The 45,106-nt window shown below is 70.9% G+C and carries 38 protein-coding genes and 1 tRNA gene (1 of these 39 only partly in view); 23 read left to right on the forward strand and 16 right to left on the reverse strand.

Annotated elements, in window-relative coordinates; all coding sequences use genetic code 11:
* The 13 genes from acsA to RR3_RS09310 all read left to right on the forward strand — a co-directional run.
* Positions 1 to 1,353, forward strand: partial view of an acetate--CoA ligase gene (acsA, locus tag RR3_RS09250; RefSeq protein WP_172603627.1) — the 3' portion only. The gene continues 477 nt to the left of window position 1, outside the view; the window shows 1,353 of its 1,830 coding nt (coding positions 478-1,830); the start codon falls outside the window, past its left edge; it ends in the stop codon at positions 1,351 to 1,353.
* Positions 1,350 to 2,363, forward strand: a complete 1,014-nt coding sequence (gene pdhA / locus RR3_RS09255; protein WP_064066810.1) for a pyruvate dehydrogenase (acetyl-transferring) E1 component subunit alpha — start codon at positions 1,350 to 1,352, stop codon at positions 2,361 to 2,363. Before acsA ends, pdhA begins: the two co-directional genes overlap by 4 nt.
* Positions 2,360 to 3,334 (forward strand): alpha-ketoacid dehydrogenase subunit beta, encoded by a 975-nt coding sequence (locus RR3_RS09260; RefSeq protein WP_017682176.1) that lies wholly within the window; start codon positions 2,360 to 2,362, stop codon positions 3,332 to 3,334. Before pdhA ends, RR3_RS09260 begins: the two co-directional genes overlap by 4 nt.
* A 9-nt stretch (positions 3,335 to 3,343) precedes the next feature.
* Entirely contained in the window at positions 3,344 to 4,576 is a 1,233-nt protein-coding gene (locus RR3_RS09265; RefSeq protein ID WP_072786390.1) for a dihydrolipoamide acetyltransferase family protein, read from the forward strand.
* Positions 4,577 to 4,585: 9 nt separating this feature from the next.
* A complete protein-coding gene (locus RR3_RS09270) occupies positions 4,586 to 4,858 on the forward strand; it encodes an acyl carrier protein (RefSeq protein ID WP_010595299.1) in 273 nt (90 codons plus the stop codon).
* A 131-nt stretch (positions 4,859 to 4,989) separates the two neighbouring features.
* Positions 4,990 to 5,691 carry a GAF and ANTAR domain-containing protein gene (locus tag RR3_RS09275; protein WP_234420096.1) on the forward strand — a complete coding sequence of 234 codons (702 nt, stop codon included), beginning with the start codon at positions 4,990 to 4,992 and terminating at the stop codon, positions 5,689 to 5,691.
* Positions 5,692 to 5,865: 174 nt separating this feature from the next.
* Positions 5,866 to 6,306, forward strand: a complete 441-nt coding sequence (locus RR3_RS09280) for a DUF4383 domain-containing protein (RefSeq protein ID WP_017682388.1) — start codon at positions 5,866 to 5,868, stop codon at positions 6,304 to 6,306.
* A 394-nt stretch (positions 6,307 to 6,700) separates the two neighbouring features.
* Positions 6,701 to 8,488 (forward strand): ABC transporter ATP-binding protein/permease, encoded by a 1,788-nt coding sequence (locus RR3_RS09285; protein WP_064066315.1) that lies wholly within the window; start codon positions 6,701 to 6,703, stop codon positions 8,486 to 8,488.
* 171 nt (positions 8,489 to 8,659) lie between these two features.
* Positions 8,660 to 13,231: a cation-translocating P-type ATPase gene (locus tag RR3_RS09290; protein WP_234420095.1), complete on the forward strand. Its 4,572-nt coding sequence runs from the start codon at positions 8,660 to 8,662 to the stop codon at positions 13,229 to 13,231.
* Positions 13,232 to 13,762: 531 nt separating this feature from the next.
* Positions 13,763 to 15,112 (forward strand): MFS transporter, encoded by a 1,350-nt coding sequence (locus RR3_RS09295; RefSeq protein ID WP_064066317.1) that lies wholly within the window; start codon positions 13,763 to 13,765, stop codon positions 15,110 to 15,112.
* 28 nt (positions 15,113 to 15,140) lie between these two features.
* A complete protein-coding gene (locus RR3_RS09300) occupies positions 15,141 to 15,902 on the forward strand; it encodes an IclR family transcriptional regulator (protein WP_174557562.1) in 762 nt (253 codons plus the stop codon).
* Positions 15,903 to 16,001: 99 nt separating this feature from the next.
* The gene (locus RR3_RS09305) at positions 16,002 to 16,961 is read left to right on the forward strand and encodes a PDR/VanB family oxidoreductase (RefSeq protein ID WP_174557563.1); all 960 of its coding nucleotides are present in this window, start codon (positions 16,002 to 16,004) and stop codon (positions 16,959 to 16,961) included.
* Between the two features lie 23 nt (positions 16,962 to 16,984).
* Complete coding sequence (locus RR3_RS09310) at positions 16,985 to 18,190, forward strand: cytochrome P450 (protein WP_064066320.1); 1,206 nt, start codon at positions 16,985 to 16,987, stop codon at positions 18,188 to 18,190.
* Positions 18,191 to 18,348: 158 nt separating this feature from the next.
* Here the strand turns inward: RR3_RS09310 and RR3_RS25140 are convergent, their stop codons facing one another.
* The 3 genes from RR3_RS25140 to RR3_RS09320 form a co-directional block, all read right to left on the reverse strand.
* Positions 18,349 to 18,480 (reverse strand): hypothetical protein, encoded by a 132-nt coding sequence (locus tag RR3_RS25140; RefSeq protein WP_255325549.1) that lies wholly within the window; start codon positions 18,478 to 18,480, stop codon positions 18,349 to 18,351.
* A gap of 136 nt (positions 18,481 to 18,616) precedes the next feature.
* Complete coding sequence (locus RR3_RS09315; protein WP_064066321.1) at positions 18,617 to 19,399, reverse strand: chymotrypsin family serine protease; 783 nt, start codon at positions 19,397 to 19,399, stop codon at positions 18,617 to 18,619.
* A 234-nt stretch (positions 19,400 to 19,633) separates the two neighbouring features.
* Positions 19,634 to 19,707, reverse strand: a tRNA-Leu gene (locus RR3_RS09320).
* A 110-nt stretch (positions 19,708 to 19,817) separates the two neighbouring features.
* On the opposite strand from RR3_RS09320, the gene RR3_RS09325 reads away from it, so the two are divergent.
* On the forward strand, positions 19,818 to 20,432 hold the full coding sequence (locus RR3_RS09325) for an ANTAR domain-containing response regulator (protein WP_003937895.1): 615 nt from the start codon (positions 19,818 to 19,820) through the stop codon (positions 20,430 to 20,432).
* A 155-nt stretch (positions 20,433 to 20,587) separates the two neighbouring features.
* A complete protein-coding gene (locus tag RR3_RS09330; RefSeq protein WP_010595309.1) occupies positions 20,588 to 21,913 on the forward strand; it encodes an ABC transporter substrate-binding protein in 1,326 nt (441 codons plus the stop codon).
* A 53-nt stretch (positions 21,914 to 21,966) separates the two neighbouring features.
* Here the strand turns inward: RR3_RS09330 and RR3_RS09335 are convergent, their stop codons facing one another.
* From RR3_RS09335 to RR3_RS09350, 4 genes are read right to left on the reverse strand one after another with little or no spacing between them, the layout of a single operon-like run.
* The gene (locus RR3_RS09335; protein ID WP_064066332.1) at positions 21,967 to 22,782 is read right to left on the reverse strand and encodes an ABC transporter ATP-binding protein; all 816 of its coding nucleotides are present in this window, start codon (positions 22,780 to 22,782) and stop codon (positions 21,967 to 21,969) included.
* 5 nt (positions 22,783 to 22,787) lie between these two features.
* Positions 22,788 to 23,828 carry an ABC transporter ATP-binding protein gene (locus RR3_RS09340; protein ID WP_064066322.1) on the reverse strand — a complete coding sequence of 347 codons (1,041 nt, stop codon included), beginning with the start codon at positions 23,826 to 23,828 and terminating at the stop codon, positions 22,788 to 22,790.
* Positions 23,821 to 24,810 (reverse strand): branched-chain amino acid ABC transporter permease, encoded by a 990-nt coding sequence (locus tag RR3_RS09345; protein ID WP_064066331.1) that lies wholly within the window; start codon positions 24,808 to 24,810, stop codon positions 23,821 to 23,823. The genes RR3_RS09340 and RR3_RS09345 overlap by 8 nt, the downstream gene beginning before the upstream one ends.
* 5 nt (positions 24,811 to 24,815) lie before the next feature.
* Positions 24,816 to 26,162, reverse strand: coding sequence for a branched-chain amino acid ABC transporter permease (locus RR3_RS09350; RefSeq protein WP_064066323.1), 1,347 nt, complete (start codon positions 26,160 to 26,162; stop codon positions 24,816 to 24,818).
* Positions 26,163 to 26,363: 201 nt separating this feature from the next.
* Between RR3_RS09350 and polA the strand changes: the two genes are divergently transcribed.
* Positions 26,364 to 29,087, forward strand: a complete 2,724-nt coding sequence (polA, locus tag RR3_RS09355; RefSeq protein ID WP_017681330.1) for a DNA polymerase I — start codon at positions 26,364 to 26,366, stop codon at positions 29,085 to 29,087.
* A 57-nt stretch (positions 29,088 to 29,144) separates the two neighbouring features.
* Here polA and trxA read toward each other — a convergent pair whose 3' ends face one another.
* The 3 genes from trxA to RR3_RS09370 form a co-directional block, all read right to left on the reverse strand.
* Positions 29,145 to 29,516 (reverse strand): thioredoxin, encoded by a 372-nt coding sequence (trxA, locus tag RR3_RS09360; RefSeq protein WP_003937902.1) that lies wholly within the window; start codon positions 29,514 to 29,516, stop codon positions 29,145 to 29,147.
* A 128-nt stretch (positions 29,517 to 29,644) separates the two neighbouring features.
* Positions 29,645 to 30,652 (reverse strand): GlxA family transcriptional regulator, encoded by a 1,008-nt coding sequence (locus RR3_RS09365; protein WP_017681329.1) that lies wholly within the window; start codon positions 30,650 to 30,652, stop codon positions 29,645 to 29,647.
* A gap of 238 nt (positions 30,653 to 30,890) precedes the next feature.
* On the reverse strand, positions 30,891 to 31,409 hold the full coding sequence (locus tag RR3_RS09370; RefSeq protein WP_064066324.1) for a 2'-5' RNA ligase family protein: 519 nt from the start codon (positions 31,407 to 31,409) through the stop codon (positions 30,891 to 30,893).
* 19 nt (positions 31,410 to 31,428) lie between these two features.
* Here RR3_RS09370 and RR3_RS09375 point away from each other — a divergent pair, with 19 nt between their 5' ends.
* The 5 genes from RR3_RS09375 (at position 31,429) to RR3_RS09395 (ending at position 35,753) form a co-directional block, all read left to right on the forward strand.
* Positions 31,429 to 32,523, forward strand: coding sequence for an isocitrate/isopropylmalate dehydrogenase family protein (locus tag RR3_RS09375; RefSeq protein ID WP_064066325.1), 1,095 nt, complete (start codon positions 31,429 to 31,431; stop codon positions 32,521 to 32,523).
* A 145-nt stretch (positions 32,524 to 32,668) separates the two neighbouring features.
* Positions 32,669 to 32,998, forward strand: a complete 330-nt coding sequence (locus RR3_RS09380) for an antibiotic biosynthesis monooxygenase family protein (protein ID WP_040275116.1) — start codon at positions 32,669 to 32,671, stop codon at positions 32,996 to 32,998.
* A gap of 123 nt (positions 32,999 to 33,121) precedes the next feature.
* The gene (locus RR3_RS09385; RefSeq protein ID WP_064066326.1) at positions 33,122 to 33,994 is read left to right on the forward strand and encodes an ABC transporter substrate-binding protein; all 873 of its coding nucleotides are present in this window, start codon (positions 33,122 to 33,124) and stop codon (positions 33,992 to 33,994) included.
* A 14-nt stretch (positions 33,995 to 34,008) separates the two neighbouring features.
* A complete protein-coding gene (locus RR3_RS09390; RefSeq protein WP_010595320.1) occupies positions 34,009 to 34,995 on the forward strand; it encodes an amino acid ABC transporter permease in 987 nt (328 codons plus the stop codon).
* The gene (locus RR3_RS09395) at positions 34,992 to 35,753 is read left to right on the forward strand and encodes an amino acid ABC transporter ATP-binding protein (protein WP_026137902.1); all 762 of its coding nucleotides are present in this window, start codon (positions 34,992 to 34,994) and stop codon (positions 35,751 to 35,753) included. The genes RR3_RS09390 and RR3_RS09395 overlap by 4 nt, the downstream gene beginning before the upstream one ends.
* A gap of 13 nt (positions 35,754 to 35,766) precedes the next feature.
* On the opposite strand, the gene RR3_RS09400 is transcribed toward RR3_RS09395, so the two are convergent.
* The 3 genes from RR3_RS09400 to RR3_RS09410 form a co-directional block, all read right to left on the reverse strand.
* On the reverse strand, positions 35,767 to 38,562 hold the full coding sequence (locus RR3_RS09400) for an AMP-binding protein (RefSeq protein WP_064066327.1): 2,796 nt from the start codon (positions 38,560 to 38,562) through the stop codon (positions 35,767 to 35,769).
* 99 nt (positions 38,563 to 38,661) lie between these two features.
* Complete coding sequence (locus tag RR3_RS09405; RefSeq protein ID WP_017681324.1) at positions 38,662 to 39,351, reverse strand: TMEM175 family protein; 690 nt, start codon at positions 39,349 to 39,351, stop codon at positions 38,662 to 38,664.
* Positions 39,352 to 39,419: 68 nt separating this feature from the next.
* A complete protein-coding gene (locus tag RR3_RS09410) occupies positions 39,420 to 40,268 on the reverse strand; it encodes a class I SAM-dependent methyltransferase (RefSeq protein ID WP_010595324.1) in 849 nt (282 codons plus the stop codon).
* Positions 40,269 to 40,489: 221 nt separating this feature from the next.
* On the opposite strand from RR3_RS09410, the gene rpsA reads away from it, so the two are divergent.
* Positions 40,490 to 41,953 carry a 30S ribosomal protein S1 gene (gene rpsA / locus RR3_RS09415; RefSeq protein WP_010595325.1) on the forward strand — a complete coding sequence of 488 codons (1,464 nt, stop codon included), beginning with the start codon at positions 40,490 to 40,492 and terminating at the stop codon, positions 41,951 to 41,953.
* A gap of 172 nt (positions 41,954 to 42,125) precedes the next feature.
* On the opposite strand, the gene RR3_RS09420 is transcribed toward rpsA, so the two are convergent.
* Positions 42,126 to 42,341, reverse strand: coding sequence for a hypothetical protein (locus RR3_RS09420; RefSeq protein ID WP_010595326.1), 216 nt, complete (start codon positions 42,339 to 42,341; stop codon positions 42,126 to 42,128).
* 216 nt (positions 42,342 to 42,557) lie between these two features.
* Here RR3_RS09420 and coaE point away from each other — a divergent pair, with 216 nt between their 5' ends.
* A complete protein-coding gene (coaE, locus tag RR3_RS09425) occupies positions 42,558 to 43,775 on the forward strand; it encodes a dephospho-CoA kinase (RefSeq protein ID WP_026137901.1) in 1,218 nt (405 codons plus the stop codon).
* A 30-nt stretch (positions 43,776 to 43,805) separates the two neighbouring features.
* Here coaE and RR3_RS09430 read toward each other — a convergent pair whose 3' ends face one another.
* Positions 43,806 to 44,318, reverse strand: coding sequence for a ribonuclease FAU-1 family protein (locus tag RR3_RS09430; RefSeq protein WP_064066328.1), 513 nt, complete (start codon positions 44,316 to 44,318; stop codon positions 43,806 to 43,808).
* Positions 44,319 to 44,367: 49 nt separating this feature from the next.
* Complete coding sequence (locus RR3_RS09435; RefSeq protein WP_064066329.1) at positions 44,368 to 44,976, reverse strand: DUF3267 domain-containing protein; 609 nt, start codon at positions 44,974 to 44,976, stop codon at positions 44,368 to 44,370.
* Positions 44,977 to 45,106: the final 130 nt, after the last annotated feature.

Consider the following 45,106-nt stretch of genomic DNA (forward strand, 5'->3'; position numbering starts at 1 on the left):
CCGCTGGTCACCCGCCTCGAACTCGGCTCCGCGCAGGTCTTGGTGACCACGGAGGCGCTGTACCACCGGCGCGTCGCCGCGGTGCGCGACCGGGTGCCGACCCTCGAACACGTGCTGCTCGTCGGCGACGGCGGCGCCCCCACCGACGTGCCGGGCACGCTCGACCTGAGGGCACTGCTCGAGGCCGCCGAACCGGCCGCCGACCTCACCCCCACGACCGCCGACGACCCGTCGTTGCTGCACTTCACGAGCGGCACCACCGGCACCCCGAAGGGGGCGCTGCACGTGCACGGGGCCGTCGTGACGCACTACGCCACCGGCCGGTACGCCCTCGACCTGCACCCCGACGACATCTACTGGTGTACCGCCGATCCGGGGTGGGTGACGGGCACGTCGTACGGCATCGTCGCGCCGCTGCTGCACGGCGTCACCTCGATCGTCGACGAGGCGGAGTTCGACGCCGAACGGTGGTACCGGATCCTGCAGGACCAGCAGATCAGCGTCTGGTACACCGCCCCCACCGCCGTCCGGATGCTCATGCGCGCCGGACCCGAGGTCGCGAGGCGCTACCGGTTCCCGAACCTGCGGTTCGTCGCCAGTGTCGGCGAGCCGCTGGCCCCGGACGCCGTGTGGTGGGGTACCGAGGTGCTGGGACTCCCCATCCACGACAACTGGTGGCAGACCGAGACCGGCGGCATCATGATCGCCAATACACCGGCGTTCGACATCAAGCCCGGCTCTATGGGCCGTCCGCTGCCCGGGGTCGACGCCCGGATCGTCCGCCGCGACGAGGACGGCACCGTGCACGAGGTCACCGAGCCCGACACCGAAGGGGAACTGGCGCTGCGGGCCGGCTGGCCCTCGATGTTCCGCGGCTATCTGAACCAGGACCAGCGGTACCGCAAGTGCTTCGCCGACGATCTGTACCTCACCGGGGACCTCGCGCGCCGCGACGCCGACGGATACTTCTGGTTCGTCGGCCGCGCCGACGACGTCATCAAATCCGCCGGGCATCTCATCGGACCGTTCGAGGTCGAGAGCGCGCTCGCCGAGCACCCGGCCGTCCTCGAAGCCGCCGTGATCGGTGTGCCCGACGACATCCTCGGCGAGAAGGTCAAGGCGTTCGTCGTCCTCGAACGCGGCGTGGCACCGGACGACGCGTTGCGCCGCAAGCTGATCGGGCATGCCCGCGTCAAGCTCGGTGCGGCCGTCGCCCCGAAGGAACTCACCTTCGTCGACTCGCTGCCGCACACCCGCAGCGGCAAGACGCTGCGCCGGTTGCTCAAAGCCCGCGAACTCGGCCTCGCCGAAGGCGACACCTCGACGCTCGAGACCCCGGAGGTGGCCGGATGACCAGCGACCGGATCGGCGCTCACGCCGCCGGATTCCCCTACGACCGCGAGTTCGCGCTCCGGCTGCTGGCCGACATGCTGCGCATCCGGCGGATGGAGGAGAAGGCCGCCGAACTCTACGGCGCCGGCAAGATCCGCGGATTCCTGCACCTGTACGTGGGGGAGGAGGCCGTGGCAGTCGGGGCCCTGCACGCACTCGATCGCGGCGACACCGTCGTCGGTACCTACCGTGAACACGGGCACGCCCTCATCCACGGGTTGTCCATGAACGCGATCATGGCCGAGATGTTCGGCAAGCAGGAAGGCTGCTCCCGCGGTCGCGGCGGTTCGATGCACCTGTTCGACGCCGCCACCCGCTTCTACGGCGGCAACGCGATCGTCGGTGGCGGCCTGCCGCTGGCGGTGGGCCTGGCGCTGGCCGACAAGATGCAGTCGGCCTCGAGGGTCACCGCCTGCTTCTTCGGCGAGGGAGCGATGGCCGAGGGCGCGTTCCACGAAGCGCTCAACCTCGCGGCCCTGTGGCAGCTGCCGGTCCTGTTCTGCTGCGAGAACAACCTGTACGCCATGGGCACCGCCCTGGCCCGGTCCGAATCGCAGACCGACCTGTGCGCCAAGGCCGCCGCGTTCGGTGTCCCCACCCTCCGGACGGACGGGATGGACGTGCTCGCCGTCCACGAGACGGCCCGGGCCGGGGTCTCCCACGTCCGCAGCACCGGCGGACCGATGTTCGTCGAGTTCCAGACCTACCGATTCCGCGCCCATTCGATGTTCGATCCCGAACTCTACCGGGACAAGGCCGAGGTCGAACGCTGGAAGGAACGCGGCCCCATCCACACGTTCTCGGCGCGGCTGAAGGCGCTGAATCTGCTGACCGAGGAACAGTTCCTGCACCTCGACGCGCAGGCCACGGCCGAGGTCGACGCCGCCGTCGCCTTCGCCGAGGCCGGCACCTGGGAGCCGGAGTCCGACCTCCTGCGCGATGTGACCACACCGGCCGGGGAGGCGCCGTGAAACTCAGCTATCGCGAAGCCCTGCGCGCCGCCCTGCACGACGCGCTCAGCACCGACCCGCGAGTGTTCCTGATGGGGGAGGACATCGGGCGGTACGGCGGCACGTACGCCGTGACCAAGGGCCTGCTCGACGAGTTCGGACCCGAACGCATCCGGGACACCCCACTGTCGGAACTGGGGTTCGTCGGCGCGGGCATCGGGGCGGCCCTCGGCGGGATGCGCCCCGTCGTCGAGATCATGACCGTCAACTTCAGCCTGCTCGCCCTCGATCAGATCGTGAACACCGCCGCCGCGCTGCGCCACATGTCGGGCGGCCAGTTCTCCGTGCCGATCGTGATCCGCATGGCCACCGGGGCCGGACGGCAACTGGCCGCGCAGCACTCGCACAGCCTCGAGGCGTGGTACGCACACATCCCCGGCATCCGGGTCCTGGCCCCGGCAACCGTGCAGGACGCCCGCGGAATGCTCGCCCCCGCCCTGGCGGATCCGGACCCGGTCGTCGTGTTCGAGCACGCCCTGCTCTACAACACCACCGCCGACGTCGACCCCGACGAACCGGTCGACATCGACCGCGCGCGGGTGCTCCGGCCCGGCGGCGACGTGACCCTCGTCGCCTACGGTGGCACCGTCGGCAAGGCCCTCGCCGCCGCGGAAACGCTCGCGGGCAGCGGCATCGAGGCCGAGGTCGTCGACCTGCGGGTGCTGCGTCCGCTCGACACCGCCACCGTCGTGGACTCCGTCCGCCGCACCCATCGGGTGGTGGTCGTCGACGAAGGCTGGCGCAGCGTCGGCCTCGCCGCCGAAGTGACCACCCGGATCGTCGAGGAGGCGTTCTACGACCTGGACGCGCCCGTGGCCCGGGTGTGCAGCGAAGAGGTGCCGGTGCCCTACGCCCGGCACCTGGAACAGGCGGCGATCCCGCAACCGGAGAAGATCGTCGCCGCCGTGCTGGCGTTGACGGGCGAGAACTGAGGAGGCGACGTGTTCGAGTTCACCCTGCCGTCCCTCGGCGCCGACATGGACGAGGGCACCCTGACCGAATGGCGCGTCGCACCCGGTGACACGGTCGAGCGGGGCCAGGTGATCGCCTCGGTGGACACCGCGAAGGCGGAGGTCGAGGTCGAGATCTGGCGGGACGGGGTCGTCCACCGGCTGCTCGCGCAGCCGGGCGTGACCCTGCCGGTCGGCGCGGCGATGGCCACGATGCTCGAACCCGGGGAGGACGCTCCGCCCGTCGACGGGATCCCGGCGTCCGAGGCCCCGGCTGCGACACCCGTCCCCGCACCGGCTGTGGCGGCCCCCGTTCCCGCGCCCGCCGGTGCGGCCCCCGCCACCCGGCCCGCGCCGGCCGCGCGGCGGCGGATCTCGCCGGCCGCCCGCCGGCAGGCCCGGGCGCTGGGCGTCGACCTCGACACCGTGACCGGCACCGGGCCCTGGCAGTCGGTGACGATCGAGGACGTCGATCGGGCGGCGGCCGCCCGTACCGCGGTCGCATCCGCCGCCCCGGCGCCCCCGCCCGCCGCGGCTCCGGCGAAGACCCCCGTCGACAAGGCCGCCGAGATGCGCCGCGCCGTCGCATCCGCGATGGGACGGTCCAAGCGGGAGATCCCGCACTACTACCTCTCGGAGCAGATTCCGCTCACACGCGCCCTCGACTGGCTCACCGACTACAACGCGCAACGGCCGGTCACCGAGCGCGTCCTGCTTGCGGCGCTGCTGATCAAGGCGGTCGCGCTGGCCACCCGGCGCTGTCCGGAGATGAGCGGATTCTGGACCGACGACGAGTTCCACCCGGCCCCGGCCACACACGTGGGGGTGGCGGTCTCCCTGCGCCAGGGTGGGCTGATCGCCCCGGCGATCCACGACGTCGCCGACCTCGCCCTGCCCGAACTCATGGCGGCTCTCGCCGACCTCGTCAAGCGCGCCCGGGCCGGATCGTTGCGCAGCTCGGAGATGTCCGACCCCACCGTCACCGTGACCAACCTCGGGGAGGAGAGCGTGGAGTCGGTGTACGGGGTGATCTACCCGCCGCAGGTCGCGCTGGTCGGTTTCGGCAAGCCGACACGGCGCCCGTGGGTCGACGGCGACACCGTGCGGCCCGTATCGGCGGTCACCGCGACCCTGGCCGCCGACCATCGGGTCAGCGACGGCCGGCGCGGCGCCCTGTTCCTGACCGAGATCGCCGAACTGCTCCAGCACCCCGAACGACTGTGAGGTGAGATCGTGACCACCGACGAGACCGCTACCGGCGAACCCGCCGACCTCCGCGCCGCCGTCGTCGCCGCGATCGCCGACGTCGCCCCCGAGATCGAGGATCTCGAACTGGCGGGGGACCGGCCGCTGCGCCAACAGGTCGACCTCGACTCGATGGACTGGCTGAACGTGCTGATCGGCCTGCGATCGTCGCTCGGAGTGGACATCCCCGAGGCGGACTACGCGCACCTGAGCACGCTCGACGGTCTCGTCGACTATCTGGCGCAGCGCCTCGGCCAGTGAACCCCCCGGATCGGGTCCCCGACCGCCCGGCCGGGTGCATGCTGGGGAGTGCAACGACCGACGAGGATGCAGTCGTGGACGGGGACATGGCCGGGAACAACCCTCTGTGTGGGCGAGTCGGAGAGATCGCCGTGGCGCTGCGGAGGCTGTCCGACTCGCTCGACGAGGGCGACGAGCTGCCCGAACTCCTGCGGCGGCTCGTCGGCAACGTCGTGAAGATCGTGCCCGACGCCGGGAGCGCAGGGGTGACGGTGGTACGGAACGGTCGGCTCGAGACCGAGGTCTGCAGCAATCCGCTGGTCTACGAACTCGACCACGCGCAGTTCCTCGCCGGGGCAGGGCCGTGCCTCGACGCGGCGCGGAGCGGCCGGGTGGTCCGCGCGGACCGCGCGGAAACGCGGCGACGCTGGCCGGAATTCGCGGAGCGCGCGGAACAGTTCGGGACGGCGAGCTCACTGGCCGCCCCCCTGCGGATCGACGAGGAGACAGCCGGCTCGTTCAACCTCTACAGCGAGCACGACCACGGATTCGACTCGCTGGACGAGACGCTGGTGGAGGTGTTCACGACGGCTGTGGAAACCGCGCTGCGGCAGGCCCGACGCGGTGCCCGCGCCCGGGCGGAGATCGCGCAACTCGGTCGCGCCCTGCGGTCGCGTCCGACGATCGACCGCGCAGTCGGGATCGTCATGGCCGCTCGCGGACTGACCGCCGAGGAGGCCTTCGCCGTGCTGGTGCGGCAGTCGCAGCACGAGAACGTCAAGCTGCGCGACATCGCGGCCCGCCTCGTCGCCCGGCCCGTCCCCACCGGTCGGCCCCCACGCCCGGGGCCGTGACCGGGCGGGGGCCCACCCGGTGAGGTACGGCCCGCCGCCGATTCGGGAAGAACCCCGAAAGCGAGGTTTCGCCGGTGTGCCCGGAGGTATCACTCCGACAGCCGCAGCCGATCCGGCTCCGGTCACGTGTTCGAACGAAAGGAGCCGGCCATGGCCGAGCACGCAGGACGAACTATGACCCGGACACCGGTGCAGACAGCCGCCCTCGCTGTCGGCGTGGTGTTCCTCCTCGTCGGCATTCTCGGGTTCATTCCCGGAATCACGACCAACTACGACACCATGACGTTCGCCGGACACGAGTCCGAGGCCCTCCTGCTCGGGATCTTCGAAGTCTCGATCCTCCACAACATCGTGCATCTGCTCTTCGGCGTGGCGGGCGTCGCGATGGCCCGCACGGTCGGTGCCGCCCGGTCCTACCTCATCGGCGGCGGCATCATCTACCTGGTGCTGTGGCTCTACGGCCTGATCATCGACAAGGACAGCTCGGCCAACTTCGTGCCGGTCAACTCCGCCGACGACTGGCTGCACTTCGTTCTCGGGGTGGGCATGATCGCCCTCGGCTACCTCCTCACCCGCCGGACCACGACGCACCGCGCCGTGCCCGGTACCCGCTGACCGTCACCCCCCGACCGCCGGTCCTCGCCGCTCGCGGCGAGGACCGGCCGCGTTTCGCACCACCCCGCCGACGGACACGCGGCGATCGGCCTCGACCGCGGCGCGCCTGCCGAGCGGCGTTCACCTCCGCGGCCCGCTCCGGCGACGCTGGACCACCACGTAGACGACCACTCCGACCAGAATGAGAATTCCCAGAATTTCCATGACCGTCGGATACCCGCCGTGCCCGAGGTGAAGCAGCACGGTCCGGAGCCGCAGCGAAACTCGTGGCGAGGACCGCGCGGTCGGTCGCGTCGCAGTGGTCGACCGCCGAATCGGCGTCGCGCACCCGGAACGGGGGCCACAATCGTCCGCATGGATCGCGCGATGGCGCGGCAGACGGGAGTGGCGACCGATGGAGTGGGGAAATGTACTCGTCGACAGCGCCTGGTGGACGCTGAAGGCGTATGTGATCACAGCGGTGGTGTTCGTCGTCGTGGTGGCGCTGCTCGCACGGGCAACCCACTGGGGGCGGCAGTGGTGGCGCATCGCGCAGCCCTACTTCGATCCCCGCCGTGGCCTCGGCCCGCTCGGACTCGTGGCCCTGGTTCTGCTGTTCACCGTCTTCGCGGTGCGGGTCAACGTGCTGTTCTCGTACTGGTACAACGACTTCTACACCGCGATCCAGAATCTCGACGAGGCGGCGTTCTGGCGGTTCATGCGGGTGTTCGCCGTGCTCGCCACCATCCACGTGGCGCGCAGCCTCGTCGCGTACCTGCTCGGCCAGACCCTCGACATCCACTGGCGCACCCACCTGAACAACCGGCTCGTCGACACCTGGCTCGACACCGGCGCGTTCTACCGGGACCGGTTCGTCGATCCGCCCGTGGACAACCCCGATCAGCGCATCCAGGTCGACGTCACCGATTTCGTCACCACCACCCGCATCCTGTCGATGGGAGCGGTCACCGCGGTGCTGTCCATCGTCAGCTTCACCGGCATCCTGTGGGACCTGTCGGGCCCGATCACCGTCTTCGGCACCGAGATCCCCCGTGCCATGGTGTTCCTGGTCTATCTCTACGTGCTGGTCACCACCGCGGTGGCGTTCTGGATCGGCCGGCCGCTGATCCGCCTGAACTTCCTCAACGAGAAGCTCGGCGCCACCTACCGCTACGCCCTGGTCCGCGTCCGCGAGTACGGCGAGAACATCGCCTTCTACCGTGGGGAGGGTGTCGAGCGGGGTGGCCTGCTGAGCCGATTCGCCGCGGTGATCCGCAACTGGTGGCGGATCGTGTTCCGGATCCTGAAGTTCGACGGCTTCAACCTGACCGTCAACCAGATCGCGGTGATCTTCCCGTTCCTCATCCAGGGGCCGCGACTGTTCGCCGGACAGATCACCCTCGGCGACGTGATGCAGACCGGCAACGCCTTCGGCCAGGTCCACGAATCGCTGTCCTTCTTCCGCGAGTCCTACGACGACTTCGCCGCGTTCCGGGCCACCACCATCCGGCTCAACGGATTGCTCGACGCCACCGAGCAGGCGGCGAAGCTGCCCGTCCTCGTCGCGACCGAGCAGGGCGACACACTCGACATGCGCGGTCTCGACGTCCGGACCCCGTCCGGCCGTCCCCTCGTGACCGGCCTCGACATCGACATCCCGCCCGGCGAGGCCCTGCTCGTGCGCGGCGCTTCCGGCAGCGGCAAGACGACGTTGCTGCGCTCCCTCGCCGGGCTCTGGCCGTACGCACACGGCCGGATCGCGCGTCCGATCGGCGACGCGCTGTTCCTGTCCCAGGATCCCTACGTGCCGCTCGGGACGCTGCGCGAAGCCCTGTCCTACCCTCGTCCGCCGATGCCCGACGACGCGCAACTCGGCGAGGTGCTCGACCGCGTGCACCTCGGGCACCTGACCGAACGTCTCGACGACGACACCGACTGGGCGCGCGTGCTCTCGCCCGGGGAGCAGCAGCGCCTCGGCTTCGCACGAGTCCTGCTGGCCCGGCCGCGCACGGTGTTCCTCGACGAGGCCACCGGCGCCGTGGACGAAGGGCTCGAACACGCGCTCTATCGCACCCTCCGCGAGGCCCTGCCGGACAGCGTCATCGTCAGCGTCGGGCACCGCAGCACCCTCGACACGTTCCACGACCGGGTCCTCGAACTGCAGGGGGAGGGACGCTGGACGGTCACCGAGAGCGTCCGCTGAGACCCGGCCGCCCGGCGAATCTGCCCGACTCGGGTCCACACCGCGCGGCGACCGAACTACGCTGAAGGATCGGTGACCTCGATGCCGGCGACGGCCGACGGGAACGGCCGGCAGTGGCACCGGTGCCCGGTCCCGGGCCGGAATGCGCGTGCGCCAGCCGAGGAGGACACCATGCACCACGGAACTTCCCGCCGGCGGCGCCCGCATCGGTCGGTCACCACCCTGATGTCCCTTCCCGGATCCGCGCTGCGGGGCGGCGTCCGGGTCGCGGCCGCCGGTGCCGGCGTCGCCCTCGACGCCGCCGTCGTCGGCGCCGCCACGGCGGCAGGCGTCGGGACGGCGTTGCTCCGTGCCCCCGTCGCCGCGGTCGCCGCGCCGGCCCCCGCGGCGATCCTCCATCTCGTCGCCGACGTCGCCCGGGAAGCGGGCAGCGGACGCCCCGCCCGGCGCTGCGCGGCGAACGGTGCCCGAACCTGGATCGAAGTCCGGGGCCTCGACGGCCCGGACGGCGCGGCGCTCGGCGACCGGGTCCTCGCCGCGATCCGGGCCACCCCGGGCGTGGCCACGGCCGAACTGCACCGCCCCTGGTGCCGCCTCGTGGTGTCCACGGACCCGGACGGACCTACGGACCGCGCCCTACGGCGCATCGTCGAACGCGTCGAAACCGACTGCGCCGCAACCGAACACTGTGTCCCAACCGACGACTCCGCCGCCACCGAACACCCCGCCGCCCCGCCCGGGCTGCCCGGCGACGACGTCCTGCTCGTCCGGCGGGGCGTGTCCGCGGCCACCGCCGTCACCGGGCTGGTACTGACCGCGACGGGACGCCGTCTGCGCCTGCCGCGCCTGCCCGGCGCCGCAGCCGCCCCGGTGCTCGTGTCGGACTATCACCCCCGCATCCGCGCCCTCGTCGAATCCGCACTGGGGACCGGCAGGGCGGACCTGCTGCTGGCCGCCGGGACCACCGTGCTGCACACCCTGACCCTCGCACCGGCGTCGGCCGCCGTCGAAGCCGTCACCCGGACCGTCCTCGTGGGCGAGACACTGGCGATGCGGCGCGCCTGGCGCGACTTCGAACCGGAACTCGCCGCCCACGCGGCCGTGGCCCACTGCCCACATCGTCCGGCCCGTCCCACCGAACCGGCGGCCGGAGCGGTCGAGCGCTACACCGACCGCGCCGGCTGGGCCGGACTCGCCGGCGCGGCAGCGGCCGGGATGCTGACCGGCAAACCCGCCACCGCCGGCACCGCGGCGCTCGTCGCCGTCCCCAAGGCCACCCGCACCGCGCGGGAATCCTTCGCCGCCACCCTCGCCCGCGGGCTCGCCGCCCGCGGAGTGCTGACTCTGCACCCGGACGTGCTGCGCCGTCTCGACCAGGTCGACGCGCTCGTCGTCGACCCCCGCGTCCTGTACACCTCCGCCCTCACGGTGACGCGACTGAACGGCGTCCCCGACCGCGACCGCAGCGCGGTGTGGGACCGGGCTCGGGCGGCGGTCGACCGTGGCATCCTGACCGCCGGCCGGCACCCCGTCTCCGCCGTGCCGGACGCGCCCGGGCACCTTCCCGCCGACGCACAGGTACTGATCGGACCGGTCCACGACCGCTACGCCTCCGCCGTGCTCGCCGCCGCCCGACGCGCGGGGATCGCCGTGGTCTCCGCGGAGGACGAGGCGATGGGATCACTGCGGAACGGCTTCGACCGTCTCGAACCCGTCGCCGAGTCGATGGACACGACCCTGCTCGACGTCGTCGACAAGCTGCAACGCGGCGGCTGCACCGTCGCGGTCCTCACCGTCGAGGCAGCGCAGGCCCTCGCCCTGGCCGACGTGGGCCTCGGTGTCCTCCGCGACGGGCACCGCCCACCCTGGTCGGCGGACGTGATGATTCGCGATCTGACCGGCGCGTGGCGGATCCTGCACGCGCTCCCGGCCGCGCGGACCGCAAGCCGGCGCGGCGTGGAGATCGCCCGCGACGCGTCCGCCCTCGGGACATTGCTCATGGTGCCCGGCGTGCCCGGCAGCGGCCCGGAGTCGGTCACCGCCGGCGCCGCGGCCGGGCTGTGGGCCGGAACGTCGGCGGCCCGCGCCGCGCTGGCCGCGCCGCTGCCGCAACCACGTTCGGCCCACGACTGGCATGCCCTTCCGGTGGACGAGGTCTGCGCGCTCCTCCCCGCACCGGGCGACCTGCTCACGCCCGCAGCGGACTCCGGGTGGCGAGCGCGGACCCGGATGCGCGTGGTGCGGGGCGTCCGGCGGGTCGGTGTCCGTCCGCTCGGATCCGCGGCCGACTTCACCCGGGCCGTGCGCACCGAACTGGCGGACCCGCTGACGCCGGTCCTCGCCACGGGCTCCGCGGCGAGCGCGGTGCTCGGATCGCCGCTCGATGCCGTACTCGTCGGATCCGTACTGCTGCTCAACGCCGCGCTTTCGGCCGCCCAGCGTCTGCGCGCCGAACGTCTACTGAAAAGGCTTCTGGCGGTGCAAGACCCACCCGCCCGCCGCGTCGCCGGCCCGCGCGGGGACCGGCGGTACGTCGGGGTCCCCGCGGCCGGGCTGCGCCCCGGACACGTCGTCGAGGTCCGTCCGGGCGAGGTCGTGCCCGCGGACGGGCGCATCGTCCACGCCGACGGGGTCGAGGTCGACGAGTCGGCCCTGACCGGGGAGTCGCTTCCGGTCGCCAAGCAGAGTGAATCGACGCCGGGGACGCCGCTGGCCGAACGCGCCTGCATGCTCTACGCGGGCACCACCGTGCTCACCGGCACCGCGGTGACGATCGTGACGGCGGTGGGAGGGGCCACCGAGGCCCGTCGCGCCACCGCGATGGCACCCGCGCAGGTCCGGGAAGTGGGGCTGCAGGCACGCCTGAGCACCCTCACCCGCCGCGCGCTGCCCGTCAGCCTCGGCGGCGGCGTACTCGTTGCCGCACTGGGGTTGCTGCGCGGCACCGGAATCCGCGCGGCAGTGACCAGCGGTGTGGCGGTCACCGTCGCGGCCGTGCCGGAAGGGCTGACCCTCGTAGCCACCCTCGCTCAGGTCGCATCCGCCCGCCGGCTCACCAAGCGCTCGACCCTCGTGCGCGCACCCCGCTCGATCGAGGCCCTCAGCCGTGTCGACGTCGTCTGCTTCGACAAGACGGGCACACTCAGCGAGAACCGTCTGCGAGTCGTGGTGGTCGAAGCCGCCCCAGGCTTCACCCGGCAGGACGTGCTGGCCTACGCCGCCCGCACCGGCATCCCGGCGAACGGGGGAGCGCCCGAGCACGCCACCGACGTCGCGATCGTCGAGTCCGCGCAGGCCGCCGCCGTCGCGGACCGGGCCGCCGAACGGACCGCCCACCTGCCGTTCCGGTCCGGCCGGGCCTACGCTGCCGCGATCGCCGGAAACCACCTGGCGGTCAAGGGCGCCCCGGAGACGATGCTCGGTGCCTACGGTGACGACAGCCCCGAACTCCGGGAGCGGGTGCACGCCCTGGCCGCCGAGGGCCTACGGGTGATCGCGGTGGGGCAGCGTGACCTGAACCATTCCGAAACCGATTGGGCGACGGACGATCCCGATGCCCTCGCGGAACTGTGCGGGAACGGGCTGCGGCACGTCGGGCTGATCGGACTGTCCGACACACCGCGGGCCGACGCGGCCGGATTGCTGCCCGCGCTGCTCGAGCAGGGCGTCGCCGTCCGGCTCGTCACCGGCGACCACCCGGTGACCGCCGTCGCGATCGCCGCCGAACTGGGCCTGCCCGTCGGCACGGATCAGGTACTCAGCGGTGCGGAATGGGACGGGCTCTCGCACACCGAACGAAAGCACGCCGTGGAGCAGTGCCTCGTCTTCGCGCGGATGTCCCCCGAGCACAAGGTGCAGATCGTGCAAACCCTCGAACACACCGGACACGTGTGCGCCATGGTCGGCGACGGCGCCAACGACGCCGCCGCGATCCGCGCCGCGAGCGTCGGAATCGGCGTGGCTTCCCACGGCAGCGACCCCGCGCGCGGCGCGGCCGACGTCGTGCTGCTCGAGGGGCGCGTCGCGGGTCTGCTCGACGCGCTCGACGAGGGCCGCGTGCTGTGGCAGCGAGTCCAGGCCGCCGTGGCGGTCCTGCTCGGCGGCAACGCGGGTGAGGTCGCGTTCGCGCTACTCGGCAGCCTGGTCACCGGCCGCTCCCCGCTCAATGCCCGGCAGCTGCTGCTGGTGAACATGCTCACCGACGCGCTCCCGGCAGCGGCCCTGGCCGTCAGTACCCCCCGCATCGACGGCTCCGGTCCCGCGCCGCGGCCCGACGAGTCCGCGCTCCTGCACACCGTGGCCGTCCGCGGCGCCACTACCGCGGCCGCGGCCACCGCGGCCTGGGCCATGGCACGGATGACGGGCTCGAACCCGCGTGCATCGACGGTGGCGCTCGTCGCGCTCGTGGGCGCTCAGCTCGGGCAGACCCTGCTCGACTCGCGCAGCCCCCTCGTCGTCGGCACCGTCCTCGGCTCGCTCGCCGTGATGGCCGCACTGATCAGCACGCCGGGGGTGAGCGGACTGCTGGGCTGCGTGCCGATCGGCCCGGTGGGGTGGACCCAGGCACTCGGGTGCGCGGGAGCAGCCACCGTGCTCGCCGCCGTCGCCCCGGCCGCCGCGCAACGGCTACCGGCGATCGGCGCGGTGGTGACGTCGGTGCTCGCGCCGCGAGAACCCGGAGACGCTTCCGAGACCCCGGCAGCCGCGGACCCTCGGGTCGCGCCGGCAGGGGGAGAGAAGTAGTCGCGAGGCCGGCCGACGCGCTCGCCGTGCTTGCCACGCGGGGCGCCGAGTTCACCGCCGGACCCCCGGGCCGTCCATCCGTCGACCTACATGTTCGCCCGCCGGCCCGGTACACCGTCGACACCCGACCCGGCCGGACCCCACGCCGAGGGGAGTCCGTGCATGGATTTCGAGGCGCGCTGATCGATGCTCGGTGGCCACACCGTGCCCTGGGCACCCCGTCCACACCGTGCCCTGGGCACCCCGTCCACACCGTGCCCTGGGCACCCCGTCCACACCGTGCCCTGGGCACCCCGTCCACACAGCGCCCTGGGCACCCGGCGACATGCCGATGAGGTCGACGCCGCTCGATCCGGCCCGTGGGCAATGGCCTCGAACACAAAGGGCCGGCACTGAGACGTGCCGCACATGATTTCCTATCAACCATTGAGAGTTCCGTAGCGACGCCGCATCCGAGCCGGTGATGCTTCTTGTCGCTCCGCGGGCACTGTTCCCCGGTGCCCGGCATCCCTCCAACGCAAGGAGATTCGCGTGGAACTCGATCTGCGCCACCGTATCGCCACCGGCCCCATGAGTCGGTTCCAGTGGACAGCGGTCGCACTGTGTGTAGCGCTGAACGTGCTCGACGGTTTCGACGTCCTCGTCATGGCCTTCACCTCCCAATCCGTCTCGCAGGAGTGGGGCATCTCAGGATCGGTCCTGGGTCTGCTGCTCAGTGCGGGCTTGTTCGGAATGGCGATCGGTTCGATCGCCCTCGCGCCGTGGGCGGATCGTGTGGGTCGCCGGACCATGATTCTCGTCTGCCTGACTCTGTCGTCCACCGGCATGCTGATCTCGGCGGTGAGCCAGAACGCCGGCCAACTCGGCGCGCTGCGCGTGCTCACCGGTATCGGCATCGGTGGAATCCTGGCCAGCAGCAATGTCATCTCCAGTGAGTTCGCGTCGAATCGCTTTCGCGGCCTGGCCGTGACCCTCAACTCCACCGGCTACGCGGTCGGAGCGACACTCGGGGGCGTGGTGGCCGTGGTCCTGCAGAGTTCGTCCGGTTGGCGTTCGGTGTTCCTCTTCGGCGGTATGTGCACCGCGGCCCTGATCCCGCTCGTCTGGTTCCGGCTGCCGGAGTCCCTCGACTTCCTGTTCGCCCGCCGCCCGGCGAACGCACTCGAGCGCATCAATTCGTTCGCAGTCCGCGCGGGCCACTCGCCGGTGAGCGCGCTGCCCCCGGCCCCTGCCACTGCCGATGCCCGGAAGCGCGGTGTCGGACCGACCGCCCTGCTCGTCCCGGGACAGCGTCGGAACACCCTGTTGATCTGGGGTGCCTTCTTCCTGACGATGTTCGGTTTCTACTTCGTGACGAGTTGGACGCCGAAGCTGCTGGTGGAGGCCGGGATGTCCGCGACGCAGGGGATTACCGGCGGTGTGCTGCTCAATCTGGGCGGCATCTTCGGCACCGCCCTCCTCGGCGTGCTGACAGTCCGGTTCCGCCTCGGACGCGTCCTGGTCGGATACCTGGTCGCGTCGGCGATCCTGCTCGCCGTATTCGTGCCTGCCATGGGGACCGTCGCGGTGGGCTTCGTCCTCGGTGCAGCGATCGGCGTCGTCGTGAACGGCTGCATCGGCGGGCTCTACGCGCTGACCCCGGCCGTGTACTCGCCTTCCCTGCGCGCTACCGGCATGGGCTGGGGCATCGGCGTCGGACGCATCGGCGCGATCATGTCACCGATCGTCGCGGGTGGGTTCCTCGACGCCGGATGGACCGCGACCCAGCTGTACCTGCTTGTCGCCGTCGCTTTCCTGGGTGCAGGGGTGGTGGTCTCCGTTGTTCGTGTCACGGCGCGAAGCGGCGTGACTACCGTCGAGGGTGAACTCACCATCGTGTGAGTCCGGGCGGCCGTGGAGAGGAGTGGGCGTGGCGCGAGTTCCCACGGGAGAGTCTGTGCTTGCCCGCGCGGCACGCGTCATCGAGGCGTTCGGCATCGACGATTCCACGCTGACGGTCTCCGAGATCGCCCGGCGCGCAGGCCTGCACGTCGCCACCGCCTCCCGGCTGATCGAGGAACTCGTCCGGTGCGGATGGCTCGAACGTGACGGCCGTCGAGTGCGGGTCGGGGTGCGCCTGTGGGAGGTGGCCTCACGGTCGTCACCCACGGTGAGCCTGCGGGAGGCGGCGCGTCCGTTCATGGAGGACCTGCACGCGGTGGTCGACCAGCACACCCAGCTGGCGGTCCGGGAGGGCACCGAGGTGCTGTTCCTGGAACGACTCACCGCGCGCGGGGCGGCCGTCAACTTCACGCGCGTCGCCGGTCGGCTACCACTGCACGCCTCCTCGTCCGGGCTCGTGCTGCTCGCGCACAGTCCGATCGAGGTGCAGGACGAGGTGATGAACGCGCCGATGCGCGCCTTCACCGAGCACACCATCCACACCCCCCGGGATCTGCGTGCTGCGCTGGCGCAGATCCGCAGACAGGGATACGCGCTCTGCGCGGGCCACCTCCACCCCGACACCACCGGCGTGGCGGTCCCTGTCCGCGGGGCGTACGAGGAGGTCGTCGCCGCACTGGGGTTGATCGTGCCGAACGACCCCTCCGCTTACGCGCAGATCCCGGCACTGCAGGCCGCCGCTCGAGGCATATCCCGAGTGATCTCCCACCCGACGCCGCCGAGCCGGTAACCCACCGCACACATTTTCTCTCAATGATCGAGAAACGTCTGGTGTGAACTTCACGGTCCGGACGATCCTCGATCCGACGACGAGACAGAGGAGTTTGTCGTGTCCGATCACATTGCCGCCACGGAGTCGGCTGTGCGAGTCATTGCGAAAGAGTCTGCAGCACAGGGTGTTACTGCCCTGACGCTCGCCCATCCCGAGGGTAGGCGTCTGCCGGACTGGGCGCCGGGTGCGCACATCGACCTGATGCTGCCCAACGGACTCACCCGCCAGTACTCGCTGTGCGGCGACCGCTGGGACGCCCACACCTACCGCGTCGCCGTGCTACGCGAGCCGTACGGCCGCGGGGGGTCGGCGTACATCCACGATCACTTGGCCGTCGGCGATCTCGTCGGTATCGGCGGTCCCCGCAACAATTTCCGGATGGTGCCCTCGTCGCGGTACCTGTTCCTCGCCGGCGGCATCGGCATCACCCCACTGCTGCCGATGATCCGGCAAGCAGACTCGATCGCCGCCGACTGGCACCTCCTCTACGGCGGCCGTACCCGTGACACGATGGCATTCGGCGACGAACTCGCGCGGTACGGCGAGCGGGTCTCCCTCGTCCCCCAGGACCAGAAGGGTCGACTCGACCTCGACGTCGCCACCGAAGCCGCGGCGGCCGGCGCGAAGGTGTACGCGTGCGGTCCGGTACCGCTGCTCGATGCGCTCACGAGCCGCGCCACGTCCTGGCCGAAGGGCGCGTTGCGGCTCGAACGCTTCGTCCCTCGGGAGCAGCCGGCCCCGGTCCGCAACAGCCCCTTCGACATCGAACTGGCCAGGTCGGGCCGCACGATCTCCGTCACGCCGCAGCAGAGCGTGCTCGACGCGCTGCGGGCAGCCGGTGTGGGCGTGCTCTCGTCGTGTCGCGAAGGCACCTGCGGAACCTGTGAGACCACGGTCCTGGCCGGAGAGCCCGACCACCGCGACTCCGTACTCGACGACGGCGAACGAGCGGCCGTGGACTGCATGCTCGTCTGCGTTTCGCGATCGTGCTCCGACCGCCTGGTACTCGACCTCTGACCACCTCACCAAGGGATCTCGCCATGACAACTCTCGCACCGACCGGAACACCGATCAGCGACGCCGACCCGTTCGACCTCGACGTTCTCGACAACCCCCTACCGTTCCAGGAGGAACTTCGCGAGGCCGGGCCCGTCGTCCGCCTCGACCGTCTCGGCGTGTTCGGCATGGGTCGTTACGAGCAGGTGCACGCCGCCCTCACCGACTGGCAGTCGTTCCAGTCCGCCGCGGGTGTCGGACTGAGCAACTTCCGTTACGAGAAGCCCTGGCGGCCACCGAGCCTGCTGCTCGAGGCGGACCCGCCGCACCACGACGCCCCCCGTGCGCTCCTCACCCGCATCCTCGGTCCCCGCGCGCTGCGCACGCTCCGGAACGCCTGGATCGACGACGCCGAGGATCTGGTCGACGAGGTCCTGGCCCGAGGAACCGAACTCGATGCCGTCACCGACCTGGCCGCGGCGTTCCCGCTGCGGGTGTTCCCGGACGCCGTCGGTATACCCGACGCCGGGCGGGAGAATCTGCTGCCGTACGGGGACCACACCTTCAATGCCTTCGGCCCCGCCAACAGCCTGGTCGACCGGGGTATCTCGCGGATCCGAGACCTGTCGGCCTGGGTCAACGCCCAGTGCGCGCGCGACATCCTGACCGAGGGCGGCTTCGGAGCGCAGATCTGGGCCGCGGCGGATCGCGGTGACATCACCCACGACCAGGCACCCCTGATTGTTCGGTCGCTCCTCACCGCAGGGGTCGACACGACCGTCAACGGGCTGGCTGCCGTACTGTACGCGTTCGCTACCCACCCCGAGCAATGGCGAGCGGTGCGGGCGAACCCGTCGCTGGCGCGGACCGCGTTCGACGAGGCGGTGCGCTGGGAGTCGCCCGTGCAGACCTTCTTCCGCACCGCCACCCGCGACATCGAGATCGGCGGCACCGTCATCCCCGACGGCCACAAGGTTCTGCTGTTCCTCGGCGCGGCCAACCGTGACCCCCGACGCTGGGAGCGGCCCGACGCGTTCGACCTCGCGCGCGACCCGTCCGGTCACGTCGGGTTCGGGATGGGCATCCACCAGTGTGTCGGCCAGCACGTCGCGCGTCTCGAATCGGAGGCGCTACTCACGGCGCTGGCCACACGGGTCGAGTCGATCGAGGTCGACGGTCCGGTGCACCGGCACCTGAACAACACCCTCCGCTCGTGGCGGTCGGTGCCGATCCGCGTCCGACTCGCGTGAGCGACGAGGCACAGAGACACCGTGCCCCGCGAGTTCGATCGGCCCACCACCGACACCCGGCGGCTCACCGAGTGCACCCTTCGGGTTCGGCCTGACACGCCGAGCCGGGCGGTTGTCACCGACGCCGCCGGTGTCAGTTGTCACCGACGCCGCCGGCGTCAGTTGTCGACGACGACCACCACACCGGCGCGCATCAGCACGGCGTACAGCTCGCACAGCGGGGGAGTGAGCAGCCGGACCACGGCGCCGACCACCGCATCCGGGCCCACTGGGACCATCGGGTTCGACATGCCTCGACCGTAGGGACGCCGGATGAACCGAAGTTGACGAACGAGGAAAGAACGGTCGACGAATCGTCCGCGCGGGGGACCTCGCCGGACGACGGCGCGGACACGGAGACGACGTCCGCGGCGACGACTCGCCTCGTCACGGGGTGCACACGAGGGTGAATCCGGCGCCGATGCCGCCCCGGGCGTCGAGGTCCTCGACGATCCGGTCGGCCCGCTGGTAGACCGCGAAGCGCACATCGTCGGGGCGGTAGCCGACGGCGAGGCCGAGCCACTCGCCGGTGTCGGTGCGGACCAGTGGACCACCGGAGTCGCCCTGTTGCATCACGAGCCACGAATTGAACGAGTTCGGGTTCACCAGCACGTCCCGGGTGCCGGCGACGTCCAGGGCGTCGACGAGGGGCAACGGCCCGCATGCGATCCCGGTCGTGTGCCCGGCCGCGCAGTGCCGGCCGATGTCCTGGTCACCGTCCGGCAGCGAGCCGATCGACTCGAGCGCCACGACCTCGCCGTCGGCGTCCGGGGCCGACGTGTTCGACCCGCGCACCCTGGTCTCGTCGAGCAGGATCACCGCGTAGTCCGGCACCGCGTCGGTCGGCACCCCGAGGGGGTCCACCGAGCCGGGGCTGTAGACGGACGTCTCGGTGCCGATCGGTCCGTGGCCCTGCTCGCCGACCTTCCACACCTCGCCGGCGCCGTTCTGCCAGCAGTGTCCGGCGGTGACGGCGACGAGGCGGCCCTCCCGGTCGTGACCGACCGCGCCGACCGAGCACCAACCCGGCGCGGGATCGGCGCTGGTGAAGGTGATTCCGTCGCCGGGGCGCAGCACGATCCGCTCGTCCGGTACGTGCGCGGCCGCACCCGGCGCCGGGGCGAGCAGCACGGCCGCACACGCCGTCACGAGGAGCAGGGCGCGTCTCATGCCTTCTCCCATCTCCATTCGTGGACCGCGAGATCGGGGGGCGGTGGGGATTGCGGCCACGGACGCTTCACCGAAGTCGGCACGTTACCAGCGTTTCCGCGGGGAGGCGCCCCGGGTTTCGTGTTCGCGTCGCCGGCGCTGCGGGCGCACCGCGAGTCGGAGGCCGGCGGTGTCCCCATTCCGGCCGGAGGCCGGCAGTGTCCCCATTCCGGCCGGAGGCCGGCGGTGCGGCGGTGCCCCCGGTGAGACTCGAACTCACACTGGACGGGTTTTGAATCCGTTTCCTCTGCCAATTGGGATACGGGGGCGTCGTGCGCAGACCACTGTAGAAGATCGGTGACGGCCGTCGGCCACCGGTACCCTTCTAACGTTCCACCCCCTCCACGGGGGCCGCCCGAGCGACAGGAGATGGCCGACGATGACAGCCGCCCCGCACGAGAATCCCGCTCAGCCGCGGCGCGTCGTAGTAGCCGAGGACGAGGCGCTGATCAGGCTCGATCTGGTGGAGATGCTCCGCGAGGAAGGCTACGAGGTGGTCGGCGAGGCCGGCGACGGGCAGCGGGCGGTCGAACTGGCGGAGCAGCTGAAGCCGGACCTGGTCATCATGGACGTGAAGATGCCCCGGCGCGACGGCATCGACGCCGCCTCGGAGATCGCCGCCCGGCGCATCGCACCTGTGGTCATTCTCACGGCGTTCAGTCAGCGTGAGCTCGTCGAACGCGCCCGCGACGCCGGCGCCATGGCGTATCTCGTCAAGCCGTTCTCGAAGACCGATCTCGTTCCGGCGATCGAGGTGGCAGCGAGCCGGTTCGCGGAGATCCGTGAACTCGAGCGCGAGGTGGCGGGGCTGACCGAGCGGTTCGAGACCCGCAAACTCGTCGACCGTGCCAAGGGTCTGCTCATGGACAAGCACGCGATGACCGAGCCCGAGGCGTTCCGCTGGATCCAGCGGGCGGCGATGGACCGGCGCACCACGATGAAGCACGTCGCGGAGGTGGTCATCGAGACGCTGGGCGGCGCCGCGGCGGGATGACGGAGCTTCCCGTTACGCCGGTGTCAATTCTTCGATAACGGTCGCGTCACAAGGATTTCGCCCGGGTTCGCGGAACGCGTGGGGCGGATAGGTTTCTGGCCACGTCCCGGTGACGTATCCGGAGACGGTGTGCATGCCGACCGAAGGAGAGTTGGATGGCCAGACGGACCTTCGTCCGCGCCGCTGCGGTGTTCGGAGCAGCGTCTCTCGCCCTTGCGGGGTGTAGCTCGGACAGCGACGATTCCGCCACGGGCGGTTCCGGTGACAGCGCAGCGTCGGCGACGACCGTGACCACCGACTGCGAACCCGCGCAGGCGACCGCCGGGGCCACCCCGGTGACGACACCGCTCAAGATCGGCACCCTGCTACCCGAGACCGGCAGCCTCGCCTTCCTCGGGCCGCCCGAGGTGGCGGCGGTGCGACTCGCGGTGGACGACGTGAACGCCGCCGGCGGTGTGCTGAACCAGCCGGTGGAACTGATCACCGGCGACTCGGGCGACACCACGACCGACACGGCGAATTCCACGGTGGACCGGGAGCTCGCGGCGGGAACCCAGGTGATCGTGGGCGCGGCCTCGTCGTCGGTGTCGTTGAAGGTGATCGACAAGATCACCGGCGCCGGGGTGGTGATGTTCTCGCCGGCGAACACCTCCGACCAGTTCGTGTGTTACCCCGACAAGGGGCTGTACTTCCGCACCGCCCCCACCGATGTGCTGCAGGCCCAGGCGCTGGCGCAGCTGATCTCGGACGACGGTGCCCAGCGGGTGTCGATCATCGCGCTCAACGACCCGTACGGCACCGGCCTGGCCACCAACACCCAGAACAACCTCGTCGAGGCCGGCGTGCCGGAGGATCAGATCCAGAAGATCATCTACGACCCCAACGCGCAGTCCTTCAACGCCGAGGTCGACCAGATCAAGAACTTCGGGCCCGACGCCGTGGCGCTCATCGGGTTCGAGGAGTCCGCGAAGATTCTCACCCGCATGCACGAGGTGGGCATCGGGCCGGCCGACGGGATGCTCGTCTACGGCGTGGACGGAAACATGGGCAATGCCCTCGGTGAGGCCGTCGCGCCGGGACTGCTGGACACGATGCGTGGCACCACGCCGCTCACGGACGTCGGACCGGACTTCCAGAATCGGCTCCGGGCCGTCGATCCCGCGCTGATCGACTTCAACTATTCCGGCGAGTCCTACGACGCCGTGGTGATCTCGGCGCTCGCGGCGGAACAGGCCGGTTCCACCGCCGGTGTGGACATCGCCGCGAACATCAACGACGTCACCCAGGGCGGCACGACGTGTACCAGCTACCAGCAGTGCGTCGATCTGCTGCGCGGGGGCCAGGACATCGACTACGACGGTGTCACCGGCCGACTCGAGTTCACCGACGCCGGCGAGCCGGGGATCGGATCGTACGGGCACCTGGTGTTCGGGCCGGACAACACGCTCACCACGGAGGACTACATCGTGGTCGGTGAGTGACGACGACTCGGTGGGCGGGCCGGGAACCGGATCGGTTCCCGGCCCGCCCAGCGTCAGTTGTGCTTCTGCTCCCTGCTGCCGGCGAGCGTCCCGAGGTACAACTCGACGACCTTCGGGTCGTGCATGAGGTTCGGTCCGGTGTCGGTGTAGGCGTTGCGGCCCTGGTCGAGCACGTAGCCGCGGTCGCAGATCTGCAGGCACCGGCGGGCGTTCTGTTCGACCATGATGATCGACACCCCCGCGGCGTTGATCTTCTTGCAGCGGATGAACACCTCGTCCTGGAACATCGGCGACAAGCCCGCCGACGGTTCGTCGAGCAGCAGCACGGACGGATCCATCATCAGTGCCCGGCCCATCGCCACCATCTGCCGCTCACCGCCGGACAGGGTCGCGGCCTTGACCTTGCGACGCTCACCGAGGAGCGGGAACAACTCCGCGACGAACGTGAACCGTTGGTCGAATTGCTTGGGCCGCAGGTAGATTCCCATCTCGAGGTTCTCCTCGATGGTCAGTGACGGGAACACGTTGCGGGTCTGCGGCACGTAGCCGAGCCCCTTGCGTACCAGGACGTGCGCCGGAGCGGCGGTGATATCGTCGCCACGCAGCGTCACCGTGCCGCGTCGCACGGGGATCAGCCCGAACAGCGCCTTGAGCAGGGTCGACTTGCCGGCACCGTTGGGTCCGATGATGCCGACGATCTCGCCGTCGCGGAGGAAGAAGTTGCAGCCGCGCAGGATGTCGACGCCGGGGAAGTACCCGGCGACGATGTCGTCGGCGCGCACCAGTGCCCCCTCGGCGAGGCGGGCGTGTTCCTCGGCGGTGGCCGCGCGCTCGGCCGCGGTCGTCTGCGCCGGTTCGGGGGGTGGCATCTCGCTCACGGCTTCTCCTGCGTCGGAGGCTCGGGCCCGGGTCCGAGCCGTCCGGTCCCGTCGGGCAGGTCGGCGAGGACGGTGGTGTCCGGCTCGGACAGGTCGCCACCGGTCTCGAGGGTCTGGGCCTCGGCCTCCTCCATCGCTACGGCGAGCGCGGCCGTGGCGCCGACGGGGTTGCCCTCGTCGTCGAACTCGAGCACCTGGTCGTGGTGGCTGCCGAGATAGGCGTCGACGACGGCCGGATTCGAGGAAAGCTGGTCCGGCGGAGCCTCGGCGATCACCGATCCCTGCGCCATCACCACCACCCAGTCGGAGATGTCGCGGATGACGTCCATGTCGTGCTCGACGAACACGACGGTCGTGCCGTCGTCGCGCAGGGTCTTGATGTGCCCGAGGAGTGTCTGCGTCAGCGCGGGATTGACCCCGGCCATCGGCTCGTCGAGCATGACCACCGCCGGTTCGGTCATCAGGGCCCGGGCCATCTCGAGGAGCTTGCGCTGCCCACCGGACAGGGAACCGGCCAGGTCGTCGGCCTTCGCGTCGAGGGCGAACCGCGCCAGCATCTCGCGGGCACGTTCCGTGACGGCACGTTCCTGCCGGTGCCACGTCCACGGCAGCAACGCTGCGAGCATCCGTTCCCCCCGCTGGCCCGTCGCACCGAGCCGCACGTTGTCGAGCACGGTCATCTTCGACAGCGCCTTGGTGAGCTGGAACGTCCGCACGATCCCGCGGCGCGCGAGCTGGTGCGGGTGCAGACGTCCGAGCGACGTCCCGTCCATGCTCCAGGTCCCCGTGTCGGGTCGGTCGAAACCGGTGAGCAGGTTGAACAGCGTGGTCTTGCCGGCGCCGTTCGGCCCGATCAGGCCGGTGATGCAGCCGCGCTGGATCTCGAGGTGCGCCACGTCGACCGCCCGGAGACCGCCGAAGGTTCGGGAGAGCGCGTCCACCACGAGGACCGGATCCGGTTTGGCCGCGCCGGGCTCGCGGGCCACGGTGTCGAACAGGGCGGAACGCTGTGCCGCGGGCAGGGTCGCGTCAGGCATCGAGCTGCACCTCCCGCTTGTTGCCGAGGATGCCTTGGGGCCGGAACACCATCATGACGGCGATGAGCACGCCGAGGAGGATGTAGCGCATCGCGCCGACCTGCTGCTCGGACAGGGCCAGCAGCGGGTCCGGACCCGAGATGGCCTGGCGCAGCAGGGCATCGGGAATGGTGAGCAGGAACCAGAACAGCATCGCGCCGAGGACGGGACCGAACACGGTGGCGGCGCCCCCGAGGATCAGGGCGCCGAAGGCGAAGAACGTCTGCGCGGTGGAGTAGAAGTCGGGGTTGATCGACTTGGTCTGCAGCGCGTTGAAGATGCCGCCGAGCCCGCCGATCATGCCGCCGAGCACCAGCGCCTGCATCTTGTACACGAAGACGTTCTTGCCGAGCGATCGGGCGGCGTCCTCGTCCTCGCGGACGGCCTTGAGTACTCGCCCCCACGGGCTGTGGCTGAGCAGGTACACCAGCCCGCACAGCGCCAGCACCAGGGTCCAGCCCACGACCATCGCCCACAGGTCGTCGCCGTAGAACCGCATCCCGAGCAGCGAGTACTGCCGCCCGGAGTCGAACGGGCTGAGCTCGGTGAACGGTCCGGCGAATCCGAACAGCCCGTTGGTCGAGCCGGTCACCGGATCCGAGGCGGTGGACCGGAACACCAGCCGCAGGATCTCGGAGGCCGCGATGGTGACGATGGCGAGGTAGTCGGCCCGCAGCCGCAGGGTGGGGATGCCCAGCACCACGGCCAGCAGGGCCGAGGCGGCCAGCCCCACGAGGATGCCGAGCCACAGCGGCTGGTCGTAGGTCACGGTCATGATCCCGACGCCGTACCCGCCGAGCAGGGCGAATCCGATCTGGCCGAAGTTGAGCAGTCCGGCGTACCCGAAGTGCAGATTCAGTCCGATGGCGAGCAGCGCGTAGAAGATCGCCGACGGCCCGATCAACTGGGCGAAGGAAACCTGGAGAACGGCAACGAGATCCACGGCGCTCACCCCACCCTGGCCCGGCTGCCGAGAATGCCCTGCGGACGGACGACGAGGACGACGATCAACACGAGCAGACCACCGATGTACTTCAGGTCGGGGTTGATGATCAGCGTCGACAGCTGCACGAGCAGGCCGACGATCACGCAGCCCAGCAGCGCCCCGTACGCGGTGCCCAGCCCGCCGAGGGTGATCCCGGCGAACATCAGCAGCAGCAGCTTGAAGCCCATCTCCCACTGGACGCGGCCGCCGAGCTCGGACAGACCGAACAACACCCCACCGAGGGCCGCGAGTCCGCCGCCGAGTCCCCACACGAACCGGACGACGCGTTCGACGTCGATGCCCGAGGCCGCCGCCAGATCCCGGTTGTCGGCCACCGCGCGCATGGCCTTGCCGATGCGGGTGCGCTGGACGAGCAGGGCGACCCCGACGAGCACGACGAGGCTGACGACGATGCACGCCAGGTTCACCGGGGTGATCGCGATCGGGCCCCATTCCAGCTGGCGCTGGCCCTGGTAGTCGGCGAACGGCTCGGCCCGGTCGGAGAACAGCGCGAGGATCAGGTAGCGCAGCGAGATCGCGAGGCCGATCGACACGACGAGCTGGGCGATCAGGCCGGTGCGCCGCCGCCGCAGGGGCGCCCAGATCAGCCCGTTGTTGAGCAGGCCGATGGCGATGCCCACCGCGATGGCGAGCAGCGTCGCGGGGATCAACTGGATGCCCAGGCTCACGTTGAAGATCCACGCGGCCACCGCGCCGAGGGTCACGAGTTCCCCGTGCGCGAAGTTCGTCAGGCCGGTGGTTCCGAAGATCAGACTCAACCCGACCCCGGCGATCGCGATCACCAGGCCGAACCGGAGTCCGTCGACGACGGTGCGGATCACCGTCTCCCACCCGGAGGTGCCGAACCCGGAACGCGACTCGCCGAACGAGAAGATGACCGTGTTCGCCCGCCCGGCGACGACGTCGCGCTGGACGGTGGCCCGCACGCTGACCTCGTCGGGGAGGGACTGCTCGTCCACCTCGAACGTGTAGGTGCCGGGGGGCACGGTCAGCTCCCACCGGCCGTCGGCCGCCGAGGTCGCTTCGGCGACCTCGGCGCCCGTGGTGTCGCGGGCCCGGACCGTGACCCCGCCGAGGCGCTGCCCGGCGTTGTTGAGGCTGCCGCTGACCCGCACCCCCTCGCTCGGCTGCGGAGCGGTGGTGACCGGTGCCGGCGGGGGCGTGGGCTCCTGCGCGACCGCGGTCCCGATCCCGGCTCCGAGACCGGCGAGCGCGAGCAGCAGCAGCAGGAGTGTCGGGGCGAGCCGAGGGACCGGCCATCGCTCCCGGAGCGGCACGAATGGGGCCACGCAGGTCCTCCGGATCACGTCGGGGTCGTCGTGCGCGCCGCCGGGGCACCGGCGTCGTGGAACCGGACTTTAGCGGCTGCAACAGCGTTCCACGGCGCTCTGCGATTTCCGCCGCGTATCTGTTCTGTTTCGCCGCGCCGCGCCGCGCACACGGTCGCGGTGGGTCCGGGTTGTCCGAGCCGGTCCCTAGACTGAGGAACCGTGACTCGCGCATCGACCTCCTCCGCACCCGCCGCCTCCGGCGGCGACCGACCGACCCTGTTGCTGCTCGACGGGCATTCCCTGGCGTTCCGCGCGTACTACGCCCTGCCGGCGGAGAACTTCAAGACCCACAGCGGCCAGACCACCAACGCGGTGTACGGGTTCACCTCCATGCTCATCAACCTGCTGCGCGACGAGCAACCCACCCACGTCGCCGCCGCGTTCGACGTCAACCGCGACACGTTCCGGGCGACGGCGTACCCCGAGTACAAGGCCAACCGCAGCTCCGCGCCCGACGAGTTCCGCGGTCAGATCGACATCACCAAGGACGTGCTCGGGGCCCTGGGTATCCCGGTGATGGCCGAGGCCGGTTTCGAGGCCGACGACATCATCGCCACCCTGGCCACGCAGGCCGCGGCCCAGGGATATCGGGTGCTCGTCGTCACCGGCGACCGGGACTCCCTGCAGCTGGTCACCGACGACGTCACCGTCCTGTACCCCCGGCGCGGAGTGTCGGACCTGACGCGGTTCACGCCGGCGGCGGTGGAGGAGAAGTACGGGCTGACCCCGCAGCAGTACCCGGACTTCGCGGCGCTGCGCGGGGATCCGAGCGACAACCTGCCGTCGATCCCGGGCGTGGGGGAGAAGACCGCCGCCAAGTGGATCCGCGAGTTCGGGAGCCTCACCGACCTCGTCGACCGCGTCGACGAGGTCCGCGGGAAGACCGGCGACGCTCTGCGGGCGCACCTGTCGAGCGTGCTGCTCAACCGTCAGCTCACCGAGATGGTGCGGGACATGACCCTGCCCTACACCCCCGACCAGCTGGCGCTGGCTCCCTGGGACCGCGACCGCATCCACCGGTTGTTCGACGACCTCGAGTTCAAGGTGCTGCGCGACCGGCTGTTCGCGACGCTCAGCTCGGTCGAACCCGAGGCCGAGGAGGGCTTCGAGGTGCGCGGCGGCGTGCTCGAGCCGGGCGCGCTCACCGGGTGGCTGGCCGAGCATGCCGGGCCGGGTGCGCGGCACGGGATCACCGTGCTCGGGTCCTGTGTTCCGTACGGCGGTGACGCCACAGCCGTGGCGATCGCCGCGGCCGACGGGGAGGGGGCGTACGTGGACACCACGACCCTCACGCCCGAGGACGAGACGGCGCTGACCGGCTGGCTGGCCGACGCGACGGTGCCCAAGGCGCTGCACGAGGCGAAGGGCGCCCTGCACGCACTGCGCGGCCGCGGCTGGACGTTGGCCGGGGTCACCAGCGACACCGCCCTCGCGGCCTACCTGGTGCGTCCCGGTCAGCGCAGCTTCAATCTCGACGACCTGTCCCTGCGCTACCTCAAGCGGGAACTGCGGGTCGAGGAGTCGGGGGAGCAGCAGCTCTCGCTGCTCGACGACGCCGATGCCGCGGACGCGAAGGCCGCCGAGTCGGCGATTCTGCAGGCCCGGGCGGTGGTGGACCTCGCCGCGGCCCTGGCCACCGAACTCGAAGAGATCGAGTCCACCGCCCTGCTGACCGACATGGAACTGCCCCTGCTGGGGGTCCTCGCCGACCTCGAGACAACCGGCATCGCAGTCGAGGCCGAACGGCTGGAGGACCTGCAGTCCGGCTTCGTCGCGGACGTCGCCGCCGCCGCGTCGGCCGCCTACGACGTGATCGGCAAACAGATCAACCTCGGCTCACCGAAGCAGCTGCAGGTGGTGCTGTTCGACGAGCTGGACATGCCGAAGACGAAGAAGACCAAGACCGGCTACACCACTGACGCCGAGGCACTGCAGAACCTGTTCGAGCAGACCGGGCACCCGTTCCTCGAGCATCTGCTCGCCCACCGGGAAGCGATGAAGATGAAGACCACGGTCGACGGTCTGATCAAATCCATCGCCGACGACGGCCGCATCCACACCACCTTCAACCAGACCGTGGCGGCCACCGGCCGGCTCTCCTCGACCGAGCCGAATCTGCAGAACATCCCGGTGCGCACGGAGGCGGGCCGGCACATCCGCGACGCGTTCGTCGTCGGCCCCGGCTACGACCTGCTGCTCACCGCGGACTACAGCCAGATCGAGATGCGGATCATGGCCCACCTCTCCGGGGACGAGGGGCTGATCGAGGCCTTCAACACCGGCGAGGACCTGCACAGTTTCGTCGGCTCCCGGGCCTTCGGGGTGCCGATCGAGGAGGTCACCCCCGAACTGCGGCGGCGGGTCAAGGCGATGTCGTACGGCTTGGCGTACGGGCTCAGCGCGTACGGGTTGGCGCAGCAGCTGAAGATCTCCACCGACGAGGCCCGCGAACAGATGGAGGCGTACTTCAACCGCTTCGGCGGCGTGCGCGACTACCTGCACGCCGTCGTCGAACAGGCCCGCAAGGACGGCTACACCTCCACCCTCTACGGCCGCCGCCGCTACCTGCCGGACCTGAACAGCGACAACCGGCAGCGCCGCGAGGTCGCCGAACGCGCCGCGCTCAACGCCCCGATCCAGGGCACCGCCGCCGACATCATCAAGGTCGCGATGATCGACGTGCAGACGGCGTTGCGCGAGGCCGGACTGCGTTCGCGCATGCTCCTGCAGGTGCACGACGAGCTGGTGCTCGAGGTGACCGCCGACGAGCGCGAACGGGTGCAGCAGCTGGTGCGGGACAAGATGGCCTCGGTCATCGAACTGTCCGTCCCGCTGGACGTCTCGGTCGGGTCCGGACGCAGCTGGGACGCCGCCGCGCACTGACCGCCCGGCGCGGGCAGGCGCACTCCCGGTCGCGCCGGGAGTGCGCCGGAGCCGGTGCTAGCCCTGCTTCTGGTTCTGTTCGGCGATCTGCCGGCGTACCTCGTCCATGTCGAGGGCCTTGACTTGGGTCACGAGATCCTCGAGCGCGGCCGGCGGCAGGGCCCCGGCCTGGTTGAACACGAGGATGCCTTCCCGGAACGCCATGATCGTGGGGATGGACCGGATGTTCGCCGCCGCCGCGATGCCCTGTTCGGCTTCGGTGTCGACCTTGGCGTGCACGACGTCCGGGTGCTTCTCCGAGGACGACTCGAACGTGGGGGCGAAGGAGCGGCACGGCCCGCACCACGACGCCCAGAAGTCGACGAGGACCACGTCGTTACCGGTGATGATGTCGTCGAAGTTCTGCTGGGTGAGAGTCTGGGTGGCCACAGGGATCCTTTCGGTCGGGTACTGATCGCGTCAACGTCCCGTCGCGACCGTTTCTTCCCGCGGGTACCCGCTCCGGCCGGGGATACCCACCTCGCCGACACCGCGGCGGGCCCCGACCTCGGGGCGGATCATCGCCCGAGGCCGGACCCGGCGCGGAACGTGCGACGGTAGGTGTGCGGCGTGGTGCGGCGCAGACGCAGGAAGTGCTGCCGCAGGACCGCGGCGGTCCCGAACCCGACGCGGTCGGCGACCGCGTCGACGGGCAGGTCCGTGCTCTCGAGCAACCGCTGGGCGGCGAAGACCCGCTGATCGCGCAACCAGCGGGCGGGCGTCGTCCCGGTCTCGGCCAGGAACCGCCGCGCGAAGGTCCGCGGGGACATGTGTGCCTTCGCGGCGAGCGCCGCCACGGGCAGATCCTCGTCGAGGTGCTCGGTCATCCAGTCGAGCAGCGGCGCGAGGGTTTCGGCGGGTGCCGTCGGCAGCGGCATGGCGACGTACTGGGCCTGCCCGCCGTCGCGGTGCGGCGGGACCACCATCCGGCGCGCGATGCCGTTGGCCACGTCGGAACCCTGCTCCCTGCGCACGATGTGCAGGCACAGGTCGATGCCGGCGGCGGTGCCGGCGCTGGTGAACACCGGGTCGTCGTCGACGTAGAGCACGTCCGGATCGACCTTCGCGGACGGGAAGCGTGCGGCCAGCTGCGCCGCGTGGCGCCAGTGGGTGGTGCAGCGGCGATCGTCGAGCAGCCCGGCCGCACCCAGGACGAAGGCACCCGTGCACAGGCTCGCGACCCGCGCGCCGCGATCGACCGCGGCGCGCAGCTTCGCGAACAGTGGCTCCAGATCGGCGATCTCGCCGCCGGCGCCGCAGACGAACGACTCGTCGCGGTCGGCGATCCCGGTGCCGCCGGCGGGAATGACGATCAGATCCGCGTCGTCGAGGCGATCGAGGTCGTAGGGGACGTCGATCGTGTACCCGAATCGGGTGGTGACCGGGTGGGGACTGCCCGCGACGAGGCTGAAGTCGTACACGGGCAACCCGTCGTCGGAGCGGTCGAACCCGAACACCTCACAGGCGACACCGAGTTCGAAGACCTCGGTGCGGGGGAGCAGCGGCACGACCACCGTCGTCAGCATGTCACCCAGTCTGCCATCGGATTGGCCGGAAAACGACGCTACATGTCGTTCCTGCCGCTGTCGGCAGGTGCGCCCGCGGACGAGGCTGAGACCATGACCGTCCTCCTGCTCGTCCTCGTCGTGTTCGTGGTGCTCGACGCCCTGGCGCTGACCGGCCGGACGCCCGACACCCACCGTGAGGAGACCCAGTTCGGCGACTACCGCGTCTGATCCGGGACCGGCCCGCGGCGGCGCGGCGTCACACCACCCGCCACTCGCGCCGCGCCTCGCCGTCCCACCGCCGGATGCCCGCCGACACGCCCGTCAGCTCCCGGGTGCCCGCACGGGTCGCCGTGAGCGCCGAGCCGAGCCGGCCCGGCGGCACCCGACGGGCCAGGGTCACGTGCGGGGTCCACTCGCCGGGCCGGATATGCGGGGGAACACCCGGACAGCCGTCGATCAGCTCGAACACCACCCGTTGCAGCTCGAGCAGTTCGGCCGTGGGCACCACCAGCCGCGCCACCGTCGCGGTACGCGAGCCGAACAGCACCATCCCCCCGAGCCGCACCGGCAACGGCTCGCCCGTGATCCGCTCCCGCATCGTCCCTTCCACCCCCGGCGGGATCGATGCGGCGACCGCGAGCGTGATGTGCGGGCGGTTCGACTCGGACCGGTTGCGGGCCTGACTGGCCAGCCCCACGTCCAGCAAGCGCGTCCATTCCTCGCGGACGGCCTGATCCAGGCGGTCGTCGAGGAGCAGTTCCACCGACTGCACCATGGTGGGTAATGATTGCCCCATGACCGACGCCGTCGCAATCCCCGCCCCGCACCGCATCGGACTGCTCGAGGGAGACGGGATCGGTCACGAGATCGTCCCGGCCGCCCGGCGGGTGGTCGACGCCGCCGTCGCCGCCTCGCACGGCCCGCAGATCGACTGGGTGCCGCTGCCGCTCGGCGCCGATGCGATCGCCACCCACGGCACCCCCACCCCCGAGTCCACCCTCGACGCCCTCGCCGGCCTGGGGTCGTGGATCCTCGGACCGCACGACAGCGCGGCCTACCCCGACCCGTTCCGGGCCCAGCTCACGCCGGGCGGACAGATTCGCAAGCGGTTCGGCCTCTACGCCAACATCCGTCCCGCCCGCGCCCTGCCCGGCGTCCGCGCCGTGTCACCGCACATGGACCTCGTCATCGTGCGGGAGAACACCGAAGGGCTCTACGCCGACCGCAACATGGCCGTCGGCAGCGGCGAATTCATGCCCACCCCCGACGTCGCGCTCGCCGTCGGCGTCGTCACCCGGGCCGCCTCCGAACGCATCGCCCACACCGCCTTCCGGCTCGCCGCCCGTCGTCGCCACCGTCTTACCATCGTGCACAAGGCCAACGTGCTGTCCCTGACCACCGGCCTGTTCCGGGACGTGTGCCGAGAGGTCGGCGCCCAGTATCCGTCGGTCACGGTGGACGACGAGCACGTCGACGCCATGGCCGCCCACCTCGTCCGCCACGGCGGCGACTACGACGTCGTCGTGACCGAGAACATGTTCGGCGACATCCTCTCCGACCTCGCGGGCGAGCTGTCCGGCTCGCTCGGCACCGCGGCGTCGATCAACGCTTCCGACACCCAGGCCATGGCGCAGGCCGCCCACGGGGCGGCCCCCGACATCGCCGGCCGCAACCGCGCCAATCCCACGGCCCTCATCCTGTCCGCCGCGATGCTCCTCGACCGGCTCGGCACCGTCCACGACCTGCCCGAGTTCGTCGCCGCCGCCCGCCGGATCGAGCACGCCGTCGAGGCGACCGTCGAGGCCGGCGTGGCCACCGCCGATCTCGGGGGACTCGCCTCCACCGCGGAATTCACCGAGACCGTCGTCGCCCGCACGCTGCGTCGCTGAGCTCGCAGCTCGAGTCGTCGCTGAGCTCGCAGCTCGAATCGTCGCTGAGCTCGCAGCTCGAATCGTCGCTGAGCTCGCGGCTCGAGTCGTGGCCGAGTTCGCAGCTGTTGACCTCGAGTCGGCTCGAGGTTCTAGCGTGGCCGCCATGACCACCGAGATCCTGCGTATCGACAAGTTCGCCGTTCCCGCGGCCGCACGGGAGACCTTCCTCGCCGCGGTCCACGAGACCCACCGCGACCTGCGCACCCAGCCCGGCTTCCGCGGCGACGACGTCGTCGAACTGTGCTCCGGGCCGAGCGAATACAACATCGTCACCGTGGTGCGCTGGGCGGATCCCACGGCGCTGCACGAGGCCCGGACGGTCCTGCAGGAACGCCACGCCCGCCGGGGGTTCGACCCGGCCGCGTTCCGCCTCGAGCTCGGTGTCGTCGCGGACGTCGGCAACTACGTACCGGTCGACCCCGGTACCCGGTAGGCAGGTACGACCGGCGCCGCCGGGTCTGTTCGGAGCGGATTCCGCAATACGGGCCCGCCGATGGATACTGTGCGGTTGTGGACGAACCAGCATCTTCCTGGACCGACCGGCCGTCGACGCCTCGTGGCGGGGCTGCTCGGTGCGCTGCTGACGGCCGCGGTCCTGTCCGGCTGCGTCGTCAACACCGAGTCGACTGTGCCGCCCGGTGACCGGGTCGGCGCCGACCGGGTCGATGCGATCGCCGACCAGCTCCCGGCGACCGTCGCGACGACCGGTGAGCTGAAGGTGGGCGTCAACGTGCCCTACGCCCCGAACGAGTTCAAGGACGACGACGGCCGCATCGTCGGTTTCGCGGTCGAACTCGTCGAGGCCCTCGGCGACGTCCTCGGCGTGCGCCCGGTGTTCAACGAATCCGACTTCGACCGCATCATCCCCGCCGTCCAGGCGGGCACGTTCGACATGGGCTCGTCGTCGTTCACCGACACGAAGGAACGCGAGCAGTCCGTCGACTTCGTCACCTACTACAGCGCCGGGGTGCAGTGGGCGCAGCGCGTCGGTGACGACGTCGACCCCGACAACGCGTGCGGGCTGCGCGTCGCGGTGCAGACCACCACCTACGAGGACATCGACGAGGTGCCCGCCAAGAGCGAAGCCTGCGTCGCTGCGGGCAGACCCCCGATCGACAAGGTCAAGTACGACAGCCAGGACGAGGCGACCAACGCCCTCATCCTCGGCCGCGTCGACGCGCTCTCGGCCGACTCGCCGATCACCGCGTACGCGATCGCCCGCAGCGACGGCCGGCTCGAAACCGCCGGACCCGTGTTCGACGCCGCTCCCTACGGTTTCGTCGTCGCGAAGGGCTCGCCTCTCGGACCGGTGCTGCAACAGGCGATGCAGCACCTCATCGACTCCGGCGTCTACGCGCAGATCGCGCAGCGGTGGGGCATGGAAGAAGGAACCATCGACACCGCGCAGATCAACGCGGCGACGAGCTGACCGAAAGGGGTGCGATGAGCGACCGTCCGACCTCCCTCACCGGACCGGAACCGCAGACCGAACCGGAAACCATCGAGGCCGTGCCGCTGCGACGGCCGGGCCGTTGGATCGCCGGCATCGTCGTCGCCGTGCTGCTGGCGCTGTTCCTCTACGGCGCCGCCACCAACGAGGCCTACCGCTGGGACGTGTACGCGCAGTATCTGTTCGACCGGCGCATCACCGAGGCGGCCTGGAAGACCGTGCAGCTGACCGTGCTGGCGATGCTGCTCGCCGTCCTGCTCGGCGTGCTCCTCGCGGTCATGCGCCTGTCCCCGAACCCGGTGCTCAAGACCGTCTCGTGGGTGTACCTGTGGATCTTCCGCGGCACCCCCGTCTACGTGCAGCTGGTGTTCTGGGGCCTGTTCCCCTCGATCTACAAGCAGCTCGACCTCGGCATCCCGTTCGTGCACCAGTTCGTGCACATCGATCTGCAGGGCATCAACGCCGCCTTCCTATTCGCCGTGATCGGACTCGGCCTCAACGAGGCCGCCTACATGGCCGAGATCGTGCGCGCCGGGATCGGCTCGGTCCCCGAGGGCCAGACGGAAGCCTCGGTGGCGCTCGGCATGTCGTGGTCGCAGACCATCCGCCGGACCATCCTGCCGCAGGCGATGCGGGTGATCATCCCGCCGACGGGCAACGAACTCATCAGCATGCTCAAGACCACCTCCCTGGTCGCGGCGGTGCCGTACAGTCTCGAGCTCTACGGCCGTGCCCGCGACATCTCCGGCGCCAACTTCCAGCCCATTCCGCTGCTGCTCGTCGCCGCCACCTGGTACCTGGCCATCACCAGCCTGCTCATGGTGGGCCAGTACTTCCTCGAACGGCACTACTCGAAGGGCCTGAGCCGCCAGCTCACGACGCGGCAGTTGCAGGCCCTCGCCGACGCGCAGGGCAAGCCCGTGCCCGTCGAGCCCGGCGCCGCGCAGGCACCCGACATCCCCGGAGGAGAACGTCGATGACGCCCATGGTCCAGGCCGACCGGGTCTACAAGAGCTACGGCGCCCTGCGGGTGCTCAACGGCATGTCCCTCGAGGTGCCCGACGGCACCGTCGCCTGCCTGATCGGACCCTCCGGATCCGGCAAGTCCACCTTCCTGCGCTGCATCAACCACCTCGAGAACATCGACGCCGGCCGCCTGCACGTCGACGGCCACTTCGTCGGCTACGCCGAACGCGGGGGCAAGCTCTACGAGCTGAGCCCGCGCGCGGCGGCCAAGCAGCGCCGCGAGATCGGCATGGTCTTCCAGCACTTCAACCTGTTCCCGCACCGCACGGCCCTCGAGAACGTCGTCGAGGCGCCCATGCTGGTGAAGAAGATGCGTCGCCCCGACGCCGTCGCGCTGGCCCGGGACCTGCTCGACAAGGTCGGGCTCGCGGCCAAAGCCGACGCCTACCCGGCCCAGCTCTCCGGCGGCCAGCAGCAACGCGTGGCCATCGCCCGCGCCCTGGCCATGGAACCGAAGCTCATGCTCTTCGACGAGCCCACCTCCGCCCTGGACCCCGAGCTCGTCGGCGAGGTGCTGGCGGTCATGCGGGACCTCGCCGCCGGCGGGATGACGATGATGGTGGTCACCCACGAGATGGGCTTCGCCCGCGAGGTCGCCGACCAACTGGTGTTCATGGACGGCGGCGTGGTCGTCGAAGCCGGCCCGCCGCAGGAGTTGCTGCGCAATCCGCAGCACGAACGGACGAAGTCGTTCCTGTCGAAGCTGCTCTAGCGTCCGGGCCCGCTCAGCGGCCGCCGTCGGGTTCTCCGCAGTGCGCGGCGATCACGGCGCGCGCCGCACGCTCGAGCGCCACAGCGGCGTCCCAGCTGTCCCCGGACGGCAGGATCGGCTCGCCGACGACCAGGTGGACCGCCCCGCGGTGGATGATCCTGCCGTGCTCGGGCCACATCATCGCGCGGGTGCCGGTGATCGCGACCGGGACCACCGGAAGACCCGCCCGCGCCGCGATCACGAACGCGCCCAGGCGGAAGGACCGCAGCCCGGGGACCTCCGAGAGTGCGCCCTCGGGGAAGACCACCAGGCGCCCCCCGGTGCGGGCCACCTCGACCAGCCGGTCCGCGTCGGCCACGCTCTGTTCGCGTTCGGTGCGCTCGACGAACCGCGTCCCGAGCCGCCGCAGAAGGAACCCGATGAACGGTTTGCGCTCGAAGACCTCACCGGCGACGAACGTGTAGCTGCCCGGCAGGACCGCCGACATCGCGATGGCGTCCAGGAAGCTGGCGTGGTTGGCGACCACCACACAGTCCGGCAACCGCTCGAGATGCTCGGTGCCGTCCGCGGTCACCGGGGTGCGAGTCAGGCGCGCGAGGGCCCGTGCGGCCCGGCCCGCGGCCGCGCGGCGCGCCGGAAGGCGAGGCAGCACCGCCACGGCGACCAGGGTCGGCAGGCCGACCACGACGACCGTCGACCAGCACCACAGGGCGAACGCCCCGGTCCGGACCAGGTGTGCCGCGCGCCGCAGGCTCGGGACCGCGCCGCGGACGGCGAACCGGGTCAGTTGCCACCACACCGGCCGGGGACGGGCCCGCATGTCGCCCTGTTCGTAGCGTTCCCGGGTGGCCGACCGGCGGATCTTTCCGCTCGAGGTCTTGCGCACCGTTCCGGGCGGGGCGAGCACGATGTCGTCCGGCGGGGTCCCGAGCAGGTCCACCGCGGCCCCGACGATGCGTTCCCGGAGCCGGTCGAGGACGGCCGCTTCGGTCTCGCGTGTCTCGGCCAGAACGACCAGGCGCTCGGTGCCGCCCGTCTGCGCGGTGGTCGCGAACACCGCCACGCAGCCCTTGCGGATGCCGGGGATCTCGCCCACCGCCCGTTCGAGTTCCTCCGGGTGCAGGTTGCGGCCCGCCCGGATGACGAGGTCCTTGACGCGACCGGTGACGTAGAGTTCGCCGCCGTCGAGATAGCCGAGATCGCCGGTGTCGAGCCACCCGTGCCGCGACAGTGCCCGGGTCGCCTGCGGATTGCGGTAGTACCCGGCGGTGGCCGAGGGGCCGCGGAACTCGATCCGGCCCTCGCGCCGGTCGCCCAGCACGTTCGAAGCCGAGTCGACCACCCGGATCCGGTGCCCCGGGAGGGGGTGGCCGCAGGCGACGAACCGCAACGGGTTCGGATCCTCGTCGCCGGCGGGCACCGCGCGGCCCGTCCGCAGGAAACGCTCGCGGTCGACTCGGTCGATCACCGGGCCCCGCCCGACGGGCGGGAAGGTCAGTCCGACGCATGCCTCCGCCAGCCCGTAGACCGGGGCCACGGCCTCACGGCGGAGCCCGTAGGCGGCGAAGCGCTCGCAGAACCGGAGCACCGTCTCCGCATTCACGGCTTCGGCACCGTTGAACAGCATGCGCAGCGAGCCGAGATCGAGCCCGTCGACATCGGCGTCGGCGATTCTGCGCAGGCACAACTCGTAGGCGAAGTTCGGCGCCGCCGACAGGGTCCCGTGCTGGGTGTGGATCGCCCACAACCACCGCTCCGGCCGGCCGAGGAATTCCAGCGGCGACATCACCGCCACCGGCACCGCGAAGTACAGGCCCGACAACCACGCGCCGATCAACCCCATGTCGTGGTAGAGGGGCAGCCAGCTGACGAACACGTCGGAGGGGGAGACCTCGGCGGCCGTGCCCATCGCCCGGATGTCGGCGAGCAGATTCGCATGGGTGAGGGTCACGCCCTTGGGATCACCCGTGCTGCCGGAGGTGTACTGCAGCAGGGCGATGTCGCCGGCGGCGCGGGCGGCGCCGGCGGCCTCCCCGTAACCGGCCAGTTCACCCGGGGTCACGACGTGGCGCACCGTCTGCACCTGGCCGGCCGTCAACCGGGCCAGGCCCGCGGCCTCCGGGTCGGTGACCAGCACACGGACCCGGGCATTGTCGAGGATGCGCACCTGGCGGCGGAGGTGGTCGGCGAGCTGGGACGGACGTGCCGGCGGGTAGACCGGGACGGGGACACCGCCGGCCAGGAGCACGCCGGTGAACGTCGTGAAGTAGTCCCGGCCCGTGGGGAGCATCAGCCCGACCGCGTCCCCGGGGCGCAGATCGCGGGCGAGCAGTGCGGCGGACACGGTGCCGGCCGCCGAGTACAGCTCGCCGTAGCCGATCTCGCTCCGGTGTCCCTCGGTGAGGATGCGCAGGTGGACACGATCCGGATGGGTGCGGGCGTGCCAGGAGAGCGCCTCGGTGAGGGTGGCGGTCGCCTCCGGGGTCCGTTCGGCGGGTGCCGGCGCGGCCCGCCGCGCGGGCACCGGACCGCGGCGCTCCCGCGCGGGTGCGCGGTGCACCGCCTGCAGGAGCTGACGCGGGGTGCTCACGGTGCCGAGCGCCTCGCGGGGCAGGCGCACCGCGAAGGCCTCTTCGACACGGGAGAACAGTTCGGTGACCGCGAGACTGTCGAGGCCGAGATCACGATCGAAGACGCTGTCGAGGCGCGTGCCGGCGGCGCGGTCGATCGTGTACCGCTCGGCCACCAGATCGCGGACCACCGACAGCAGCAGGGCATCGTCCTGCCCCGAGATCGTAGGCTCGCTCACTGTCGTCTCGCCGCCTGTGGGAGGGACCGGTCGTCCTGCTGCCCAACATAGGCGCGAGTGCGGGCGACGAGAAGGGCCGAAGGCCCCCGGCCGGCCGGTTCACCCCGGTCCGGTGCCCGTTCGGTGCCGGCGGACCCGGAGAAGCCGGAACGGCTCGGCGAGCAGGAGCACGGCGGCCGCGAGATAGAACGCCACCGCGAGCTGCGGCAGGAACGCCGCCAGCACGGTCGAGGCGGCCATGAGTACCGCCGCCGACCACCGCTCGCGGGCCAGCGTCGGCAGTTCGGCGCGGCCCGCCTCGTCGGTCAGGTCGGCGGCGCGCACGGCGTAGACGACCAGCACGTTGCTCATCAGGATCGCCAGGGTCAGGTTCACGCCGAACGCCACCGTCGCCGGTCGTCGCGCCGCGTCGGCCAGGTGGGTCGCCATCAGGCTGGTGGTGAACGGCAGGAAGGAGACGAACAGCAGCAGCAACAGGTTCAGGCGCAGGAAGACCGCGTCGGCCGCCCGCAGCACGCGGGTGAGGTTGATGTGCTCGACCCACACCCCACCGATGAAGGCGAAGCTGACCAGGTATCCCAGAAACGAAGGCCATTCGGCACGCAGGTCCTCGAGCAGCCGGGTTGCCGATTCGGGTACGTCGAGTTCGAGGACGAGCAAGGTGATGACGATCGCGAACACTCCGTCGGAGAACGCGTCGAGCCGCGTGGTGGGCAGCAACCGGCCGCCGCGTCGCGGGGTGTCGTGGCGCGGGCGCGGCGCGCCGGAATCGTCCTCGGCGGGCGTCACCCCACGACCATGACACAGGCGGGTTCGGCGCAGTGGACGATCGGGGGGCGCCGGTGTTCGCGGTCGGATCAGCCCGGCTTGCGGCTGCAGAAGATGGCGGTGCCGGGAAACAGTTCCCCCCGCAGCGGGCTCCACTGGCCCCACTCGCGGTCGAGCCCCTCCGGCCATTCGGGTTCGACGATGTCGCGGATCTCGAGGCCGGCCGCGACGAGTTCGCGCACCCGGTCCCCGATGGTGCGGTGATGCTCGACGTAGGTGGGAACCCCGGTCGCGTCGACCTCCACGTACGGGGTGCGATCGAAGTACGGCAGCATCGCGGTCAGCCCCCGCTCACCCGGATCGTCCGGGAAGATCCAGCGGATCGGATGGTTGACCGCGAACACCCAGACCCCGCCCGGGCGCAGCACCCGCGCGACCTCCCGCATGACCCGTGCCGAGTCGGCGACGAACGGCACCGCCCCGAACGCCGAGCACACGATGTCGAAGCTCTCGTCCGCGAAGGGCAGATCCTCCGCACCGGCCTGCACGAGCGGCACCCGCGGTCCGCCGCGGTCCATCGCGGCCTGCCCGCGCGCGAGCATCCCCATCGAGATGTCCAGCCCCACCGCCCGGGCGCCCCGGCCGGCGAGCCAGCGGGCGCACGGCGCCGAACCGCAACCCACCTCGAGGACGTCCCTGCCGGACACGTCGCCGAGCAGGTGCACATCGTCCTCGTGCAGTCCCTCCGGGCACCACACGAACTCGCCGTCCGCCGAGTCCACACCGAGGAACTCGCCGTGGGTGCGGTGGTAGTCCGCGGCGTCGGCGTCCCACCAGGTGCGGCTCGCACGTTCGCTGTCCCTCGTGCCGAGGCGGGCCCGACCTGCGCGGGTCGTTCCCAGGACGGACTGGGCGTGGGCGTGACGGTCGTCGGACATGTCGTTCAGGGTAGAGCCGCCGGACGGGCGACACCGGCCCGGGTTTGCCCAGCTAGCACCGGGACGCGTAGCCTGAGGGTCGCGAGTGTCCGCCCGTGGCCCGACAGGATCCGGCGCGGTCGCCCGCGGCGGGGTGTGCGCGGCGTTCGCGCGGCGCGCGGTCCGCTCGTCCGACCGAACTTCATCAACCGACTACCAACCCGTCCGGAGCAACTCAACACATGCCCTCCACCACCGTCACCTCGCCGCAGGTAGCCGTCAACGACATCGGCTCCGCCGAGGATTTCCTCGCCGCCATCGACGCCACGATCAAGTACTTCAACGATGGCGACATCGTGGAAGGCACCATCGTCAAGGTTGATCGCGACGAGGTGCTGCTCGACATCGGTTACAAGACCGAAGGCGTCATTCCGTCCCGTGAGCTCTCCATCAAGCACGACGTCGACCCCAACGAGGTCGTCTCCGTCGGCGACGAGGTCGAGGCCCTGGTTCTCACCAAGGAGGACAAGGAAGGCCGCCTGATCCTGTCGAAGAAGCGTGCGCAGTACGAGCGCGCGTGGGGCACGATCGAGGAGCTCAAGGAGAAGGACGAGGCCGTCAAGGGCACCGTCATCGAGGTCGTCAAGGGCGGCCTGATCCTCGACATCGGCCTGCGTGGCTTCCTGCCCGCCTCGCTCGTCGAGATGCGTCGCGTCCGCGATCTGCAGCCGTACGTCGGCAAGGAGATCGAGGCCAAGATCATCGAGCTCGACAAGAACCGCAACAATGTGGTCCTGTCGCGTCGCGCCTGGCTCGAGCAGACCCAGTCCGAGGTCCGCAGCGAGTTCCTGCACCAGCTCCAGAAGGGCCAGGTCCGCAAGGGCGTCGTGTCCTCCATCGTCAACTTCGGCGCGTTCGTCGATCTGGGCGGGGTGGACGGCCTGGTGCACGTCTCCGAGCTGTCCTGGAAGCACATCGACCACCCGTCCGAGGTTGTCGAGGTCGGCAACGAGGTCACCGTCGAGGTTCTCGACGTCGATCTGGACCGGGAGCGGGTGTCGCTCTCGCTCAAGGCCACCCAGGAAGACCCGTGGCGTCAGTTCGCCCGGACCCACGCGATCGGCCAGATCGTCCCCGGCAAGGTCACCAAGCTGGTTCCGTTCGGCGCGTTCGTGCGTGTCGAGGAGGGCATCGAGGGCCTGGTGCACATCTCCGAGCTGGCCGAGCGCCACGTGGAGGTTCCGGACCAGGTCGTGGCCGTCGGCGACGACGCGATGGTCAAGGTCATCGACATCGACCTCGAGCGTCGCCGCATCTCGCTGTCGCTGAAGCAGGCGAACGAGGACTACAACGCCGAGTTCGACCCGTCGAAGTACGGCATGGCCGACAGCTACGACGAGCAGGGCAACTACATCTTCCCCGAGGGCTTCGACCCCGAGACCAACGAGTGGCTCGAGGGCTTCGAGAAGCAGCGCGAGGAGTGGGAGTCCCGCTACGCGGAGGCCGAGCGTCGCCACAAGATGCACACCGCTCAGATCGAGAAGATGGCTGCGGACGAGGCCGCCGAGGCCGCCGCGGGTGTCTCCGGCAGCAACTACTCGTCCGAGACGGGTGCGGAGACCGGCGTCGCCGAGTCGACCGGCGGTTCGCTGGCCAGCGACGCGCAGCTCGCCGCGCTGCGCGAGAAGCTGTCCGGCAACGCCTGACACGTTCGATCGAGGGGCCCCGCACCGATCCGGTGCGGGGCCCCTCGCGTGTGCCGCCCGGAATGGGCGGACGGAAGGGCGGCGGGCACCGGTGCCGGACACCACTGTGGCCCCGCTCCACGAGGAGCGGGGCCACAGTGGTGTGCGTCGCGCCGACCGGGGCCGGAACTGGTCAGCTCACCGCCGGGGTGGTGGCCCACTGGGCCGGCAGCTCGGCGGCGCGTTTGCGTATCGCCGCCTGGCTGTGGCGGGCGTTGCTGAGCAGCATGGTGAACCAGTTTCGCCGGTGTTCGGCGAGCGCGGCGGCCACCTCGGGGATGAGGATGCAGTGAACACCGTTCTCCATGCCGAGACGATGCCGACCGGGCAGCTGAGGGGAGGATCGCATGCGGTGCCTTCTCGAGTGGGGCGGGTAACGACGGTGGTCGGACGCTCGGTCCGACGATATCCGACGCGCCGATGATACTGGGGCAGGTGAGACCGGTGCGATCGGCGTGTTGCCGCCGAAACCGCAGGTCGCGACCTCTCTGTGACCCTGCTGTGACTGCAGTGTGACGACCGGCCGGTGTCCCGCCGCCGGGCCGGTGATGCGACACTGGTCGGCGTGCTGAGACTCGGACTGACCGGAGGTATCGGGGCGGGCAAATCCACCGTCTCCCACGAACTCGTCGCGCTGGGGGCGGTGCTCGTCGACGCGGACACCATCGCCCGCGAAGTCGTCGCGCCGGGCACCGAGGGCCTGGCCGAACTCGCTGCGGCGTTCGGCGAGGACATCCTGCTGCCGGACGGATCCCTGAACCGGCCCGCCTTGGCCGCCAAGGCTTTTGCCAGCGACGAGGCACGGGCGGTGCTCAACGCGATCACCCACCCCCGGGTAGGGGCACGCACCGCCGAGCTGGTCGCCGCCGCCCCGGCCGACGCCGTCGTCGTGCAGGACATCCCGTTGCTCGTCGAGGGAGGCATGGCGCCCGCGTTCCACCTCGTCGCCGTGGTGCACACCGACGCCGACGAGCGGCTGCGCCGTCTGGTCGAACTACGCGCGATGCCCGAGGACGATGCGCGTGCCCGCATCGCCGCCCAGGCCACCGACGAACAGCGCCGTGCCGCAGCGGATGTCTGGTTGGACAACAACGGCGAGCGCGACGTCCTCGCCGCGGCCGTGCGCAGGCTGTGGACCGAGCGGCTCGTGCCGTTCGAGGCGAACCTGCGCGGCCGCGTCCCCGTGCGGCCGGCGCCGGTGCTCGTCGATCCGAACCCGGACTGGCACCGGCAGGCGCAACGGCTGATCGCCCGGCTCGCGCTCGCCGCCGGGGGCCGCGCGCTGCGGATCGACCACATCGGTTCGACTGCCGTGCCCGGTCTGGCCGCAGTCGACGTCCTCGACCTGCAGATCACCGTGCCGGACCTCGCCGCGGCGGAGGCGCTCGACGACGCCCTGGCCGGGGCCGGCTTTCCCCGCATCGCCCACGTCGACCACGACGAGCCGCAGCCGTCGTACGGTGCCGGCGGCGAAACCGATCCGGCGGTGTGGGGCATGCGACTGCACGGCAGTGCCGACCCGGGCCGGCCCGCGTACGTGCACCTGCGGGTGCAGGGCTGGCCGGGCCAGCAGTTCGCGCTGCTGCTGCGGGACTGGCTGCGCGCGGACTCCGACGCGGCCACCGAGTACGCCGAGATCAAGCGGGCCGCGGCCCGCGACGCGGCGGCCCGCCACGACCCCGCCGAGGCTGCTGCGGTCTACGCCGAGGAGAAGGCGCCCTGGTTCGACGGCGCCTCCACGCGTGCCCGGGAATGGGCCGAGCAGACCGGATGGTCGGCCTGACGCGCGGGCCGGGGACGGCTGAGCGGCGGCTCAGCGCCAGCTGATCGGCATGGCCAGCGCGGCCAGCCACGCGTCGAGGTCGTGGCCGTGCGTGGCGATGCCGTCGACCGCCCGCAACGCTCGTTGCACCGCGCGCTCGGCGGTCCCGGGATCGAGCAGACCCGCCGCCGCGGCGGCGAGCAACTCGTCGACGTCCTCGACGGCGGTGTCGTGTCCGGTGCGCACCACGAGGTCGAGGTAGTGATCACGCGAATGCCACACGTCCCCTTCGCGCCAGAACTCGCCGATGTCGACGTACCGGTCCTGGTCGCGCTCGAAGCCGGGCCGGAAGTGGAAGATCGAGGCACGTAGGCCCAGCTCCGGCAGCAGCCACGACTCGAGATACCCGAACTGCGGGTGGTCGGCGGGCCGTGCCATGTACAGACCCCACTGCTCGACGCGATACACCTCCACCTTCCGCACGAAGCCCTTCGGGTCGACGTTGGTATGCGCGGCCACGTCGAAGGTCTCGACCTTGACGTGGTGGAGCTTCGCCTCGGACATGACCTGAACGTTACTGTGGTCCGACCCGGCGAACCCGACGGTGCCGGACCTACCGGCCCGTCGGCCCGGCCGGCGTCGGCCCGGCCGGCACCGCCGTCGTCGTCTCGTGCCCGTTGTCCTGCACGAGCGCGGAGGCCGGCAGCCGCCACAGCGCGCCGGCCTGGACGTAGTCGCCGGCGGACCCCGCGAAGTTCACCACCGTGACGACGAAGACGGTGAGAACGACGTCGACGGGCACGGTGAACAGCAGGGCCACCAGGACCGCGCCCCACAGCGCCACGGGAGCGAGCGTGACGGTCACGGCCGCGTTCCGCGTGAGCCAGGCGTCGCTGCCCGTCGTCAGGAAGGGGAACCGCACCGCGTACGTCGGACGCACACCGGAGAGGATCCGGGAGACCAGGCCGTGGGTCAGTTCGTGCACCGCCAGGTAGCCGAGACACGCCACGACGGTGACGACGATCGTCGGCGCCGTGCCCCAGCCGCTCCGCAGCGGCAGGTCCAGGAGTACCGCCGCGCCGAAGAGGACGGCGACGGTGAGAACGAGGACGGTCCGCACGGCCGCGACCGCCCGCGTGTCGTTCTTCAGGTCCAGCCGGGTGTGGACCCGGTAGTCCGGTGGCGGCGCCACCGCGGGCTTCGGATCGTTGCGAGCGTTCACGGGTACCCCCTGGAGGTCGCGGTCTCCCGGACGGACTGTCCGACGAGAGCCGGCGGTGGACGGCGGTCCGGTCCGACCGATCATGCCCGGCGGACGACTCCGTGTCCCGGCGGACGACTCCGTGTCCCGG

The sequence above is a fragment of the Rhodococcus ruber NBRC 15591 genome (genome assembly GCF_001894945.1).
Classification (GTDB): domain Bacteria; phylum Actinomycetota; class Actinomycetes; order Mycobacteriales; family Mycobacteriaceae; genus Rhodococcus; species Rhodococcus ruber.

Bases quoted from the DNA above. Each gene is read 5' to 3' on its own strand.
- pdhA (WP_064066810.1), top strand. From the start codon at position 1,350: ATGACCAGCGACCGGATCGGCGCTCACGCCGCCGGATTCCCCTACGAC.
- RR3_RS09280 (WP_017682388.1), top strand. From the start codon at position 5,866: ATGACCCGGACACCGGTGCAGACAGCCGCCCTCGCTGTCGGCGTGGTG.
- RR3_RS09285 (WP_064066315.1), top strand. From the start codon at position 6,701: ATGGAGTGGGGAAATGTACTCGTCGACAGCGCCTGGTGGACGCTGAAG.
- RR3_RS09290 (WP_234420095.1), top strand. From the start codon at position 8,660: ATGCACCACGGAACTTCCCGCCGGCGGCGCCCGCATCGGTCGGTCACC.
- RR3_RS09310 (WP_064066320.1), top strand. From the start codon at position 16,985: ATGACAACTCTCGCACCGACCGGAACACCGATCAGCGACGCCGACCCG.
- RR3_RS25140 (WP_255325549.1), bottom strand. From the start codon at position 18,480: ATGTCGAACCCGATGGTCCCAGTGGGCCCGGATGCGGTGGTCGGCGCC.
- RR3_RS09315 (WP_064066321.1), bottom strand. From the start codon at position 19,399: ATGAGACGCGCCCTGCTCCTCGTGACGGCGTGTGCGGCCGTGCTGCTC.
- RR3_RS09325 (WP_003937895.1), top strand. From the start codon at position 19,818: ATGACAGCCGCCCCGCACGAGAATCCCGCTCAGCCGCGGCGCGTCGTA.
- RR3_RS09330 (WP_010595309.1), top strand. From the start codon at position 20,588: ATGGCCAGACGGACCTTCGTCCGCGCCGCTGCGGTGTTCGGAGCAGCG.
- RR3_RS09335 (WP_064066332.1), bottom strand. From the start codon at position 22,782: ATGCCACCCCCCGAACCGGCGCAGACGACCGCGGCCGAGCGCGCGGCC.
- RR3_RS09340 (WP_064066322.1), bottom strand. From the start codon at position 23,828: ATGCCTGACGCGACCCTGCCCGCGGCACAGCGTTCCGCCCTGTTCGAC.
- RR3_RS09365 (WP_017681329.1), bottom strand. From the start codon at position 30,652: ATGCTGACGACGGTGGTCGTGCCGCTGCTCCCCCGCACCGAGGTCTTC.
- RR3_RS09370 (WP_064066324.1), bottom strand. From the start codon at position 31,409: ATGGTGCAGTCGGTGGAACTGCTCCTCGACGACCGCCTGGATCAGGCC.
- RR3_RS09375 (WP_064066325.1), top strand. From the start codon at position 31,429: ATGACCGACGCCGTCGCAATCCCCGCCCCGCACCGCATCGGACTGCTC.
- RR3_RS09380 (WP_040275116.1), top strand. From the start codon at position 32,669: ATGACCACCGAGATCCTGCGTATCGACAAGTTCGCCGTTCCCGCGGCC.
- RR3_RS09390 (WP_010595320.1), top strand. From the start codon at position 34,009: ATGAGCGACCGTCCGACCTCCCTCACCGGACCGGAACCGCAGACCGAA.
- RR3_RS09395 (WP_026137902.1), top strand. From the start codon at position 34,992: ATGACGCCCATGGTCCAGGCCGACCGGGTCTACAAGAGCTACGGCGCC.
- RR3_RS09410 (WP_010595324.1), bottom strand. From the start codon at position 40,268: ATGTCCGACGACCGTCACGCCCACGCCCAGTCCGTCCTGGGAACGACC.
- rpsA (WP_010595325.1), top strand. From the start codon at position 40,490: ATGCCCTCCACCACCGTCACCTCGCCGCAGGTAGCCGTCAACGACATC.
- RR3_RS09420 (WP_010595326.1), bottom strand. From the start codon at position 42,341: ATGCGATCCTCCCCTCAGCTGCCCGGTCGGCATCGTCTCGGCATGGAG.
- RR3_RS09430 (WP_064066328.1), bottom strand. From the start codon at position 44,318: ATGTCCGAGGCGAAGCTCCACCACGTCAAGGTCGAGACCTTCGACGTG.